Source organism: Pseudonocardia sp. GCM10023141, assembly GCF_042653605.1.
Window position 1 is genome coordinate 1 of record NZ_JBHSIR010000040.1, and the last position, 56,348, is coordinate 56,348.

A 56,348-nucleotide genomic window follows, 5' to 3' on the forward strand; every position below is an offset into this window, starting at 1 on the left:
TTCGCCACCGACTCACCGATCCGGACCTGGACCGACTACCCGGCCAAGGCTGCGTGACAAGCCACTAGTTCCGATTCTGAGGCGCGGCGGCGAGGAGGTAGCGCAGCTCGGCGTCGTCGATCCGGTCGAACTCGGCAGGCGTCATGTAGACGCTCACCGCACCGTCGCTGACGTGCACGATGTACCGGGCTCACCGGCAGGCGCCGGCGCGCCCAAGCGAGTTTGCCAACAGCTGCGGCACCGCAATGCCGGGTCACTTCCATCAGCTCCCGCCCCCAACTCGTTGAGCCCGAGCGTCTTCGCCGTCGTCCGCAACGACCACCGCCCCAGCGGCGCCGAAACTGAGGATGCCGATCCTGGGAGTCGCATCCTGGTGGTCCGCCGCGTCCAAGACGGAAACTGGGACCTCTTCGTAGTAGACCCTGAGGGTTATTCACGCCGGGCGGGAATAACCCTCAGGATTGTCCGCGCGGAGCGCGGCTCGCCGGTCAGGACCCGGCCGTTCCACAGCCGTACGCTGGGCCTGCCCAGCGAGCCGGTACGCCTCGTGCGCGACCGCGTCGGTGATCGTCAGGTCGAAGACGACGGTAGACCTTGGAAATGAAGTTCGCTGTCAGCTCCTCGTCCCGCTGAAGCTCCTCACCTACGCGCTCGGTCACGATCTTCTCCCGATACGTTCCGATTCCTGCAGCAATGGGACACACGACTCATCGGTGGTTGGGGGCGGACGCTGCCGTCCAGGCGTCGGCGACTCGGACGGCGTCGAGTGAGGAGGCGACATCGTGAACCCGGACGCAGAAGGCGCCTGCAGCAGCAGCGAGCGCTGAGGCCGCGACTGTCGCGGCGTCCCGAGCAGCCGGAGGGACCGGCGTCGCACCTCCGAGGAGCTCGCCGAGGAAGGACTTGCGAGATGCGCCGAGGAGGACGGGATAGCCCAGCGCGACCAGTTCCGCGAGGCGACTGAGCAGCTGCCAGTTGTGTGCGGCGGTTTTGGCGAATCCGAGGCCGGGATCAAGGATGATCTGGTTCGGCTTGACTCCCGCGTCGACGAGGGCCTCGACGCGGGCGCCGAGCTCGCCGACCACATCGGCCACCACATCGCGGTAGAGGGCGTGCTGCGCCATGGTGCGGCTGGGGGCGCGCCAGTGCATCGCGACGTAGGAAAGCCCGGCAGCGGCGATGCATTTGGCCATCGCGGGGTCGGCCAGTCCCCCGCTGACGTCGTTGACCATTGCGGCTCCCGCTCTGGCTGCCGCGTCCGCGACGACTGCGCGGGTGGTGTCGATACTGACCGTCACGCCGCAGCGCGAGAGGTCGCGCACGACGGGCAGGACCCGGGCCAGCTCGGTGTCGACGGGGATGCGTATGGCCCCGGGGCGGGTGGACTCACCCCCCACGTCGATGACGTCGGCACCGTCGGCGGCCATCGCGAGCCCGTGCTCGACCGCAGCCGTGGTGGACGAGTAGCGACCTCCGTCGGAGAAGGAGTCGGGTGTGACGTTGAGGATGCCCATCACCAGGCATCGTCTCGACGTCCCGGTTGCTCCGGTGAAGTCGCCGAACCGCCCGAGTGCACCGGACCGGTCGAGGTTCACCGCGACCCCGGCGCCGAAGGGAGGCCCCTGCGGGCGCGGTGGAGCAGGTGCAGAGATCCGGTGACGACGACCATGCCGAGAGTTCCGGCCGTGGTCAACGCGGCCCGGAGGGCGTCTGCTGGATCGGCGATGAGTCTCGGCGCCTGGGCCCAGCCCAGCGCAGCGGAGAGGTGGGCGGCTGGCATTGCCCGTGGAGATGGCGGCTCGCACACGATCACCGACTCGACGTCCTTCGCCAGCCTGGCGAGCGCAGGCGCGAGGTCACGCCCGCGAAGTGCGCCACAGACCAGGACCCGGGGCCCGGCTGCGTGCGGCAGCTCGGTCAGCGCCTTGCCCAGCGCGAGAAGGGCTGCGGGGTTGTGGGCGCCGTCGAGCACCACCAGTGGTGACTCGTGCACGATCTCTGTACGGCCGGGTAGGCGGATGCGCGTGCCCAGGTGATCGATGTCTTCGGTGGACAGGGGGCTACTCAGGTACTCCTCGGCTGCGGCGACGGCGAGCAGGATGTTGTCGCAGTTGTGCTGGCCCGGACCTCGGACGCGGACCCCACGGTGCTCGGCGCGTGGGGTCACCAGGTCGACGACGGAGCCGCCCGGGACAATTCGGCGCCCTGAGATGCCCAGCTCGTCGCCGATGGCGAGGACGCGTGCCGGCTGTTCGGCAGTGAAGATCGGCCGCAGTGCGGAGTCGCGTTCGCCGAGGACGAGGGTGGAGCCGATCTTGACGATGCCGGCCTTCTCGCGTGCGATGTCCGCCCGTCGGGGCCCGGCCAGCTCGGCGTGGTCGAGCTCAACATTGGTGACGACTGCGATGTCGGCGTCGATCACGTTGGTGGCGTCCCAGCGCCCGAGCATGCCGACCTCCACGACGGCGACGTCGATCTTGTACTCGGCGAAGAGCCAGAAGGCCGCAGCGGTGATGACTTCGAACCAGGTGGGGGCCAGCCCGGCGGACGATGCGCCGTCGCGAATGACACCGAGAGCGAAGTCGAGATCGGCGTCCTGGACTGAGTGGCCCTGCAATGCGACCCGCTCGGTCAGTCGGTCCACGTGCGGGCTGGTGTAGGTGCCAACCGCCAGGCCCTGGTCGGCCAACAGCCCGGCGGTGGCGACGCTGACGGTCCCCTTGCCGTTCGTGCCGGTGACGTGGACGGAGCGGAACCAGGTCTGCGGGTCGCCGATGGCCCTCAGCAACGACCTCATCCGCTCCAGGCCGGGAGGCTCGGCCATCCCGGAACGCTCGTGGTCGCGCAGGGTGTCCAGGTAGGCGGCGACGGGGCTCCTCACCGGAACACGAGCGTGCGATGCCCGTCGAGCAGGACCCGGTTCTCCGCGTGCCAGCGCACCGCACGAGCCAGGGCCAGGCACTCGTTGTCACGCCCGAGTGCGGTGACGGCCTGTGCGGTCAGCGTGTGGTCGACCCGGGCCACCTCCTGCTCGATGATCGGGCCCTCGTCGAGGTCGGCGGTGACATAGTGGGCGGTCGCTCCGACCAGCTTGACCCCACGGTCCTTGGCCTGGAAGTAGGGCCTGGCGCCTTTGAAGCTCGGCAGCATCGAGTGATGGATGTTGATCGCCCGACCCTCGAGGCGCTTACACAGCTCCGTCGACAGGATCTGCATGTACCGGGCGAGGACGACCAGGTCGATGTCCAGGTCGTGGACGAGCTCGAGCAGTCGTGCCTCGGCTGCCGATCTACCACTGGACGTGATGGGCACGTGGTGGAACGGGACGTCATAGTTGTCGGCCAGGGCACCGAGGTCGGGGTGGTTCGAGACGACGGCGACGACATCAATGGGCAGATCCCCGTTGGCTGTCCGGAAGAGCAGGTCGTTGAGGCAGTGGCCGTACTTGCTCACCATGATCAGCACTCGCGGCCGGTCGATCGCGGCGGAGAGTCGCCAGCTCATGTCGGTGTGACGGGCTAGCGCCTGCAGACCCTTGGACAGCGTCGCGCGGTCGAGCGGTGTCCCGTCGATCGGTCCGAAGCATAGCCGCATGAAGAATCTTGATGATTCCCGGTCGCTGAACTGCTGGCTTTCGACGATATCGCCGCGGTGTTCGACGAGGAGCCGGGAGATGTCGAATACCAGACCCGGCCGGTCCGCACACGACAGGGTCAGGATGAGGTCGTCGGTCCGGGTGGAGATCGGCGCCGCCGGGGGCTGCGGCGTTGACGTCGTCATGGCGCTCATTCCTTCCGCGAGTGTGGTCGTGTCGGTCAAGGTCAGGTCAGGTCGGCTGTGCCGTCGGAGAGGGTGACGATCGCCCGGAGGACGCCTTCGTTGATCCGCCACGGGTGCAGCCGATAGGTCCGCAGGCCGCGGACGTGGAAGGGATCCTGGTCGAGCAGGTGCCCCGCCTCGTCCCGCGATGCCGCCCGGACGACGAGGACTCCGGACCCGAACGACCGGTGGTCATCGTCGAGCAGCGGGCCGGCAGCGAACAACCGTCCCTGCCGTTCGAGCGCGGCAAGCCATTGCCTGTGCTCGGCCATGTGCTTGCTCAGCTCGCCCGCGTCGGCTCCGTTCAGCTGGGAGAGGCACAGGAACACGACGCTCTGTTCCTCGCCGTCCGGTGTGACGGGATGACCGGGATCCGCCGCGCTCATCGAGATGTCCTGACCGGGTCGGCCTGCTGCGTCAGGCCTGGTACGCGGTTGTGCTGGGCGAGAACGACATTCTGGAACAGCCGCACGTCGGTGACCGGGCCGATGCCGCCGGGAACGGGGGTGATGGCTCGGACCCGGCCCAGCACCTCGTCGAGGGCCACGTCACCGACGATGCGCACGTCGCTGCCGTGTTCCCTGGGGGCGGGGTTGATCCCGATGTCGAGGACGATGGCACCTTCACGGACGTGTTCGGCACGGATGAGGCCAGGCACGCCCGCAGCGACGATCAGTACGTCGGCCCGCCGGGTATGGAAGCCGAGACGGCTGCCTCGGCCGGACCATTCGTCGATCGAGGTCACCGCGGCGTGCCGCTGGTAGGCCAGGGACACAGCGGGTTTGCCCACGTTGTTCGAGCGCCCGACGACGACGATGGAGGCGTTCTCGTAGAAGCGGGCCCGGTCCTCGCCGACGCGATCGAGCCACGTGTCGAGGACGTGATAGGCGGACGCTGCGGTCGAGGGGACGAAGCGGGGGCTTCCGAGGGCGAGCAGGCCCGCGTTCTCCGGGTGCACCGCCTCGACGTCCTTCTCCGGAGGTAGTGCGGCGAACACCGACGATTCGCGAATGTGCGCGGGCAGCGGCCTCAGCAGGAGGATCCCGGCCACCTTCGGGTCGTCACCGAGCACGGCGATCGTGTCCAGAAGGGACTGCTCGGTCGCGGCGGCAGGAAGCGCGTGGTGCTCGTAGGGCAGTTCGAGCCGGTCTGCGAGCCGCTGAAGCCTGCGCTGGTACGTCGCGGACTGGAACGTCTCGCCCACCGACACGGTTGCCAGGGCCCCCACCAGCCGGCCACCTGGGAGCGCGGCCACGTCGCGGCGCAGTTGCTCCTCCAGCTCGGCCGCGATCTTGACCCCGTCGATGATCTCGGCAGTCACCGCGATCCACCCTCCTCGATGAGGCCGAGCGCCGCGGCGACCCGGGAAGCAGCTTCGGCTGCCATCCGGGCACACCGACGTGCCTCGGCGATTCGTTCGTCGCCACGGTCGGCGCTGAGGTTCTCGGCGACGAGGACTGCCGCGCTGCCGGCGACGGCTGCCGAGAGCAGCACCGCCGCGCAGGCATCCGAGCGAAGGTGCGGATTCCCCGTCTCGATGAGCCGCTCCCCCAGGCCGGCCACCTCGAGCGCGAGGCTCGCCAGCTCGCTCGGTACCGCCGCGGCGACCTCCGCAGCCCTGGCCCGGTCCTCGCGCTGACGTGCCGGGTCGCTGACGGTCTGTCGGCGGATGGCGACGTAGCTCTCGTAGGCGTGGGAATCCTCGTCGGCCAGGAGCAGCGCGCGCTCACGTAGGAACTCCGCACGTGAGACCACCTCCGAGAACGACAACGTCCCTGATCCGTGGCCGACGGTGTACCGCCCCGCCATCTCGGCCAGCGCCGCCGCCAGCGCGGCAGCGACCGCAGACGCAGCCCCGCCGCCTGGAGCCGGTGCGTGCGCGCCGACCGCTGCGACGAACTCCCGCACGCCGGCGGTGTGCACACCGGTGAGCTGAACGCTGGAGCGAGAGGCGAGCTCAGTCGTCGTCGTTCTGTTGGGTGAGGTATCGGACATGGAACATCTTCCCTGCGCTGCGACGGCGGTTGATCCGGACGGCGACCGGCGGCCGGAGCCGCGGCCGCCGCCCGGTGCTCGAGGATCCGGTTCGGATCAGGTCAGAGGTCCCGTGCTGACCGTCGCCCGGATCTCGGCCTGGACGTGCCGTTCGACGTTGGGCCTGCGATAACCGCCGTTCGGCTCGCCCCAGGTGAGAACGACCTCGGTCCCGTCCTGGGCGTGGGCCTCATCGATCAGGCCGATGGACGCGAACGAACCCATGTTGACGGTGTAGGAGCAGGAGGTCGACACACCCGCGGGTCGGCCGCCGACGGTCACCGCGTCGTTCTGCGAGACGCCGTACTCGTTGAAGGGCTGGGCGAGATACTTCGTCCGCTCCTTCCCGCCGAACAGGCTCTGCGCCAGCACCCGCGCACAGTCCTCGGGGTTCCAGCGCAACCACACCTTCCGCCGGTGCGGCCGGTCGGCGAGCTCGCGGAGGGCGTCACGCCCGATGAACTCGTGGTCGAACCGGATCATCCGGTCGTAGCCGAGGTCGTAGGGCGTGACGTAGTAGTCCTCGATGTTCGGTCGCACATAGCTGCCCGAGATCGCGTAGTTGGCCTCCAGGCTCGCCGCGCTGAGGAACTCCCGGTAACCCTTCATCGCATCGCCGGTGTAGATCGCCGGCACCGGCAAGGGCAGCCATCCGGTCTCCACCGCTGTGGTGGGGTAGGCCATGCCGCCCCCTTGGTGCAGGCCGAACTCGGTCCCCGCCTCGATCAGCGCCGCCCAGACCGCCGGGCCCTGCTCGTAGGGGCCGGTCATCTCCAGTCCGGTGTGCTCGAGCCCGGGCTGTCCGACCATGGTGTGGTTGAGTGCGCGGATCGGTACCCCCGCGATACTGAACTCCCCCATGGAGAAGAACTTGATCGTGGGCAGCGGGCCGCCGTGTGCCTTTTCCACGACCTTCAGAGCGTTGGGCCCCTGCAGCTGGAAGCGGAAGATCCGCCGTGGCTTGTCGTTGACCACCGAGGCGTGATCAAACTCGACCTCGACCTCGTAGGCCCCGGTCTGCGCACGGTAGGCCATCCAGTTCCCGGCCACACCGGTTCCGACCAGGGCATACCGATCGTCTTCCAGTCCGAACAGGATCGAGTCGCCGATCAGATAGCCATCTTCGTTCACCCCCACGAACTGCTTGGCCCGGTTGCGGCCGAAAGTGTCGAACTTGTTGACCGCAGACTCGGAGAACAGCCGCTTGACGTCAGGTCCCGTGAAGTACACGTCGGTCATGTGGAACGACTGGTCGAACAGGATCGCTGTGGTGGCCCAGGCCTCCTGCTCGTCCCGCCAGTTGGTGTACTCGGGCCGCAGCGGAATTGCGAAGTTGCCGATCTGCGCGTTGCGCAGCATCTCGACCACGTCGCCGCCGGCCTGCTGAATCGCCTGTTCGAGGTTCAGCGTGCTCATCTGGTCGTGTCCTTCCTTGTTGCCGACTCTGCCAACTCGGGTCAGGGCTTGTGGTGCCGAAGAGCGGTGTTCAGGCTGCGTCGGCAACCTGTCGCTGCCAGGCAGCGGTCGCCTCGATCTGATTGAACGAGAACAGGTGGAGGCCCTCGATCTGGTGCGAGTCGGCCAGTAGCGCCGGATCGATTTCCCCGAGGAGATCCTCGGGCCGGTAGGAGTTGGTCCCGAGGATCAGGTTCCCGACCAGGCCGTGTTGCTTGGTCAGGAAACGCAGTGACTGGCCGACACCGATCTTGAAGGACAGTTCCGCGAGCTTGCGCACGCTCATCGGGGCAGCCAGCCCGATCCGCAACGGCAGGTGCACGCCGGCATCTCGGACCGTGCCCAGCCAGCCCACCAGGGCGCTGGGGTCGAAGCACAGTTGACTGACCATGTAATCGGCGTATTGCTGCTTCGCCTGGAGCGCCTCGAGCAGCACCGAGTCGTCGATCTTGGGGTGTCCTTCGGGATAGCAGCCGACGCCGAGCCTCGTGATTGAGTGATCCATGTCGGCCAGGTCCTGAAGCACTTCGAGGGCCGCTGAATAGCGCCCGGCGGGGCGGTCGGCGTCGCCCCCGATCACGTAGAGGTCGGTCACCCCCGCCTTCTCCACGCGGCGCACGAACTGCTCGAGTTCGGCACGATCGGCGACCTGCCGGGCCGCGAGATGCGGGATCACATGGAAGCCGGCCCGGGCAGCACTCTCGACATGTTGGAGTGTTCGCTCGAGGCCGAACTTCGGAGAGCACGTGATCGTCACTCCGGAACCTGCGGACAGGGCTTGAAGCTTCGTCTCGGCACCCTTGAGCGGGATGACCTCGATATTGGCCGAGCTGATGAGTGCGGCGGCGCCGATCGGCCGGCCCGACACTGGGGAATCGTGACTCGTCACGCTGAAACCCTTCGTCAATGAAGGTTCTGATGTTCTCGGTAACGGCCAGGGCCGGACGCGTCGTCCGAGCCGACTCCGGCACGACCGGTTGGGACCAGCGCTTCTTCGCAGCGCCCGGCGTCGGGCCCAACCTACTGTTCAACTTATTTCCATGTCAACGAAAATCTGAAGAAGATCTACCCCTGTGTCCAGGATTATCACTGAGTATGGGTCGATACAGTGTGACGTAAGCGTGACGAAAGCGGGTTCGGCCCCCAGGTCAGGGCGCTGCAGCTGCCACGACCCGGACAGAGCGGATGTCTGCGTGCAGTTTGCGTTCCGTCCCACACGGTCGCCGGTCCGGCGATCCGGCCTGATTCGTCACGCTGGATGCAGGCCGCCCCGTTCGGTGCCGTTCGGTTGCCGATACACCGACAGGAGGCTGAAGTGGTTGAGGCAGCCGCATCCGGCTGCTGAATGAGATCGACGAGCGGCGTCACCCGCGAACCGAGGCGTCGGTCACCGCACGCCTGCAGCCCCGACTACAGCCGTCGGCCGCGGCCGTCGCTGATGTGACCAGCTCGCTGGCACCTGGCGACGGCCGTCGCTGACGGCGAGGTCAGCCGGCGACGTGGTACCGACTGGTGGTGGCGACGCGGTTGAAGGCGTTCATCAGCGTGGCCAGCCAGCTGACTGCCGAGATCTGGTCCGCGGTGAGTGCGGTCGCGGCGGCGTTGTAGTCCTCGTCGCTGACGTGACCGTCCGAGATACGTGTGATCGCCTCGGTCAGACGGAGGGCGGCGCGGTCGGTCTCAGAGAAGTAGCCGGTCTCCTCCCATCCGGGCAGCACGGCGATCCGGTCGGGGTTCTCACCCTTCTTGAGGGCATCAAGGGTGTGCATGCGCAGGCAGAACGCGCAGCCGTTGACCTGGGAGGCGCGGATTTTCACCAGCTCGACCAGGAGCGGGTCGAGGCCCGCCGCGGTGGCACTCTTCTCCACCTCCATGGCAAAGGCCATGAGGGCCTTGTAGGGGGCCGGGTGCTGCTTGTCGATGCTGACGCGCTGCGTGTTCGTCACGGTTCCTCTGATTCGGTTTGCGTGGCCATGCCGGCCGGTGGGAAGTGAGACCGGTCAGGTCGGATGACTACCGACTCGGTGCAGCAATCCGTTCGCTCGCCTTGGCCGCGAGCTCCGCATCGCTGACCATGGTGAGCATCGGAACCCCAGGGACCATCATCGCGACCACGACGAGGCGGCTCGTCCTGTCGTCGAGCAGGTTTGCGATCGTGTAGTGGATGACGTCACCACCCGGCTCCCAGAAGGCCTCTCCCGCCTTGACCGGATAAGGCGCCTCACCCTCGAGCTCGAACAGCATCTCCCCTTCGAGCATGTAGCCGAAAACGGGGCCGGAGTGACGGTGGGGAGCGATACCAGGGTCCCCCGGCGGCAGCTCGAGGATCCGGATCATCGCGGAGGAACCCGGCACGATGATCGGCGGCACAATTTCCAGCAGATCCTTCTGTCCCATGTTACTGACAGCAGACATTTCATCCTCTCCAGGCTGAATTCAAATCCGGGTGTCCACATCGTGCACCGATACTCCCGTTGTCCGGGACGGATCGGCTCATGCGTGCGCTGCCGCGCTGGACAGGCGTCCGGCGTCCAGTCGCGCGATGATGTGGTCCACCGTCATCACGTCCCCGAACATCTGCCAGAAGCTCGCGAGCGAGGCATTGTGCTCCGCGTCCGACATCGCCGCGTTGGCGTCCGCCACCATCACGGTGCGGAAATTCATCATCATCGCGTCGCGCGCGCTGCTCTCGCAGCAGATGTTGGTGACCGCGCCGCCGATGAGCACCGTGTCGAAGCCCTCCGCCCGGAGCCGCTCCACGATGTCGGACGAGCCCTGGATGAAGGCACTGAAGCGGCGCTTGGCCACGCGCCCGTCTTCGGGCCGCACGTCCAGCGTCGGCCACAGTGCATGTCCGGCGCTGCCCTCGGTCATCGACGCCACGCGGCGGGCCCGCGCTTGCGGAGTGGCCATGCGCTGATGGACGCCCCATTCCGTGTCGATGCTCGCGTCATGCACGTTCTGCACCCAGAAGACGCCGCCACCGGCGTCGCGCAGCGCGGCGGCCAGTCGGTTCACCGCGGGCACGATGCGTTCCGCCATCGGGCAGGCGGCGTGGCCGATCTCCCGGTCGATGAAGGTGACCTGCATGTCGATCACCACGAACGCGGTGCGAGCAGGGTCCAGATCCTCGAAAGGATGCTCGGTGCCGCACCGCCCGACGACGCGTGCCCGGATCTCTGGCGGAATGGCGATTTCGTGCATGGCGATCTCCTGCCCGTGTGCGACACGACCGATGGGGGCCAACGCCTCATCTCAGCGCCCGGCGTCGGCCTCAACCTACTATTCAATTCATTTCCGTGTCAACGACAATCTAGAGGATTCAGGGCCGGAACCGGGCGTATCACCGGAAATGCGTCACCAGGGTGGTGACGTAAGTGTGACGAAAGTGGGTTGCCGCCTGATGTCAGGGCGTTGTGGCTGCCACGACCAGGGTGGAGAGGGTTTCGGCATTCAGTTGCGTTCCGTCCCACACGGTCGTCAGCCGGGTGATCTGTCCCGATTCGTCGAGCTGGATGCAGGCCACCCCGCTCGGTGCTGCTCGGTCGCCGATCCACTCGAACCCCCCGGCACCGCCTTCACCCGTCACGTGGCGCAGGCGGGCCCCGGTTCCCCAGGGCAGGTCGGGCAGCGACCGGGCGAGGAACCGCTCGACGGCGGCCGATCCACGAAGGGCTACCCGCAGTGTGACGTCTTCCAGGAATGCGTCCGGCGCCATCATCGACGCCGCAGCGCTACTGTCACCGCCCGACAACGCCTCCGCCAGACGGTGAGCGGCATCGTCGACGGCGAACCGGGGCCGTGGACCGACCAGGTCCTCGCCGAACGAGGTCGGGAAGGTGCCGGCGGGAGCTCGCAGCTCATCGATCCGCCCTGCGGCCATCGTTCGCCCGTCCCAGTAGTCGACCCAGCGGACGACCCGGTCGTCCTCGATGTCGACGACCGCAACGGACCGGATCTCGGAGCCGAACATCTCCGGGCTGTTGGTCACGAAGACGATGAAACTCGAGGGCCCGCCCACGATGCGGGTCGCGCGGGAGTGCGCCCCGGCCGGTAGCGGGGGCAGCAACTGGTCCCACAGGGTTCGCACTGCGGCGTTTCCCACGAACTGGATGCCGAGGGTCGCGTCGGTGAAGGCACAGCGATCGCCGTGGAAGTACGCGTGTGTCGCGTGTGGATCGTGCGCGTTCTTGGCCAGGAGGAAGCCGGCGACGACGCCGGCGGCTGCTTCCTGCGAGGAGACGGTCGGTGCGGCGGTCATCATTCCGTTCCTGAACAACTGTTGTGGGGCATGGGTTTCTCCCGAGATGTAGTGCTGGTGCAGGTTGTGGGTGACGTCGTCGGTGACCCGATCGAGGTGAGACGTGCGCGGCGCATCCCGCGAAGCGAACTGAGCACCGCGATCTCGTCGGCGGCATCGAGGTCGTCTGTGGTGATGATGCGTTCGGTGAGCGTGCCCGCGTCGAGCAGCCGCGCTCGTTCGACACCGGGCAGCAGACCGCCGGCGAGCGTGGGCGTCCACCAGCGCCCGTCGAGGCAGACCGCCAGGTTCTCCGTGGTCGTCTCCGTGACGTGGCCGTTCTCATTGACGAGGACGACGTCCTCGGCTTCGGCATGCGCAGCGCGGATCCGCTCGTGGCGGTCCCGGGCCGCGACCTTGTGGAAGATGAGCTCGTCGTCCGAGCGGACCGTGCCCGACGCGGCCACCGCGAGCTCGACGATCGCTGTGGCCGGCTCGAACGTCTCGGTCGCGACCACGACTGCGCCGAGGTCGTCCAGCCTGATCCGGACCTGCGCGGGTTGATCGAGTCCGGCCGCTGCGTGGTGCACCGCATCCTGGACCGCCCCCCGGTCGTACTCGAAGGCGAAGTGATGAGCGGACCCGGCGAGCCGGTCGAGGTGGCGATCCAGGTTGGCCAGGCGTGCCGGTGGCTCGTAGCGCAGGGTTTCGAGCAGAGCGCCGACCCGCGCCGGTGGATCGCACAGCACACTGGTCTTCACGCACAGTTCGGCCCACCCGTCGCCGGGGTCGGACAACCAGGTGATGCCGCCTCCTGCGCCGTACTCGGCGTAGCCGGAGCTCAGCGAGGTCGTCAGGGTGCGTATCGCGACGGCGAAGCGCAGGGGTGGTGTCGGCGAGCCGGGGGCGAGATAGCCGACTGCGCCGCAGTAGATCCCGCGGGGTCGGCGCTCGACAGCGGCGATGGCCCCCATGGCAGCGGACTTGGGCGCGCCGATGACCGAACCAGGCGGAAAGAGCGCCTCGAACAGTTCGACCACGCCGATGTCGGTCCGCGCCTGGGCCGAGACGGTCGAGGTCAGTTGCCACACCGTCGGGTATCGCTCGGCCTGCAGGAGCGCCGGAACGGTCACCGTGCCGACCTCGGCGATGCGGGCGAGGTCGTTCCGCATGAGATCGACGATCATGACGTTCTCCGCGCGCTCCTTCTCCGACGCCCGCAACGCCTGGACGCGCGCGCGATCCTCTGCAGGCCAGCGGCCGCGCGCCGCGGTGCCCTTCATCGGACGTGTGGTGATCGTCGAGTCGGTCCGCGAGAGGAACAGCTCCGGTGAAGCCGAGGCGAAGGCGTGGTCCGCGGTGGTGATCAGTGCGTTGAAGGAGCCTCTCTGTCCCGTGGCGAGTGCCGCGTACCGCCCATGGATGTCCTGCTCCTGACCGATGAGAAAGCTCGTCAGATTGACCTGGTAGAAGGACCCTCCGGCGATGCCGTGCTGGATCTGCTCGACGGCCTGCCGGTGTTCGGCGGCGCTCAGCTCCAACTCCCATGTCCCGGCCGCTGGAACTCTGCTCGACCGGATCGCCGCTACCTCCTCGCGGCGCGCGAACGCAGCGAACCAGGCGAGAGGCAGATCGGCCAGAGGGGTCGGTGGCCGAGCGGGGCACCACCGAGAACGACGGATCCATGGCCGCGCCAGCTTCGTAGGTCATGAAACCCGCAACCCAGTGGCCCTCACGTGCTGCCTGCTCGGCTGCGCGGAGCACAGCCGCGACGTCGCCGACCGAGTCCGCCACGAACGTCTCGACCACGCCGACCAAACAGAAGCTCTCACCGCCCAGGCCGAGGTCGTCGAACCGTGCCGTGACCTGACCGGGCGCTGCCACGGTCATCCCGTCAGCCCTGACCGGTACGGGCATGGGTACGGATGTCGGTCACGGCGTCGCACCTGCAGCTCTGCGGTAAGGCATTGGCGAGGGGTCCCCCACCTCGGTCAGTGACGGTTCAGCGGGTCCAGCACGAACTCGTGACTCAACCGCTCGGCCGGACCGTCGGCGGTATCGGTCCGGTGGAAATGGGCCACGAGCGAGTCGCGGACGCCGAACACGGGATCGGAGCCCAGGTTCGGGTCGTCGTCTCGAAAGAGCATCGACGTGACAGTGGCGTGGTCGGGCGCCTCGACGCGGACGTGCAGGTGCGCGGGGCGGACGACGGACCGGCCCGCCGCTCGCATCAGCTCGCCCACCGGCCCGTCGGACGGGATCGGGTAGGCGGCCGGCGCGATGGTGGAGAACCACACCCGCCCCTGTGTGTCCGCGGTGAACAGCCCACGCATCGCCGCGGCACCGTCGAGCCCCGGCACATCGACGTCGTACTGACCGGCGCCGTCGCTGTGCCAGACGTCGACCTGAGCCCCTGGCACCGGCCGGCCTGCCGCCGAGCGGACGGTGAGCTCGACATGCAGGGGCACCCCCGGGACACCACCGGAGATGTCGGACCCGTTGCCTACCGCGGGACGCTGGGTGCGGAAGAACGGGCCGAGCACGCTGTTCTCCGTCGCCTCGGTGTCACCGCGCCGGTTGACCTCGTCGACCAGCATCGTGACGCCGAGGACGTCGGAGAGCAGCACGAACTCCTGCCGTTCCGGTGTGCAGAGCTGCCCGGCGCGGGTGAGGAAGTCGATCCCGTGGGCCCACTCGGCCTCGGTGGGCGCGACCTCCCGGACGAACGCGTGCAGGTGCCTGACCAGCGCATCGAGCAACGTGCGCACGCGGCCATCCGCCGCACCGGCCGTCGTGGCGAGCACCTCCGCCGTGAGATCCTGCACGCGTTCCTCCATGTTCGCGTCAGCCCGCGGTCGCAGGCAGGGCCGTCCGCGGCCTCAGCCAGCCACGGGCCTGCTCGAGGAGGGACTCCGCGTCCTCGAGCCGGCAGTGCCCGCCCACGTACATGTCCGGTCGCACCAGGATCGCCCGGGCCTCGCCCTCTCCGATGGCGTACCGCTGGGCCAGCTCACCCAGCTGGTCCGGGATCCGGTGGTCCTCGTCGAAGGCCGCGATGCGGTCGTCGGAGACCAGCACGGACGACACCCGGTCACCGAACGCGGCCCGCATCTGTTCGGCCACCCGCGCGGCCTGCGCGAGGTCTTCCACCTCGCCGGGCCGTGGCACGAACAGCAGGGTGAACCCGCCGTGCCGGAACAGGTCGAACAGCCGTTTGCGCGGCTCTACCACGAGCTGGGCGTCGGGTGCACGATCTCCGGCCTGAGGGCCGGCTACGGGCTCGACGTCCGGACCGGTCACGGTGTCGCGATAATTGTGCGACAGGCCGGAGATCAGCTCGACGGTGCGCTGCTGCCAGCCCGGCTCGCGGGTCAGTGCGATCCGGTCCTCGAGGCCCTTTCCGAAGGCCATCACGATGTCGTGGGTGGACTTGGCGCCCGTGGTGATCTGGGCGCCGATGGGCCGCCGCTCGGCCTCGTAGGTGTCCAGGAGCGAGTCCGGGGCCGCGTCATCGACCACAGCCGCCAGCTTCCATGCGAGATTGAACGCGTCCTGCATGCAACCGTTCATGCCCTGCCCGCCCGCCGGGGAGTGCACGTGGGAGGCGTCGCCGCAGAGCAGAACCCGGCCGTCCCGGTAGCTGCTGGCCGCACTGTTGAGGATCTCCCACTGCGTGGCCCACTGCGGCTCCCCGATCCGCATGCCGATCCCGATCTTGTCGGCCACCATCTGGAACGATCCGCGTGGGTCGTTCGCCTGGGTCATCGCGCCGGCGTCGCTGAGGTAGACCCGCCAGAGCTTGCCGGGCAGCTTGGTGACCAGCATGAACAGGGACTCACCGATGAAGTAGTTCACCCATGAGTCGTCGAAGTCGACGTCCTCGAGCTCGACGTCCATCATGGCCATGACGCCGACCCGGTCCCCGACGAAGTCGATGCCGGCGCTCTGCCGGACCCGGCTGTGCGCGCCGTCGCTGCCGATCACCCAGGCGCTGCGCTGGATCCTCGTCTCACCGGATGCCTTGTCCAGAATCGACAGCGTCACGCCGTCCGCGTCCTGTGTCAGGTCGGTGAACTCCTGGCCGTACTCCGGTCGGATGCCGTAGTGGGCGCACAGGTGTTCGCGCAGCACCTGCTCGAAGTCGTTCTGATTGATCTTGTAGTAGAAGGGGTAGCGGGTCGGCAGGCCGCGGAAGTCCGTGCGCGGCTTCTCGTCCTCGCTCATTCCTTCGAAGTGGTACACGTTGCCCGGACACGGCAGCGCGACCTCCTCGATGCGGTGCGCGACACCGATGTGCTCGAACATCTCCATCGTGCGCGCGTGCAGGGTAAAGGCCCGCGTGGTGTGCGAAGGGCCGGGCCGCTTGTCGAACAGGCGGAGCGAGACGCCACGGCGGGCCAGCTCGTGGGCGGCGATCAGCCCCACCGGGCCTGCCCCGACGATGGCCACGTCGTTGTGGTCGGACATGGGAGTTTCCTTTCGGTCGCTGCGGTGGTGCTCAGTGCGGGTCAGACGGGGGAGCGAGAGCTGCCGGACGCCGTAGCCGGAGACGTCGTCGCCGTTCAGGCCGGGGCTCGTGCCGCGGAGGTGGCGTTCGTGCCGAGCTGCAGCTCGGCACCGACCCTTTCCACCGCCGGGGTCTGCTCGTGGACCTCGACGTGTGCGCCGATCCGGCGCAGCGACCGCGGCAGAGAGGCCCCGGTACCGGCACCGACGACGACCCGCAACGGCGAGGGTCCGAACCTGGTCATGCGTACCTCCCAACGGTCGCACCGAGCGGAACCCCGGTGAGTGCACGTACGGCCTGTTCATGGCCGGCGCGTGCGGCTGGTCCCGCGAACGCGGGCCCGAAGCCGCCTGCGGGGCCGCGGGCCTCGACCACCTGCCCGCGGTCCGGCGTGATCACCGCTACGACGCAGCCGAGCCCGCGCAGCAGGCCCACCTCGGTCGCCAGCCGGCGCGAGACAACCGGTGCGAGGATGAGCACCCGCGAGCCCTCCTCGTCGATCCGGCTGGCGGCGAGATCGGCGTTGGTGGGCGAGCGGTCCGCGCCATCGGCGTAGGGCCGGCCATGGACGAGGACCGGCGGCAGGCCCCCGGACGCCGCGGTGGCGGCGGCCAGGGCGGTGCCGAGCGGCACGCCGTCCCCCCGACCCCACACGGCGATGCGCCCCGAGTCGGCCGCGGCCACGGCGATCCGCAGCGGGGCGGGCCACGGCCCGGGTGGCAGCCGGTCGACCCAGAAGCCCGCCGGGCCGGTTCGCGCGCCGGTGGCGAGCCACGCCGCCCGGGCCGCCATGGCGTCGAAGTAACCGGCGAGATCGGCCCCGCTGCCAAGCCATGCCCCTAGCACGGCGCCGACGGAGGTACCCACCACCTGGTCGGCGACCGTGAGCGGAATGCCGCCCTCGATCAAGCCTGCGACGAGGCCGCCCAGCCAGGCGCCGCCGATCGGCCCGCACGCGCCGAGGACCAAGGCGTCCACCGCGATCAACTCGCTCGCGGCGGCTCGTGGCCGAGTGCCCGGCCGAGCAGCGCCTCGATCGTCGGCACGTCGACCGGCACGGGGTTCGCGGTGCCCGCCGCGGCCTCCGCCACCGCGTGCAGGTGCTCGCGATGGGCACCGAGCTGAGCGAGATCGGTGGCGAGCCCGCAGCCCCGGGCGAGCTCCCACAGCCCGCGCGACGGATCGGCCCCGAGAAAGGGCTCCAGCCGCGCCACCCAGTCCGGGCCGGGGGCTGTGTTGAGGGCCACGACATGCGGCAGCACCACGGCGTGGGTGTCAGCGTGTGACAGGTTCAGCCGCCCGCCCAGCTCGTGGCAGATCTTGTGCTGCAGCCCGGTGCCGGCGCGGCCCAGCGCTGTCCCTGCCAGGAACGCCCCGTACTGCAGGCCGGCGCGGGCTTGCAGGTCCGCCGGATCGTCTACCAGGGTCGGCAGGCTCGCGGTGATCGTGCGGATGGCGTCGACCGCACACGCGGAGGTGAGTGGGTCGCGCTTCGGTGACCACAACGCGGCGAAGCAGTGCGCGATGGCGTTGAAGGCGCTGGGGCCAGTCACCTCGGGCGGCAGGCCGAGGGTGAGTTCCGGGTCGTAGACCACGACGGCGGGCCGCACCCGCTCGTCCGTACCGGTGCGTTTGCGCTGCTCGCCGGTCATCCCGTAAACGGGGGTCAACTCGGAGCCGGCGTAGGTCGTGGGCACGGCGACGATCGGCAGTCCGGTGTCCAGCGCGATCGCCTTCGCCAGGCCGGTGGCCGAGCCGCCGCCCAGGCTGACCAGACCGTCGACCTCGTCCGCCACGGCGGCCTTGCGGGCGCGCTCGGCCAGTTCGATCGGGACGTGCTGGGCGATCTCGTCCCAGCGCAGGGCCAGCCGCTCCCCCAGTGCCGCGACCAGGGCGTCCCCGCCCGGGGCGCGCGAGTCCGCGATCAGCATGACCCGGCGCAGGCCCAGCCGGTCCGCCTCGGCGGCCACCTCCGTGATCCGGCCGGGCCCGAACACCACGCGGACGGGCCGCGCCTCGTAGTCGAAGGGGTCGATGCGCACCGGGGGTGCCGGGGGTGCCGGGGACTGCGTTGTCATCGCAGCGCCTCCTTCAGGAGCATCAGCATCGAGTCGGGGTCGGCCTTATCGGCCAGGTCCGGCCGCTCCGCGAGGCGGGCGACCACGGCGTCCGGGTCGAGGAGAGGGCACACGGCCCCGAGGTCGACCGGCAGGCGGAGGGCTGCGGCGAACCAGCGGAGCGCGTCGGCCGCGGAGCCCGGTCCGGCGAGCTCGCGGACGAGCTCGACCTCTACGCCGACGTGCGGCACCAGGCAGGCCATGAGGGCGCCGTGGTCGGCGCGGTAGGTGGCCCCGAGGTCCTCGGCGACCAGCTGCGCCGGACCGGGGCCCGCGGCCTCGAGGGCGGCGCCCGCGAGCGCCGCGCCCGCGAGCGCCCGATCGCGCAGGCCGGGATCGGCCGGTTCCCGGACCAGCCGCGGCAGCGCCTCCCAGAGCAGACACAGCCCCTCGGTCGCGTCCACCCGCCCGGCCTCCCCGGGCCTAGCGAGCACCTCGACGCAGGCGCCCACGGCGCCCATGCCGCTCGAGGCCAGCACGGGCACCGGTACCTCAGTGAGCAGGTCGGGATCGCGAACGACGACCCGCACGGCCGCCCGCTCCGAGTTCCCGCTCTCCTTACCCCTCTCCGTGGTGACGAAGTACCGCGAGGTCAACTCGGCTCCGGAGAGGGTGGTGGGCACGGCGACGCGAGCAAGGCGCAGCGCCAGTGCCACGATCTTGGCGTAGCCGGCGGCAGAACCGCCGCCGATCGCGATGACGGAGTCGGCGTGCACCTCCTGCGCGGAAGCGACCGCGAGGTTCGCCTCCCAGGAGGGCACGTGCGCCACGGCATCGGTGAAGGTGCCGGTGCAGCGGCCACCGAGTAGGCTCAGCACCCGCTCAGCGGTCCGTGTCACGCCCGGACCGACCACCAGGAGTGACTTGCGCACCCCGAGACGGTCGACGAGCCCGGGAAGCGCCTCCAGCGATCCCCTGCCCGTGGCGAGCAGCGGGGAGGTGCGACCCTCGTCCTCACCGGCGGTGGCCCCGATCATGCACATCCTCGCTTCCGTGGCGCACAACGGCGCCGCCGTGGTCGGTCCGGGTTCGCGTCAGGCCCTCGACGGGGCCGGGATCAGGCGCGCGAGCCCTCGCCGCCGTGGCCGTCCGGGTCGTAGTGCAGCTGATAGCGCTCGTAGCGCTCCGGGCCGATCGCGGCCAGCGCCGCCGGGACCGGGTTCGGGTCCTGGAGGAAGGGCTCCTCCTCGTCGCACGGGTGCTGCCAGGTGGCGAACTCGAGCGCGATCTGGTTGACCGGGTCCTCGAAGTAGATCGAGTGGCAGAACCCGTGGTCCAGCTCGCTCTTGATCTTGACGCCGTTGTCCTCCAGGAGCTTCTTGGCCTTCTGCAGCTCCGCCTCGGAAGGGACCGTGATCGCGAGGTGGTTGCCGGCTCCCAGCAGCGAGTTGTCGGCCGGCACCTCCACGTCCTGGAACTCGAAGAACGCGATCGTGTCCCGATCGCTGATCCGGAAGAAGTAGTGCCGGCTGCCCCCGAGGTTTCCGGGCACGGCACCCGGGAACGGGTCCGGGTTGGGCAGCTGGAGGGTCACGACCACCGGGAATCCGAGGAGGCCGTTATAAAACTTGACGGTCTCTTCCATATTGTTCGTGACGAAAGCCATGTGGTGGCAGCCGGTCGTTCGGACGCCCATGTCATCTCTCCTGTTCATTGCCCTCGACGAGCCAGACGGCCGCCTTATGACGCCGCTCACGTTAACGCGATCTTCTTTCTGCGTCAACAACATCTCCGAATCTCCTCCCGCTGATTCGATTCAGCGCCCGCTCGCACTCATGATCCTTCCCAGGGAACCGCCGGTCGGATCCGTCGAAGCGTGACGTAACGTGTCAGTGAATACTTTCGTCACGAGGAGGCCCGATGTCGATGCCGACGTGTCGCGTCTGTGGACGCCCTTTGGCCCCGGGCGAGCAGGGCCGCCCGCCGCGGTACTGCTCGGCCGCATGCCGTCAGCGGGCATACCGTGCTCGACGCCGAACGCCCGACCCGGGACCCGAGCAGACGCGTCGTCCCCGCCGCGCGGCGCCACCGCCCGAGATCGTGGAGAAGGCCGTCCCCCACCTGAGTTCGCGGGAGCTATTGGCCTGGCGCGGCGTCCTGGAAGTGCAGTCGGCGATCCTGCCCGCCCTGGAAGCGGAGCTGCGCCAAAGCGTCGGCATCACGCTGAGCGAGTTCGACGTGCTCTACCAGCTCTGGCGGACACCGGAGAAGCAGCGGCGCATGATCGACCTCGCCCGCGCGGTGCTCGTCACCCCGGGGGGGATCACCCGCATCGTCGCCCGGCTCGAGGAACGCGGGCTCGTCCGCCGGGTCAGCGCCGCTGGGCGCCAGGCCGTCCTCACCCGCCTGACGCCGCGCGGTGAGCGCGAGACCGCCGCCGCGATGGACGTGCACTTCGACGGAGTCCGCCGCATGTTCATCCAGTACGTGGACAGGGCGGACATCGATCGAGTGATAGAGCTTTGGGCCCGGATCCGCGAGGCGTCACCGGACTCGCATCACCCAGCCGAACAGTCACAGCCGGAGACGTGATCGCTGCCTGTCAGGTGTCCAGAGGCTCCAAGAACTGCCGCAGCCTCCTCGACGCCGGCCCGCCGACAGCCGCCCCCGCAGACCGCTCTTTGTCCAAGTAGGAACCTCAATAGGGCGCCGGTCTCAGACGCCGGGTTGTCATGTCGGGCGTGAGACGGAGGGCGGTCCCTGGCATGCCGGGGGCGGAGGGACGGGCCGGTTGGCGCGGAGGTAGAGCGAGAAGTCGCCTCCGGGTGCAGGCAGCCAGTTCCGGCAGTCGGTCGGATTGCCAGGGCTGCGCCGCCGAGCGGGTCGGCGAGCGGTCCGGATCGTGGTGGAGGTCCTGGTTCTTCGCGCCGAGGGAAGACCTGTCGAGTTCGTTGGCGCGTGGAAGAAGAGGGGTTGTTGTCGAGGGTGAGCGACCAAGAGTACCTGCCGGGCGGGAGGCCGCCCGGCCGGATCGTGATCGCGTAGGTGGGGCCGCCGTGAGTCGGTTTCCGTCGGGTCTCATTGGGGATGTTGACGAAGATGTTGGGCTTGCCCTTCGAGGCAGTAGCGCGCTTGCTCCCCGTGACGGGTCGGACCCCGGCCATGACGGCTGGGAGGGCTTCGGCGAACCTCCGGACAATCAAATGCGTCTCGACTTCGCCCGATTTATCGCTGCTTGCGTCGAAGCTCGGCGCGGCTGACCCGCCTGCCTGCCGCATCGAACCGTGCTGGGCAATCGGATACAGCATCAGCCGGTCCGGTGATCGGCATCCCTCGAGATCCTAACGAAAATGACCTTACGTTGGCAGACCGCCGGGACCAGCCACAGGTGCCGTCGCGATCCCGCGACAGCGCCGCCTCGGGATGACCGCTCCGGAGATCAAGCTGGCCGCGACGAAGCCGAACGCCAGCCAGCAGTAGATGAACATGACGAACGTGGAGCGGCGCCGGGTCGGCGCGAACTCGCTGGCCAGCGCCACGGCGCTCGGGATGGCCGCACCGAGCCCCACTCCGGTCAGAAGCCGCAACACGAGTAGGTGCGTCTAGTCACCTGCCAGCGCACACAGCAGCGTGAGGACGCCGAACAGGGCAGTGAATAAGGACCCGACCAAAACGGGAGCTCCCTGAGCATCTCCCCCTGATTCCCAGGCCGTTCCGTGTGTCGCCAGACAGTAAAGTAAAAACGCGTCGCAGTGAAGCTATGCAACGCTATTAAATCGATCCTCGCAGTTCACCACTGCTCAAGCTGTCGATCTTGCGCGCAAGGCTCCGCACAGTCAGGTCCCCTATCTCATTCTCCGACGGACGACGGACCGGTGCCTGAGTCGGGCGTTTTCCCGAACATTTCCGTTCGCCCGCCAACCACGGCACGCGACGCGACCAATTCAATGAATTGCAGCTCCGTCGCCACATTTGATCCCCTGGAGATCGTTCTGACTGATGGCGCTGGTTCAAGCACTATCACCCGGCGGCGTTCTACGCGGCGCTGCTCAACTCGCAGCCGATGGGCTTCTACTCCCCGCAGCCGCTGGTCGCCGACGGCCGCCGCCACGGGGTGCACGCCCGCGGCCCCGACATCAACCTCCGCCGGGCCGAGGCCGTACTGCAGCTTACGCACACTTTGCACTGTGCCACCTGCCCTGTGTGACTCCCGATGGCGACCGCCGGCCAGCACTCCACCGCCGCCGTGGTCACGCTGTACCTGGTCGCGACGTGGGTGTTGATGCTCGTGGCCCGGCCGCTGGCGCTGTGGAAGGTCGCGATGGTCCCGGCGTCGCTGGCAGCGTTCTCCTACGCGCTGCTCTCGCCGTGGATCTTCGGGAAGGTGTTCTGGGACCTCGACGCCTCCGACCACGCGACGATGCTCGTCGCGCTGATCGTGGCCGCCGCCGGCATGGTGCTACTGATGATCTCCTGGATGGTGCTCGACCGGCGTTGCGCGGCCTCCCCGGAGGCCGCCGCCGCGTCGTGACGACCGCCGACCGGTCGGCAGTCTCTCCGACGTCGGCGAGTTGTCACCTGTTCGAGAGCGTGCTGCCGAACGGGAATGCCAGGAACTCGACGCTACGTTCTTGTGGTTGCAACTATCTCGCCTTGAAAGAGAGTAGCCATGACGGCAGCGCAGACGCCCGACACGCAGACCGAGAACTTCGGTGTTCCCTGGGAGGAGGCCTACGGCTACGTGCAGGCCGTCAAGCGCGGCGACTCCATCTACGTGTCCGGGCAGCTGTCGAACGACGGCGCTGACCTCGTAGCCCCCGCCCCGCTCGACGAGAACAACAAGGTCACCGACTACGGCAACATGGGCGAGCAGATGCGCCAGACGTATCGCAACGCTGAGGCCATTCTCAACCGGTTCGGCGCCTCGCTGACGAACGTCGTGGAGGAGGTCCTCTACGTCCTCGACGTCGACGCGGCGTTCGAGGTGGCCGGACCGGTCCGCAAGGCCGCCTACGGCCGTGAGGACCCGCAGGTGACGAGCACGCTGGTCGGCACGCCGCGGCTGGCCTTCCCCGCGCAGCTGATCGAGATCAAGATGGTCGCGCGCGTCTGACGTCGAGTCGGCGAGTCATCGCCAGGGGCTCGCCGGTATCACTTCGATACTGGCGAGCCCTCCGCTTTCAGCGACCCAGGAAGGCCAGGATCCCGGCGGCGACGGCGGTCGCGTAGCGCTGCCGGCCGTTCGCGAGCGGTGCACCGACGCAGTAGTGCGGCCCGAGGCCGAACCCGAGGTGGCCGCCGGAGCGTCCGAGATCGTCGGTAGTAGCGATGAGCGCGGCCTCGGCGGCGTTGCGTATGTTGGCGCACTCCACGAGCGCGGTCGGCCGGGTCGAGAGGGTTGAGCCCGGCCAGGTCGGGGCGGGCCGACAGGCCGTCCCGGCCGGTGTAGTCGGATACCAGGAACCCGTTGCTGCGCAGGGCGTCGCGCAGCGTGGCTACGAGCACCCGGGCGGGTCCGGCTTGGGTGGGGTTGAGCGGCGGGTCGGCGTAGGCGACGTGGAAACCGTGTCCGGCCGGCGTGGCGCCGTCGGCGTGCAGCGAGACGACGGCATGCTCCCCAGCCGTGCCACGGACGTCGACGCACGGACCGACGCCCGTGTCTGGCCCGTCGCCGTCAGCGGCCCGCTCTCGAGGATCGTGATCAGGTCCCGCAGCGGTACCAGGCTCACCCGCATTCTCGGAGTCGAGGGTCCCCGTCCTGACGACGCGGTCGACCTGGACCGCGACGGTGCGTGCGGCCGTGGCCATGGCAGGGCCGAAGTTGCGGGCGGTCCTGCGGTAGACGAGATTTCCCATCCGGTCGGCGACGTGTGCTCTGATCAGCGCGAGGTCGCCGTGGATCGGGAACTCGAGCACGTAGGCCCGGCCGTCGATCTCCCGGATCTCCTTCCCCGCGGCCAGCGGCGTGCGGACGGTAGTGGGGCTGTAGAAGGCCCCGATGCTGGCCCCGGCAGCGCGCATTCGCTCGGCGAGGTTGCCCTGAGGGACGACTTCGAGTTCGATAAGATCGGCGCGGTAGAGGTCGTCGAACACCCATGAGTCAACCTGGCGCGGGTACGAGCAGATGATCTTCCGTATCCGGCCTGTTGCCAGCAGCATGGCCAGCCCAACATTGTCGTTGCCGGCGTTGTTCGACATGATCGTGAGGTCGGTAGCGCCCTGGCGGATCAGGGTGTCAATGAGGTCGACGGGCATGCCGGCCATGCCGAACCCGCCGATGACGACGGTCGAGCCGTCGGCTGTGCCGGCGACAGCTTCGTCGTGGCCGTCGCAGATCCGGGCGGTCAGGCCCGTGCTCCGGTGACGTTCTCGAGTACGACGGCGAGTGCTTGCCCGACGCCGATGCAGATGGCGGCAACGCCCCACCGTCCGCCGGACTCATGCAGGCGAGCCGCGAGGGTTCCGAGGATCCGGGCGCCCGATGCGCCGAGCGGATGGCCGATGGCGATCGCGCCACCCTTCGTGTTCACGAGTTCGGGGTCGATCTTCCACGCGTCGACACAGGCGAGGGACTGTGCGGCAAAGGCTTCGTTGAGCTCCACGGCGCTCACATCGGCCCACCCGATGCCGGACCTGGCCAACGCCTGCTCGGCCGCCTTGACGGGTGCGAAGCCGAACTCCCGCGGGTCGAGCGCGTGCACTCCGCGGCCGGCGACGCGGGCGATGGGCTCGGTCCCGATGTGCGCGCTCGCGTCGGCCGATCCAAGCAGGACGGCGGCGGCGCCGTCGTTGAGGGGGCTCGCATTGCCCGCGGTGATTGTCCCGTTGCCCCGGAAGGAGGGCTTGAGGCCAGCCAGCTTCTCGGGTGTGGAGTCGTCGCGGATGCTCTCGTCGCGATTCTGATTCACGCCGGGGACCTCCACGATCAGGCCGTCATAGAACCCGTCGGCCCAGGCCTGCGCGGCGAGCCGGTGGGAGCGGGACGCGAACTCGTCCTGGCGGCCGCGCGAGATGGCGAACCGGTCCGCCAGCTGCTCGTTGCACTCACCCAGCGACACCGTCCACTCCGTCGGCATCCGCTCATTCACCAGGCGCCAGCCGAGGGTCGTCGACACTGCGGTGACGTCGCCGGGCGGGAACGAGCGCGACGGCTTCGGCATCACCCACGGCGCCCTGGTCATCGACTCCACACCGCCGGCGAGGACGACGTCGACGTCGCCGACCTCGACGGCGCGTGACGCCTGGATCGCGGCGTCGAGGGACGAGCCGCAGAGCCGGTTCACGGTTGTCGCCGGCAGCGAAACCGGCAGACCTGCCAGGAGCACCGCCATCCGGCCGACGTCACGGTTGTCCTCGCCGGCCTGGTTGGCACAGCCCCAGACGACGTCACCAACCACCGCTGGGTCGAGAGCTGGAGCCTTGCTGAGCACGCCGGTGAGCGCGGCAGCGGAGAGGTCGTCGGGTCGAACGCCGGCGAGCGCGCCGCCGAAGCGACCGAACACCGTGCGCGCACTTGCGTAGAGGTAACAGGACGCCACGTCCCGACAGTAGGAACACCCCGTCCATCACGTCCAGTATTCGTTCATCGTCGATTGATAAGCGACTCGCATAAGATGAGGCAGTGGAGCTGCGACATCTCCGTTCGTTCGCCGTGCTGGCCGAGGAGCGGCACTTCGGGCGCGCGGCCGCCCGACTGCACATCGCCCAGCCCGCACTGTCGCAGCAGCTCAGGCAGCTCGAGCGCGAGACGGGCACACGGCTCATGGATCGCTCCACACGGAGGGTCGAGCTCACCGAGGCAGGCCGGCTCCTCCAAGACCGCGCGATGGAGATCCTCGCCGCCGTTGACCGGACATCCGCCGACCTGAGCCTGCTCGCTGCGGGGCGAGCCGGGCGAGTGCGGCTCGGCTTCGTCGGCACCGCGACCTACGACGTGCTGCCGCAGGTCGCGCTACGGGTCCGCGACGAGCTGCCGGACATCGAGCTCGAACTCCGCGGCGAGCTGCTCGGTCCGGCGCTCATCGACCGACTGCGCGCGGGGGAGCTCGACATCGCCGTGCTTCGACCCGGCTCTGCGGTGATCGATGATCTCGAGGTTCTCCAGCTGCGCGACGAGCCACTGGTCGCGGTCCTTCCAGCCGACCACCCAGAGGCGCGGAGCAACAACCTCGACCTCCGTGGCCTCGACGGGATGCAGCTGATTACGCACCCGTCCGGCCATCGCTCGATGATGCAGCCGCTCGTAGTCGACGCATGCCGGCGAGCAGGCCTCGACCCTCGGGTTCTCGAGGTTGGTGAAACTGGAACGCTGGTCGTCTTCGTCGCAGCGGGTCTCGGTTTCGGGCTCGTACCCGCCTCAGTACGTGCCCTTCGGATCGACGGCGTCGCCTACGTTCCCCTCGCGGGCCAGCAGGTGATCGCTCCGCTTGTCCTCGCGCACCGACCCGAACCTGCTCCGGCTGTTGGCCGAGTGTCCGCGCTCGTCGCTGCTGTCACGGCCGATTCTGAATTGGCCGTCGGACAAAGCTGAGGCAGTCCGGCTGCTGAGCGAGCACGCTCTCCCCTCACCTTCGCAGTCGACCGATGAAGACTCTGCGGTCCGCGGAACCGAGGCGATAGCGACAGTTGGAGTATCGACGTCACCGCTGACTCTGGCGAGCCAATGGCGCGAATGAAGCCTGCCCGACCGCATCGGCGCCGCCGGTCGCGCAGCTGAGACGGAACCGGATCGCCGATTCATCGCGCCAGCCTGGGCGCTTTTGCGGCAAGTCGGTTAGTGGCAGGGCTGCCCGCCAGGTCGACGGGATGCCGGACGAGTCCCTCGATCTACCCGGCCGCGGTCCGCCCCGGAGCCAGCGCGCGGCGGCTCGCCACGCGTCGACCCTCGGACGACCGGCGATCCGCGACCTCTCCGATCCCGCTACCCTTTGCCGTCCGCGGGGGATTGACATCGGAGTCAGCCTGACCGGCGTCGGGCCGGGTCCGTTGCACCGTTCAGCACCCTTGCGCAACGGAGGTCCGGTCTGGGCAGGCTGAGTGTGGCCGCGCGGGGCGCAGCCCCACGAGGTGCTGCTTCAGCCCTTGGCCGCCTGGATGAGACCGGCAGCCAGCTGGTCGGCGGCTGAGAAGAACGGGGAATGGCTCGTCTCGAGGGTGATCCGGTCGAAGGAGTGTCGCGGGAACGCCGCGTCGAGCAGGGCGATATTGGCATCCTGAGCGGCGATCGGGACGGCGCGGTCCTGGGTGCAACGGATCCAGGACCGCGGCACCGAGCCCCACTTCTCCGCGGTGAGCGGCACCGCATCGGAATAGACACGGACCGGACTGTCCGGGGTGAGCTGCCGGATCGCGGCATCGGCGAGCACATCGGGGACGTCGGCATAGAAGCACTGCCGCGCTGTGGACCGGTACTCGGCATCGGCCGAGTCCCAGTTGATGCGCAGGGCACCCGTCGCTGCCGGGTCGGCGACCATCAGCCCTGAGACCAGGGATTCCGCGAACTCAGGAGCGGAGAGCTGATCGAACACCGACCGACCCGGTGTAGGAGCCAGCGCTGCCAGGTAGACCATCCGGTGGAGCAGCTCCGGGACGGCCTCCCCGATGTGGTTCAGCGTCACGCCGGCGGCACTGTGCGCGACGACCACCACCGGTCCGAACGCGGCGTGCAGCGCCCGGACGACGCCCACGGCAGCTTCGGAGATGTCGACGGCGCTCAGCTTCCCGATCGGGGAGCTCGCCCTCGCGAGGACCGCGAGGTCCTGGGCGAGATAGCCGTCGGGGATCGAGGCGTTCAACCCGTGGCCGGGGAGGTCGATTGCCAGCACCGGGTGACCAGCGGCCGTCAGGACGGTCGCGATTGGTTCCCAGCACCACGAGCCGTGCCATGCACCGTGCAGCAACAGGACAGGAGGGAGCGAGACGGAAGGCATGTTGGGTCTCCATCGACGGTGGCAGGCCCGTACCAGACCTTCGGACCTGGCGTAACATTACAGCCAGCAGCCGTAATTTAACCAGGCTCACCTGCGACCTGACTCCCGCTCACAACCACGGATGTCAGCTGTCCCGCCGAGTGGGTCGCCCTGGATCCGCGCTGGTGGAGCTCGTCAGGCCTACTGCGCGGCGATCCCCGGCCACAGCACGGCGACGACCTGCTCGGCGAGGACGTTACGGTCGTGCTCAGCGCGCAGGAACGCCGCGTAGTAGCTGCCGAAGCACATGGTGGCGATGGTGTGAATATCGATGTCGGCCCGCACGTCACCGCGCCTCTGGAGGTCGGCCAGCACTCGTTCGACGAGCTTCACCCTGGGCTCGACGGCGTACTCGAAGACGACCGCGAGCAGCTCCGGGGTGCGGATCGTCTCGCCCATGAAGTTGCCCATGAGGACCATGGCATCCGGATTGAAGTAGCGCGGATCAACTCGCCGGACGGCTTCGGTGAACGCCTCGAGTGCTGGTAGCTCCTCGAGCCTCAGGTTGGGGAAAGTGTCACGTTGGGCCCGGAGCCCATAGTCGAGCGCATCGATGGTGAGCTCGAGCTTGCCCGGCCAGCGGCGGTAGATCGTCGGCCGGGACACGCCGGCATCGGAGGCGATCTCGCCGATGGTCATCTTCGAGTAGCCGTCCAGGACCAGTCGCCGCCGGGTGGCCGTGATGATCGCATCGTCGAGCGCAGGATCCCGAGGTCGACCACCGCGCGAGGCGGCCGCCGCTGCGCCGACCTCCAAGATCGCCTTCTGTGAGTCCATCATGACCCCATTGTCGGACACAGGGCGCGCTGCCTCCACCGGATTACGTTACAGATATTGACTGTAACCTTGAGTTCGTCCTACCGTCCTCCATGTGCGGGACTCCCCGCTCCGGCATCGCCGCCAGAAGGAGGCAGGACATGGGCTCCACAGCTGAGGATCTGATCCAGCGCAGCATCCCGTTGATCAACGAGATCAAGAACCGCACCGCGGGAGTCGAGCTGGAGACCTGGCTCAACGAGACCCGGGGCCCCGACACAGAGCTGTGGGACGACCTCGCCCGCCTGGTCAAGGAAGGCGTGGCTGACGGCTGGGCCGCCAACATCGAGGTCGACGGCCCCAATTATCGCCGGAGCCGGATCGCCGAGCCGAGCGAGGAACTGAGCTACTTCAGCATCACGGCGGTGTACATGAACAGCGTTCCGGTCTACCGCGGCCAGTACCACCAGCACCCTTACGGCGAGATCAACATGGTCGTGCCCCTGGACCCCGACGCCCTGCTGCGTGGCCCGCGCGGGTGGCAGGGGGCAGGATGGACGGCGCCCGACCCGGGAAGCCACCACTACCCCGAGGTCACAGGTGGGGGGATCATCGCCCTGTTCTATCTGCCCGCGGGACGCATCTCCTACGACATCACAGCGCCTGACACGCTCTGACCAGTGACGGACCAGCCGATGCACGATGCGGACACGGCCCCTCCACACGGATCGCCCCCCGGTGCGGCGACCGTCGAAGAGGCCTTGCTCTCCCGTCGAAGCGTTCGCGCGTTCCTGCCGATCGACATCCCGCGCGTCGAGATCGAACGACTGCTGAGCCTGGCTTCGAGGTCGGCCAGCAACTCCAACTGTCAGCCGTGGCATGTTCACGTCCTGACCGGCGAGCCGAAGCAACGCCTGACCGAGGCGCTTTGGCAGGCGCTGGACGGCGACGAGCGCGTCGCCGAGCGGGAGTACCCGTTCCAGCCGGCACCGGACGACTGGCAGGAACCGTATCGAACCCGACGACAGGCCTTCGGCGAAGGCCTCTATCACGGGACGCTCAGGATCGAGACGTGCGACTCCGAGGCCCGCCAAGCCCACCATCGGCGCAATTACGACTTCTTCGGCGCCCCGGTCGGCCTCATGCTCACTGTCAGCAGGCATCCGCTCGACAGCGCGCTCATCGACGGCGGACTGTTCCTGCAGGCGCTCATGCTCGTTGCCCGACAGGCAGGGCTCGACACCTGTCCGCAAGCCTCATTCATCGACTTCTACCCGGTGATTCGCCACCACTTGCACATCCCGGATGATCAGATAGTCGTCTGTGGAATCGCTCTCGGATACGCTGACCGAGAACATGCCCTCAGTCGTTATCAGACCTTGCGCGAACCGGTCGGGAACTTCACCACTTTCTACGACGACGAACCGGCCCGACATCTTCCGCACGGCGGCTCGTCGCCGCGCGTCGAGTCCACGGGCCGCTGACCGGTCAAATCCGTCGCCATCGGCCATGACGATGTCCGGCGGGTCGCGCTGCGGGTCGCGGAGCTGCAATTCACATGAATTGCTCCCGCTGCATGCCAGGGCCGACAGGCGGACGGGGATGTCTGGGACCTGCCCGGCTCAGGCACGGGCCCGTCGCCTGCCGGAGCATGCGATTTAGAGCATAGTTGTGCGGAGCCCGGCGCGGAAGATCGACAGGCTCAGCAGCGATGAACTGCGAGGATCGATTTAATAATCGCGTTGCATAGCTTGACTGTGACGCGTTGTTTTCTTTACCGTCTGGCGACACACGGAACGGCCTGGGAATCAGGGGGAGATGCTCAGGAGCTCCCGTTTCGGTCGGGTCCTTATTCTCGCAGCCAAGCCGAATCAACGGTGGCGGTCGCGTAACCCATGCGAAAGGCGATATCGCCGTGTCTTCTCAAATATCGGTACCGGGCCCCGCGGTGCGCCTGGACGTGCTGATCGACCGTCGACCAGTGGGCAGGTTCCACTTCCTGGTCCTGGCACTGACCGGCTCGGTCATGTTTCTCGATGGTCTCGACACCCAGATGATCAGTTTCATCGCCCCGGCGGTCGCCAACGAATGGTCACTTCCGGTCGCGGCTCTCGGTCCGATCTTCTCGGCATCGATCGTCGGCCTCATGGTCGGATACCTGCTCTTGTCGCCCCTGGCCAATCGGATCGGGCATCGGAAGCTCGTCATCGTCGCCACTGCCCTGTTCGGCGTCCTCACGCTGCTGTGTGCGCTGGCAGGTGACCAGACGCAGCTACTCGTGCTGCGACTGCTGACCGGAGTGGGACTCGGTGCGACCATCCCGAGCGCCGTGGCGCTGGCCAGCGAGTTCGCGCCGACCCGGCGCCGCTCCACATTCGTCATGTTCATCTACTGCTGGCTTGCGCTCGGCTTCGTCGCCGCCAGTTTGATCTCCGGAGCGGTCATTCCGGCCTGGGGGTGGCGGCCCATGTTCGTACTCGGCGGCATCCTCCCGCTGCTCCTGGTGCTCGTCCTGCTGCGGTTTCTACCCGACTCCCCGAGCTATCTGCTGGTCCGCGACGAAGCTCGGGCCCACGCCACCCTCCGCCGCCTCGACCCGGATCTCGGCCCGGCAACGCGGGTGCTGCCTGCCGAGCGCAGTTCTGGAGTCACCGGGGCGCCGGGAAAGACCCATTCCCCGCTGTTCGAGCTGTTCCAGCGGCACTGGCTGGTCAGCACGGCGCTGTTGTGGATCGCGTTCATGCTCAACCTGGGCGTCTTCTACGCCGTTCAGAGCTGGCTGCCCACGATCCTGGGCCGGCTCGGTCACGCCCCCTCGACCGCGGTAGCCGCGACAGCGCTCACGACAGTCGGCGGGATCGCTGCGGCGATCGTGATCGGACCCTCGATGGACAGGCGCGGGCCGTACGGGACGCTCAGCGCGGTCTATCTCCTCGGCGCAGTGTTCGTGTCCGTGCTCGCGTTCGCGGTCACAGGATCGAGCTGGATGCTGCTCGTCGCGGCGTTCCTCGCCGGCACCTGCATCACCGGCGGTCAGATGAGCGTCATCGCGCTGGCCACGATGCTCTATCCTCCGCGGATCCGTCCGACCGGCGTCGGCTGGGCGCTGGGCATCGGCCGGATCGGCGGGATCCTTGGCCCGCTGCTGGTCGGGTTCGTCCTGGGCAGTGGCGCGACGCCCCGAACCGTGTTCCTGGCGATGGGGGTGGTCCTCGTCGTGGCCAGCGCGGCAGTGTTCGCCCTGGCCAAGGCCTCCCGCTCGACCCGGGCCGCCTCACAGGAACACCCCAGCGAACCGCCGACTTCCGGCGCAGGCGCCGACATCATGAGCACGGAAGACGCGTCCTCGCGTCAACCACGACAGGTCACGGTCGCCGAGGACTGACCGGCGACCCACGACGGGAACGGGCGGGCGGGCGGGGCCCGATACCGGACGTCCGCCGCAAGGCCTTCGCGCGGTGATCCACTTCGGGTGAGGCTGACGGTGTGGGTGCTGGTGACGTGTCACCAGCACCCACACCGCGATGCGACGGAAGGACGTCATCGCTCCGTCGGACAGCAGCTCGACTTACGCGGCGCCGTCGGTCTTGAGGGCGGTAGCGATCCGGGCGACGCGCTCCCCCTGGTAGCGGGCGGAAGCCCGGGCCGTGTCGTCGACGGGCGCCTCACCTCGACGCCCGACGTGGCTGCTGCCGTAGGGGTTCCCGTCGGCGAATTTGACGGGGTCGGTGTATCCCGGCGCGACGACGATGCCACCGAAGTGGTGGAACGTGGCGTACAGGGCGAGCAGCGTCGATTCCTGGCCGCCGTGAGCGGTGTCGGTCGTCGTGAAGCCGGAGTACACCCTGTCCGCGAGCAGCCCCTGGGCCCACTGTGGACCGAGCGTGTCGAGGAACTGCTTGAGCTGGCTGGCGATGTTGCCGAACCGGGTCGGCGACCCCATCACGATGCCGTCGGCCCACACCAGGTCATCGGGCGTGGCAATGGGTACGTCGCGGGTCGCTGCGACGTGCTCGGCCCACGCGGGGCGCGACGCGATTGCCGCCTCGGGTGCGAGCTCGGTGACCTTGCGGAGGCGGACCTCGGCGCCGGCCTTCTCCGCTCCGATCACGACCTCTTTCGCGAGCTCGTGCGCAGTGCCGGTGGCGGAGTAGTAGACGACAGCCACCCTGGTCAGCTCGGGCATGCGGATCCTCTCGATTCGTGGCTACTGGAACAGCCAATACATTACAGCTAGAATATGTAACGTATCAGAATCGGGTCGTACCGTCTCGTGATGTGCGCCGTGACAAGTCGGATGTCGCCTCCACCCGGGCGGCTGCGATCAGGGGGCGGCGCTGTCGAGGGATCGCGGCGGCACCCGTGGCTGGTCCCGGCGGTCTGCCAGCGTGAGGTCATCGCGGTAGTCGCCCGGCGAAGGCCCGCATCGCGCCTTGAACACGCGGCCGAATAGCTGGCGTCGGCGAATCCCCAGCGGCGCGCAACGGAGGAGATCGGCACGTCGTGGTTCTGCAGCTCGGGCAGGAGCTCTGGCGAGCCGTCGCTGGCGCATGTGGCTGCCGAACGTGGAACCGCCCGCGGCGAAGATCCGGTGCAGCGTTCGAACCGACACGCCGTGGGCAGTGGCGGCGACCTGGCGGACACGTCCCTGAACGGCAGCTGTCCGCCGATCCAGTGCTCGATCGCCAAGCGGATGGTCGACGACGTCACACAGTCCTTGCGGAGCTCCGGGTTGAGGACCGCAGCGAGCGATTCGAGGGTGGCCCGGCGGGCGCCGTCGATCGCCTCGCTCGGCGCAAGCGGGCGGATCCGCCACACTGAGTCGACGTGCGACGTCGGCGGTCGGAGTGCCGGACTCGAGTCGGCGCTCGACGTGGAGGAAGGCATGGGGCAACTGGCGGCGGGAGACTATCCGCAGGTCGGCGGATGACCGCCTAACCCGTTCCACTCGTCAACAATGCACTGGAGTGGCGATGCAGTATCAACCTCTCGCGTCGTCATCGACAACGCTTCGGTCTTACCCAAGCCCGTCGCGAAGATCCCCGTGATGATGGGCGGCGGTGGCGCCAACCTGGGCCGCAGCACCAGTTCCCGTGCCGTGCAGCCGATCGCCCAGCGCGCCGACGGCTTGCGCTGCTCACCACGCCAGGCCCGGAGGGAGCCAAGGAACTGCGGGCCAGTTGGGACCGGATCCGGGAAACGGCTTCCGGATATGGCCGGGACACCCGCCAGATGGAGATGATCGTGGTGGGAACGTCACCTTCAGCGACCGTCCGGCCGGACGTGGCTGATCGGCGTTCGTTGGCACTCTCGACCAGATCATGGACGACATCCACACGGCCGCCGAGGCGGGCGCGGACGAGCTCATCGTGGATCTGAATCTGCAGGACTGGTTCACCAGCACGCGCCAGATGCTCGAGACGGCGGTGGAGATCTGCGACCGGTCCGTGGCCGCCAGTGTTGGACCGCCGCGCGCGGGGCATCGGCATCGACATGGGCCTGTCAAACGGCGAGCAACTCGCGTTGCAGTTCGCGTGATCCTTGCAGGTCGGCGAGGGCGATGGCGCAGTGGATTCGGCCGCGATCGACCACAACGGCGCGCTCGGCGAGCCGGGCGGCGAAGTCGATCTTCTGCTCGACAACGACCAGGGTGACCCCACGGGCCACGTTCACGTCGACGAGCAGGTCGGCCATCGTGTCCAGGATCGAGGGTTGGATGCCCTCGGTCGGCTCGTCGAGGACGAGGAGGCGGGGCCGGGTGAGCAGTGCCCGGGCGATCGCGAGGACCTGCTGCTGGCCGCCGCTGAGGCTGCGGGCCGCGTGCCCGGCGCGTTCGGCCAGCATCGGGAACTCCTCGAGGATCTGCTGGATCTCGCGGCGCCAACCTGCACCGTGCACTGCGCAGGCGGACACCTTCAGATTCTCGAGGATGCTCAGCTCACCGAAGATCCCCCGACCTTGCGGGACATGGGCGATCCCCGCGCCCACGCGCTTGTGGGCGGCCAGTCGATCTATGCGCTCGCCGTCGAGGCGGATCTTCCCTGCGGTCACCGGGATCGCCCCGACGACGGCCCGAACGAGGGTGGTCTTGCCCACGCCGTTGCGTCCCAGAACCGCAAGTCGTTCACCGGTACGAACGGTCAGGTCGACACCGTGCAGGACGGGCTGGTCGGGATAGCCCGCCTGGACGCCTTCAAGCTCGAGCATTGTGCCGCCCCAGATAGATGTCGAGAAGCCGCTCGTCGGCCTCCAGTGCGTCGAGCTCACCGCGCATGAGGACCTGCCCGAGGTGCATCACGGTGATCGGCGCGCCGAGCTCGCGGACGAATCCCATGTCGTGGTCGATGACGACCACGCTGCAGTGCTCGGAGAGGGTGTGGATCAACGCCGCCATCCCGGCGGTCTCGTTGACCGTCATGCCGGCCGTGGGTTCGTCGAGCAGGATCAGCGATGCTCCGGACGCCATGACCATAACGATCTCGAGCCGCTGCTGGTCGCCGTGTGACAGGGTGCCGGCGACGGTCGCACCGGCCAGCCCCAGCCAGCTGACGAGGTCGTCCGCGGCGGCCGTCGCCTCCTTCACCGAGCGTCGGGCGCGGGGTGCGTAGGCGGCGACCCAGAGGTTCTCGCGGACCGTGAGGTCGGCAAAGACGCTCACCACCTGCCGCTTGGTCCCGATGCCGGCCCTGGCCCTGCGGTGCGGGAGCATCCGGCTCACGTCGGTCTCGCCGAGCCGTACGGTGCCGGTGTCGATCTTGACAGTGCCGTTGACGAGGCCGAAGAAGGTGCTCTTGCCTGCTCCGTTGGGGCCGATGACGACCTGGAGCCCGGTCGCCGGTAGGTCGAGGTCGATCGCGTCGACCACCGTAACCGCCCCGTACCGCTTGGTCAGGCCCGACACGACGAGCGACGCCTGGGTGTCCGATGGCGGTCGCGCGCCGAGCACGTGGCTGAGGTCGTGGCTCGACGAGGCCTGGGCCAGCGATCCGTCGACCGGTATTGGCTTCTTCCGCGCGGGTGCGAACCGCCGGGTCAGTCGTCGTGCCGTGGTCACCAACCCGTTCGGCAGGAGGATCACGGCGGCGATCAGAATCGCGCCGAGGTAGATCAGCGCGTACCGAGCGTCCTCACCGCCGAGCCAGGACGTGAGCGCCTCGACCGCGAACACCCCGACGAACGCGCCTACCGGGCTGGTGCGGCTCCCGACGAGGACCCAGATGACGATGATGATCGCGGACTTGAGGCCGAAGATGGTGGGTGAGGCGAACTGGCCCCAGGCGGCGAACAACGCGCCGGCTCCCCCGGCGAGACAGCCACAGACCACGAATAGCATCGTCCGGCGGGCGCGGACGTCATAGCCGAGGAGCTCGGCCCGCAGCTCGTTGGACCGCACTGCCGCCGCGATGCGGCCGAAGGGCAGGTCCAGGCACCACCAGACGAGGGTGAGTGCCACGACCGCCGCGCCGCAGACCACGAAGAACAGGCTCTGCCCGGTGATCCGCTGTCCGAAGAGCATCGGCGCCGGGATCCCCACGAGGCCGTTGAAGCCGCCGATCGGAGCGTCCCCGATGCGGTAGGCCGGATCCGCGGTGCTGTTGATCAACACGAACAGGACCAGCGTCAACGCGAGGGTGATGATGCCGACGTTCACCTCGCTGACCCGCCCGTAGAACATCAGGTACCCGATGACGAGCGAGACGAGCGCCGCGACCACCAGCGCCGCGAGTCCGCCCAGGAGCATCGAGTTGGCCGCGCCGCGGCCGAGGTTGATCGCGACGATGCCGAACGCGTACCCGCCCAGTCCGTACAGGGCGGTCTGACCGAGGCTGAAGATGCCGCCATGACCCCACAGCAGGACGAGCGAGAGGGCGAGAATGCCCTCGATGGCCCAGAGGGTGAGCTGATCGAGATCTTGTGGCCGCATCACGAGGCCCACCACGACGATGGGCACCAGCACCGCAAGCGGCGCGACGACCTTGGCGCGCTTCTTCATCGTCGTCCTCCGGTCAGACCGCGGGGCATGAATCGCACGATCACCACGGCGATCAGCAGCAGCGCCAGCGTCCCGACCAGCGGGCTCTGCCAGGTGCTCAGGATGTTGTCCGTGCCGCCGAGGGCGAACGAGGCGGCCGCAGTACCGACCACGGCGTTGGCCCCGCCCACCATGACGGTCATGAACGCCTTGGCGATGAAGGTCGCGCCCATCGTCGGGCTCACCCCGAGGAAGGGCGCGAGTAGGCCACCGGCGAATCCGGTGAACGCCGCCGCGCTCGTGAACGCGATCGTCCGCACGCGGCGGGTGTCGACCCCGAGGGTGCGGGCGTCGATCTCGGACTGAGCCGCCGCCCGGATGAACAGGCCAGTGCGGGTCCGCCGGAGCACCAGCGCCAGTACCACGATCGACACCACGGCCGCTGCGATGAGGACCAGGTTGTAGACCCCGACGGTGTAGGCGGCCCCGACCTGGATGGATCCCAGGGGGATCGACAGGCCTTCCGATGTGGTGCCGAAGAGCAGGACCGCCACCTGCGTGACGATCAGGCTCACCCCCCACGTGGCGAGCATGCAGTCCGTTGGCCGCCCGTCGAGCCGGCGGACGAGCGTGACCTCGAGGACCCACCCGAACACGGCGAGCAACGCCGCCGCGACAAGCAGGGCGATGACGAAGGGCACGCCCGAGCGGGTGAGCGTCACCGTGGTGAACGCTCCCATCATCACGAACTCGCCATGGGCGAGGTTGATGATTCCCCGGGTGGTGAACACCACCGCGAGACCGAGGGACAGCAGAGCGAGCACCGAGATACCGGTGACGAAGGAGACAGTCAGGACGACGACGTCAGCCACGGCTTGCACAGCTCCTTCGGCTCACGGGGTGAACTGCTGGTTGGTGTTCGGGTCCTTCGTCAGGTCACACGTGCTCTGCTCGAAGGTCGGTGCCGCAGCGGCAGTCAGCTCCTTGAGCATGGTGAATCCGCCCTGGCCGTCGGCCTCCCAGAGCCGCATCGGAACGATCAGATGGTGCGTCCGGGGATCCATCTCGACCTTCCCCGACGGGCCGTCGAAACTCAGCCCCGACTCGAGCGCCGCGATCACCTTGTCCCGGTCGGTGGTGCCGGCCTTCCGGACGGCGGCAGCCCAGATCTGCCAGGCGTTCCACCCGTCGATCGCACCCGGAGTGAGAGGGTCGGTGCGCCCGGAGTCCACCCAGAGCTTCCGCAGGTCCCGGCTGTCCGGGGTGTCCAGGCTCGGGAAGTAGGGGAACGCGGTCACGATGCCGTTGGCGTCCGGGCCGAGGGCGACCTGGTCGGCTCCCAGTCCGAAGCCAGCCCCGACGACCGTGGTCGTGGCGTTGAGACCGGACGCGGCCCACTGCTTGTAGAAATTGAGGTGGGCCGGTCCGACCAGCAGGGACACGACCGTGTCCGCGCCGGAGGCCTGGATCTTCGGGATCTGGCTGGTGAAGTCGCTGTTGCTGAGGTCGAAGAATGTCGGGCCGCCGACGATGGTCGCCCCGTACTCGTCGGCCAGGCGCTTGACCCAGCCCGCGGAAATCTGGCCGTAGTTGTAGTCGGCGGCGAGCACGTACCACTTCTTCTTACCGGTGTCCGCGGCCCATTTCAGCAGCGGCGCCACGGTCTGGCTCGGCGTCTGACCGGTCATGAAAGTGTTTCGGTCGCAGACTCCGCCCTCGTAGAAGGTCGGGTAGAAGTAGAGCTTCTCCGCGTTGTCGAATACCGGGCGGATGGCCTCGCGGGCGGCGCTGGAGATCGCGCCCTGCACCATCGCCACATCCGGATCCTGCGCAGTCTGCCGCGCCAATACGGTGTAGCGGGCGACATCGGACTGGCCATCGAGCTCGTTAAGCTCGACCTGCCGGCCGAGCAGCCCGCCGTGCTTGTTGATGTCGTCGATGGCGAGCCGGGCAGCGGCCCCCATCGGAAGGCCGTAGGCGTTCAACGCCCCGGTGGCGTCGTTGATGGAGACGACCTTGATCGGCCCGCTCCCCGGCTGTCCCGAGGCCCCACCGCACGCGGCGACACCCAGCAGCCCGACCGCCAGCAGGGCGCCGGCGGACACTCTCACCATACGATTCATCGGGGTGCTCCGTATCGTTAGCGGCTGATCGCGCGGTGGACGTGAGCGACTATCGCCTCATACATCCGCCGGATCACCTCGGACTCGTCGGTCATAATGTCGTAACCGTGGTCGACATCGGACACCTCGATGTATTCGGCAAGCGCGCCGACCGCTTCGAGCTTGTCCGCATAGCGCTTGGCCTCGTTGCGTAGTCGGTCGAACTCCGCTGCGATGACCAAAGCCGGGGCGATACCCGCGATACCCTCGGCATTGTCGCCCCATGCCGGCGACACGAAACGATGACGACGCTGCGTGCGATCGGGCACGTAGGCGGTGTCGAACACCTCACACAACCAGGGCTGCAGAACCGCTTTCGAGCCCAGCGGTGACGGTTTGCGGCTGGGCGGCGTCACGATGTCGAGCGGCGGGTAGTGCAGAACCTGCAGCGCGATGGCGGGGCCGCCGTTTTCCAGCGCCATCCGCGCGACCGCCGCCGACAGATTGCCGCCGGCGCTCTGGCCGCCGACGCACAACCGCGTGCCGTCCCACTCATGCTCCTGCGCCGACGCCCACTGAACGACGTCGTAGAACTGCTCGACGGGGGTCGGGAACCTCTTGGCCGGAGCCAACGCGTAGTCCGTGTTGAGCACAACGACATTGGCATGGGCGGCCAGGAAGCGGCACCAGGCGTCGTCCTGCTGTCGGCTCCCCACGACGAAGCCGCCGCCGTGAGCGTTGACGTACACCCCGGGGGTGCCGATCGGTGACGGCGGGAGGTAGATCGTCGCGGCGACCCGGCCGTGGCGCGTTTCGATGCTGATATCGGTGGTGCGAACGCTGATCTCCGGGAACCGCGGCCCGCTGTCCGGGTGGATCGCAGCATTGATCTTGGCGGCGAACCTGCGGGCAACGATGTCGGCCACCGGGCGTCGCGACAGTACGGACATGGTCAGCCCTGGTGCTGGCGCGCGCTGGGGTGGCGCAGGTGATCGCGAACCACGATCTCCTCCGGTTCGAGCATGGTGATCATGTCCACGCCCGGAGCGCAGACGCACACCGCGACGAACCGGCTCCACGCGTTCGGATCCGGATTGGAGACCTGGTAGTGCACGACGTCGCCGCCGGGCTCCCAGAACGCCTCGCCCGCCGTGATCTCCCGGGGCTCCTCGCCCTCCAGTTCGAAGAAGATCGTGCCCTCCAGCACGTAACCGAACACCGGCCCGGAGTGGCGGTGCGGCGCGAGTCCGGGGTCGGCAGGCGGGAGTTCGACGAGCTGTGTCATCGCATGCGAACCCACGGGAATCGCGGGCGGCATGGCAGAGAGGAGATCGGTGACCTGGACGTTTCCCTTGGCCAACATGAATGTGTTTCCTTTCGGGGAGCAGCGGTGGTTCCGCCGCGGTTGTCGGTGTTCAGCCGGTGCGGGCTTGGCGGCTCGGGCAACCCACCAGTTCGCCCACGCCGCCGAACGTGAAGTGCTCGGGCGGAGCGCCTGCTGCGGCCGGTCCGAAGACGGCCCCGTACGAACGCAGGGCCGTGCTGTCGCGGTGATCGGCGATGGTGACCGATGCGCGGGGGATCACCTTCTCCCGCGTGGCAAGCACGGAGATGCCGGGGCGCATCGCGTAGGTCGTGCATTCGTCGGTGTCGCCATGGCCTGCCTCGGGTCCGGCCAGGCAGTGCCACCTGTACGTGTGCGGATCCCGGTAGAGGTGCTCGTAGCGGCGTTCGTCGCCACAGGTCCACACCACCCGGCGGCCCAGCAGTGCCGTCGTGGGAGCCGGCTCCGATCCGCGCGTCTGCAGTCCCTCGATGCGACCCGGGATGAAGGTGTGCTGCACCCTGGTCCGGCCCTCGGTCGGATCGATGATCGTGCTCACGACGGCCAGGCTGTGTCCGGCATCGAAGTCGAGGACGAGGCTGATTGCAGTATTGGGCACGTCATCACGATGATGGAATTGCGTGTACACCAATCCCGCTGCGACGTCGAATGCATCGTAGTCGCTGCGGCCGGAGGCCACCGGGTGCGGGTCGCCTGCTCCGGGTTCGTAGCTCCATGCGACGGCGGTCGTGTCGAAACGATGCGACACCCGGCTCCTGTGGGAGTTCGTGAACACGATCTCGCGGCCCGGCATGCTGCTCGACCGGACGGCCGTGTCGCCGTCGAATCCCGGCACACCTTGATCCCGTGGCGGCCCGGTCCGGGTTCTCGAGAAGTCGAGGGAATCGCCACTCATGTGCTTCTCCGTTCGCTCTGGTCCCGGCGCCGTTCAGGTGCGGATCGGGTTCTTGTCGACGTCCCAACTGACATGCAGCGCCTCCGGGCCTCGGAACGAGGTGTTGGGAACGAAGTGGAACTCCTGCTCGTCGAGCGTCATGTGTGGCAGTCGGCGCGTCAGCTCCTCCAGAAGGATGGCCATCTCGAGCCGCGCGAGATGGTTGCCAAGGCACGTGTGCGTGCCCGCACCGAAGGCGATGTGCGCATGGGAATCCCGGTCGATGTCGAATCGTTCGGGTTCCTCGAACACCGAGGCGTCCTGGTTCGCCGAGGCGATCACCATGAGGATCTTTCCGCCGGCCGGAATCGTCACACCGCCCACCTCCACGGCTTCTTTCGCGATCCTGCGCCATGCGGCAACGGAGGGATTGATGCGCAGGCACTCCTCGACCGCCGCGGGAATCAGCGAGGGTTGCGCACACAGGCGATCCCACTGATCGCGGTTGCGCAACAGGGTGACGACGGCGTTCGCGGTGGCGTTCGTCGTGGTCTCGTGGGCCGCCATCGCGCCGCCCATGACATTGGTCTGCAACCACGTGTCGGAGATGACGTCCGGGTGTTCGCGCTGCATCGTGATCGCATGGCCCAACCACCCCGGCGGGTCGTCGAGTTCCTTGAGCTTCCCGATGACACGCTCCCCCATCACCCAGAACCGGCCCAGCCCGTCAGCGGCCCGCACCTGCTCCTCGGGGCTCGGTCGCCCCCAGACGAACTCGGTCATGGACGTGGCCAGCCGACGCACGGTGTCGACGTCCTCCTCGGGAATCCCCAGGAACTGCAGGGCGACCAGACAGGGGATGTCCCAGAGCATGTCGGCGACGAGGTCGGCGTGGCCGCGCTCGGCGAAGCGATCGATGTAGGCGTTGACCGTCTCCCGGATGTAGGGAGCGAGCGGGGCGATCCGGTCGGGCATGAACGCCGCAGCGTTGAGCCGGCGGTACTGCCGGTGCTGGGGTGGATCGGAATCCACGAGGACGGGACAGGGCGCGAAGTCATACTTGGCCAACTGCGTGCCCGCCTCCTCGGACGGAGGTGTCACCGGGGCCAGTGTGATGGCCGCCGAGAACCGGTTGAACTGGCTGAAGACCGACTTCACGTCCTCGTGCCGCGTGATGACCCAGTAGTCTGAGTCGTCGTTGTAGAACACGGGTTGACGCTCGCGGGCCCACGCCAGCGACGCTCCCGGATTCTCCTGGTATTCGCGGTCGAAGAACGAGAATCCTGCGGCGGTGTGCGCCATGGGGCAACCCGTCGATCCGTGACCGCTCACCGCGGTGCTGTCCATTTCTGTCCACTTTCTTTCCAGCGGGAACGTCAGAGGTCGAGACTGATCTTCGGGCCCGCGGCTCGACTGATGCAGATCATCATGGTGCTGTTCGCCTCCCGCTCCGCGGGACTGAGAACCGAGTCACGGTGGTCGACCAAGCCCGACACGATGTTCGTCTCGCAGGTTCCACAGGTTCCCTCCGAGCACGAGAACGGGGCGGCTATCCCGACCGCCCGGGCCGCTTGGAGAATCGACTCGTCCGGTCCGATCGAAAGGGTGATACCGGTACGCACGAATTCGACGTCGAAATCGTCGGCGACGGACATGTCCGTTCGTGTCCTGGGCGTGAACCGCTCCAGGTGGATCTGGTCGTCGATGTCGAGTTCCGCGGCCATCGTCTCCACGGCACCCAGCAGGCCCTCCGGGCCGCACACGTACACCGCGGTGCGGGGAGGGGCACCGGACAGGATGCCGGCGAGATCGATGCGCCCGTGGGTGTCCTCCGGAACAAATGTCACGGCGTCGCCATGAGCCTGTTTCAGGTCGTCGGCGAACGCCATGTTGTGCCGGCTGCGGCCGCCATAGGTCAGCGACCATGAGGCGCCGGCCCGATCGACCGACTCGATCATCGACAGGAGCGGTGTGATGCCGATCCCGCCGGCGATGAACAGGTACCGCGGTGCGTCGACGAGACGGAAGTTGTTGCGTGGCCCCCGAACGGTGAGGGTCTCACCTTCGCGCACATCGCGATGCACGCGCACGGAGCCGCCTCGGCCGTCGGGCTGGTGGAGAACGCTCACCTTCCAGGACCGCAGGTCGCCGGGTTCACCGCACAGGGAGTACTGCCGGACCATGTCCGGTCCGAGGACGAGGTCGATGTGTGAACCCGGCGTCCACTCGGGGAGGTCTCGGCCGTCGGCGCGGACAAGAGTCAGCTGCGTGATGGCGTCGGTGATCGGTGTCTTCGCCTTGACTTCCATCGCGAGGTCCTCGCACTGGGATGCCATGGGAGCTCCTTCCCACGTCGGCAACTCGTTGGACTCGTACGTCGCCGCATGGCGATCTCCGTAATCTCCGTCACTGTGGGACCACGCACATGGGGGAGATCACGGTGTGGGGTACGGAGGTTGCGGATGTCCGTACCGGATGCCGCCCGCGGCAGAACGGCTCCGAGCTACAGGAGTGACCCTCCCGGCACGTCAGGTGCCGTGCGTTCGTCGTCCGGTCAGAAGGACTGCCCGATGTACCACGAAGCGATCTGGCTGCGCGAGGCGACCCCCAGGCGCGTCATGATGGCTTCGATGTGGCTCTCCACCGTGCGCACGGAGATCACCAGTTCTGCGGCTATCTGTCGGCTGGTCCGCCCTTTCGATATCAAGGCCGCGATCTCTTGTTGCCGGCTGGTGAGCACGGGTGGTGCATCCTCGGGGACCGAATCGGCGGCCCGTTCCGCCAACGCATAAGCGATGATTCCCGTCGGGGATCGCTCTGCACCCGCCTGCAGGGCCGTTGCCAGCGCGCGGGACGTCATGGCCTGCTCCAGCTGACCGCGGCAGGCGCAGTGATAGCCGGTGAGTTCGGGCCCGAACGCCGCCAAGTCCGTCCCCGTGCGCTGCCACAGGCTTCGAGACGCCCCGATCAGCTGTGCCGCTCGTTCGAACTGACCGGTTGATCCCGCGATCCAGGCGAGCAGCTCGGTCATCAAGGCGGTGCCCAATGACGGATCGAAGGCGCGGTGGTCACGGAGGGCGTCGAGGGCGGTCGCATGCGCTGCGATGAAGTCGCCCTGCATCCAGCGACCGAGACCCTGGCTCCACTTCAGGTAGGACCGCGCCCATCGTTCACCTCGATGCTGGCAGACCTCCAGCGCCGACGTGCTAACGGCCACCGCGTCCTCGCTGCGGCCGCCGAGGGAAAGCACAACGGCGTATTCGAAGGACGCCATCAGCCATTCGGCCGTCTCGCCGACCTCGGCCAGCGCTCGCAGTGCGACCTCGAAGTGACTCTCGGCCTCGGCGAGGTCGCCACGAAGCTGCGCGGCGAGTCCGCGCAGACCCCGGCAGTGGGCCGTTGCTTCAGCGAGGTGCAGCAGGGTCGCCGATGCTTCACACTCATCGAGGCGCTGCGCCGCCGCCCTGTGGTCGCCTTGGAGAAGGCACACCCTTGCTGCTACCCAGAGGGCTGCGGCCCGGGCCGGCGTGGGCACCCGGTCAGCGTCGGGTGCGTCGAGCGCTTCGTCCGCCCATCTGCGTCCCTCGGCGATATATCCATCGGCGTACCAGCGGTATCGCAGTCCCGCGATCAGCTCGAGCTGGTAGTTGCCGCCCGGGGCTGCGGTGTCGAACGCGGCTCGGAGATTTTCCCGCTCGGCGCGCATCCACGTGGCCGCGGCGGCCTGGTCTGGCCCGCACCAGGAACGGTCACAATCTTTCACCGCGTCGAGAAAGTACTGGCGGTGGCGGCCTCGGAACCTCTCCGCCTGCCCCGCCGCTGCGAGTATCTCGGCGCCGTATGCCCGGATGGTTTCCAGCATCCGGAAGCGCATCGACGACGCTTGGCTCTCGACGGCCAGGATGGACTGATTCACCAGCGAGCCCAGGAGATCGAGCGTGGGCGGCGCCGGGTGGCCGCTGTCCTCGGCGTATCCGTCGCCGCACACGCGTTCGGCCGCCGCCAGGTCGAAACTACCCGCGAAAACCGAGAGGCGGGCCCACAGCTGACGTTCCGGTTCCGAGCAGAGGTCGAAACTCCAGTCCACGAGCGATCGGAGGGTCTGCTGGCGCGGTGCGGCCGATCGACTTCCGATCGCGAGCAGCCCGAATCGGTCCGTCAAGCGTTCCAGAATCTGACCGAGTGAAAGAATGCGCAGTCGGGCGACCGCCAGCTCGATGGCCAGCGGAATGCCCTCCAACTGGATGCACAGGCGCGCCGCCGCGGCAGCATTGTCCTCGTCGAGGACGAACCCGGGACAGGCGGCCGCCGCACGTTCCTGGAGCAAGCGCATCGACTCGAACTGCGGCACGGACTCGATGCCGACCGGCTCCGCGTCCCGGGGAACGGTAAGGGGAGGTACCGGATAGAGAAACTCCTCGGTCACCGTCAGCGACGTGCGGGTGGTGACGAGGATTCGAGCCGAGGGCACCCGCCGCAGTATCGCGTTGACCAGCGCGGCGGCCCCGTCGAGGACATGCTCACAATTATCGAGGATGAGCATGAGATCGCGATCGCGGAGATATTCGATGAGCTTCGCGGTCGCGTCCCGATTCGACTGGTCAACAATTCCGAGCGCGTGGATGACGGCCGCCGGCACGTCACCTCCGTCCACGAGCGACGCCAATTCGACGAAGTACACGCCGTTCTCGAGAAGATGGTTCATCTCGTCGGCGACCTGTAACGCCAATCGGGTCTTGCCAACTCCCCCGGGCCCGATCAGGCTCACCAACCGGCCGCTCGCCAGGCGGTCGCGAATCTCCTTGCACTGCTGACGTCGACCGATGAAGCTGGTGGCGGCAAAGGGGACGTTGCCACCGCGCCGTCTCGCCTTTGACACGACACCTCCACGGGTCTGTTGAACGATCAGGAGACGGTTTCTACACTGCCTCCACCGGCGGCCCTGCACATGATGAGTTCGAACTCGATGGGGGTCAACGTCGACCGACAGCGCGCGACCACGGACGCTGCCGGGCATGGTGCGGTGGGCACGTCGTACCTGTTGGCTGTACCCGACCATCGTCGGGCACCCCACGATGGTGCCGCCGGACACCGGGGCATGATCGGCTCGCCGCCGGAGGAGGTTGCGATCTGCATGGGTGACGGTCCTGCCCCCGAACGGTCCGAGCAGCAGGACCTGCTCGACACCGAGTGGGAAACGCATCGGCCCGCAGTCTTCGGTGTGGCCTACCGGCTGCTGGGGGGTGTGGCCGATGCCGAGGACGTGACCCAGGACGTGTGGCTGCGAGCGGCCGGAGCGGATCTGCGGAGGGTCGACGATCTGCGAGCCTGGTTGATCACGGTCGCCGCGCGACGCTCCTACGACATCCTCAAGAGCGCTCGCTCGCGCCGGGAGACCTATGTCGGGCCGTGGCTACCGGAACCACTGCTGACCGGGCCGGACGCGTCGGAGCCGGTCCTCGTCGACGAATCCATCAGCTCGGCACTGCTTCTGGTCATGCAGGAGCTGGGCCCGCCGGAGCGGGTGGCGTTCGTCCTGCACGACGTCTTCGGCTTCGAGTTCGGCCGGATCGCGGAAGTGCTGGACGTCTCCGTGCCGAATGCCCGACAGCTCGCCTCGCGAGCGCGACGGCGGGTGGTGGCGGCGAAGCAATCCGCTCCGCAGGCGCCGAAGGCGGAGCGGGAACGGGTGCTGATGACCTTCCGCGCCGCCTACGAGGCCGGGGATCTGGCCGGGCTGGTCCGGCTGCTTCACCCGGCCGCTGTCTACGTCACCGACGGCGGCGACAAGGCCTTCGCCGCACGCAAGCTCATCCACGGTGGTCAGCGCGTTGCCGAAGTGATGGTGCGGGTGGGCGTCAGTGGCGTCCGGACCACATCGAGCTCGTCGAGGTCGGGGGCGAGCTCGCCCTGGTGTTCCGCCGGCAGGGCCGCGTCTACTCCGTCGACACGGTGCAGATCACCGGCGGTCTGATCACCGCGTACCGCAGGGTCATCAACCCGGACAAACTGGTTCACCTGTAGCTGTCACACGCGGAGGGGGCATCTCGTCTCCCTGCTGAGAATTCCTCCTCCTTAAGGACCTGACATGCAAGCGATCACTGTCCGGGACCAGGCCGCTGGTGTCACCGGGCTGTCTCTGACGGATCTGCCCTCCCCCCACGCGGCCGAGAACGACGTCATTGTTCGGGTGTGTGCCGCCGGCTTCACGCCCGGCGAGCTGGACTGGCCGGGCACCTGGACCGACCGCGCGGGCCGCGACCGGACGCCGAGCGTCCCCGGGCACGAGGTGTCGGGTGATGTCGCCGAGCTGGGGATACGGCATCACTGGCCTGACCGTCGGCCAGCGCGTGTTCGGGCTGACCGACTGGGCCCGCAACGGCTCGCTCGCCGAGTACACCGCGGTGGAGGCCCGCAACCTCGCACCGCTGCCGGCGGACGTCGACCACACCGTGGCGGCCGCGCTGCCGATCTCGGGGCTGACGGCCTGGCAGGGCCTGTTCGACCACGGCCGCCTCACCACGGGCCAGACCGTCCTGATCCACGGCGCCGCGGGCAGCGTCGGGTCGATCGCGGTGCAGCTCAGCCGCGAGGTCGGCGCCCGGGTCATCGGCACCGGCCGGACCACCCACCGGGACCGAGCACTCGCGCTCGGCGTCGACCGCTTCCTCGATCTCCAGACCGAGAACCTGGAGGATGCCGGCGAGGTCGACGTTGTGTTCGACGTGATCGGCGGAGACATCCTCGATCGCTCGGCCGCCCTGGTGCGCCCCGGCGGCACGCTCGTCACCATCGCCTTGCCGCCCAAGGTCCAACCCAAGGACGGGCGAGCCGTCTTCTTCGTCGTCGAACCCGACCGCGTCCGGCTCGCCGACCTCGCCACGCGGCTGGCGGACGGCCGGATCAAGCCGGTCATCGGTGCTGTGCTGCCCCTCGGCGAAGCACCCGCCGCATTCGACCCCGCCCAGCACACCCCCGGCAAGACGATCATTCGCGTCGCTGAGGACCAGCCAGGAGGCCCCTCATGATCGGACTTCGGATCGCCGGTGGCCTACTGGCCGTCGCCGCGCCGGCCGGGTCACGGCCCGCACCGCCTCGGACCATTCGGCCCACACCACGACCACAACGGACACCGTGGCATCGGAGCCCCCTCCGAACCCCTGACTCCCTGCTCGAGCAGGCCCTCTTCCCTGGCACCTCGAACACCACATGATCGGTCAAAACATCAGCGACAGTGCGCGGTAGGGTGAGACGGGCTCCGGTCGGACGGGCGGCCAACAGGCCAACCAACCGCTCCGAGCGGTTCATACACCGGACCGGCGTACCGGTCACGGTCTCACCCCGGCTGACCGGTGCCCGCGATGCCAAACCGCCACGGCACGGCTCGTCGGGCTGGGGCGAAGCCCCGTTAGTGGTCCGTCGCCTCTAAATTTCGGGGTAGAGGTGTCGGAGTTTTGGTGCGGGCGTCGATGGCGGTGAAGTGCCAGTTGACTTGTCGTTGGTCGGCGTTGGTGGTGGCCTGCCAGGCTGCGAGTTCGGTGTTGAGGAAGTCCAGGTCAGCGATGCGGCGGTCGAGGCATTGGCGGCTCAGGCTGAGAGTTCGATCTCGGCGATGTTGAGCCTGGACCCCGTGCTTGGGGGTGTGGTGGATCTCGAGTCGCTGGGCCAGGGTGAACGCCTTGGCCGGATCGAACGCCTCACACAGCGAGCTGATGGAGCGGGTGTTGAGGTTGTCCATGACCAGGACGACCTTCTCGGCGTAGAGATAGTCGCTGGTCAGGCGCCGGTCGACTTCGTGGGCCCTAGTCCACACGGGTCCGCTGCTCACGGGCGTTGGTGCAGCGGGTAGATCGGGTACGGCGCTCGCGGTCGCTATCATCAGCACGTTGGTGCAGACGAGCAGAATGCACGAAGCACGACATCCGATTCTACGTCCGTTGTCGAAGTGACTCACACCGTTCATCGCTGGCCTCGTGTGATGCCCGGTCAGCTCGGCCAGGGCGAGCCGACGATGCGCTCGACCGTCGTCGTGCGCTGGAAGCCGGGAATGAAGTGCTCGAGCACGTCGGAGTTCACGGTGCCGTTCGTGGTGTCAGGGCGGTTCTTCAGGCCCTCGATGAAGGCTCGCAGGAACTCGTTCTTGAAGTCCCCGCGTGGATGGGCGGCGAGGATCTCGTCCAGCTGATCGTGTTCCAGCCCGTCCAGGCCGAAGCCGAGCACGTCGGTCAGGACGCCAAGGTGGGTGGTCGCGATCTCTGGGGACATCCGGCCGGGGATGCCTGGTGTGGTGTGCAGCGCGATCGCCGTCCAGACGGTCTCGACGGCGGCCTTCGAGAAGCCCCGGTCCATGAGGAACTTGCGCGCGTGATCGGCGCCATCGACTTCGAAGCGCTGCTCGACGTCAGAGAAGGGCGCCAGGAGGCCGGTGTCATGGAACAGGGCTGCCAGGTAGAGCAACTCCGGGTCTGGTTCTACGCCCAGCCGGTGGGCGTGGATCAGGCTGAAGAAGTAGACCCGCCGGGAGTGGTGGTAGATGAGGGGGCTGGTCGTCTCCTGGATGAGCCTGGTCGCTTCGGCGGCCGCCGCTGTCCCAGGAATCTCCAACCCCGCGATGACCTCTGACATGATCTCTCACTCTCAGGGAACCGTCTCGAATGCGGACCGTGCGTCCGACCCCCATGCTGCTCACCGATCCCCTGTGGCGCCGCCTTCGTCCGGCCAGGAGCCACCCGGATTCGGACAGGTTCGGCGTGCTACAAAGGAACGGTGGTCATGGCTGCATCCGGCTCCAGAGGCACGGAAGCTGCCCCCCATCGCGTCGCGATCCTCGTCTACGACGGTGTGACGTTGCTGGACGTCGCCGGTCCCGCGGAGGTGTTCCGGGAGGCGAACCGGTTCGGTGCCGAGTATGCGATCGTGCTGCTGTCGCCCACCGGAGCGGACATCACGTCGAACCTCGGGTTCCGGATCGCGGTCGACGGCGCTGCCTGCGCGGAGCCGGCCCTCGACACCTTTCTGGTGGCCGGGTCCGACCGCTATCCGCGCGGCCGGGTCCCCGTCGACCTGGCGGAGGCCGCACGGATACCGGCGGCTGTGGCCGGCCGGGTCGCATCGATCTGCACCGGGGCGTTCGTCCTCGCCGCCGCCGGTCTCCTGGACGGCAAGCGCGCGACCACGCACTGGCAGGTTGCGCACGAGCTCGCCGCCCGGTGTCCGACGTGCCGCGTCGAGCCCGACGCGATCTATGTCCGCGATGGCACCACGTACACGTCCGCCGGGGTGACAGCCGGCATCGATCTGGCGCTGGCGCTCGTCGAAACCGACCACGGACCCGACCTGGCGCGCGACGTCGCTCGCGCACTGGTGGTGTACATGCAGCGTGCGGGTGGCCAGTCCCAGTTCTCGGCTCCGCTACAGGGACCGCCGCCGCGCTCGCCTGCACTCCGCACGATCACCGATCTGGTGACGGCGAACCCCCGCGGCGACCACTCGCTCGGCGAACTCGCGAAACACCTCAACGTGAGCACCCGGCACCTCACCCGGCTCTTCCACGACGAGCTGTCCACGACACCGGCCCGCTACGTGGAGAGCATCCGGTTCGACATGGCCAGGGCACTGCTCGACCATGGACACACCGCGACGCAGGCCGCGGCACGGGCTGGGTTCCCCAGTTACGAGAGCATGCGACGGATCTTCGCCAGAAAGCTGTCGATCACCCCCGCCGCCTACCAGCGCCGGTTCAGCACGACCCGCCGCGCCAACGCTGGTTAGAACCTGCCGGGCAAGTCGTGCCGCAGCGGGGCAACATTCCAACGACCGTGTGAATCGTCGTCGGGCGTAGGTGAGCCGGCGCACCACGAACAGGTGTCGCCGTCGACGACCGGCCGCCCCCACGATCCGAGTCCACGTGGCATGCACTGCCTGAGTCCGCGTGCGTCAAGACGAGTCTGCGGGCGGGACAACGGCGTCAACCGCAAGCCTGTTACCCGGTAGGCAGCTTGCAGCGCCTGCCCGGCCCGGATCCGTCGACACGAGGTCGGTGGAAAGCAGCGCCCGGATCACCTTCTCGGCCTCGTCCATCGGGGTCGCGCGGCGGAGCATCCGACGAGCGCGCACGAAGGGCCGATCGGCCCCCACTGCCAGGACGGACGTCAGCACACCCTCCCGTCCGGTCAGGACCACCCGGCGTTCCGGTCGGTCCACGTCGCCCGCGGGCACCACCCGAACGACATCACCCACCACACCGCCGAACTGGATCCTGACGTCGTACTGGTCGGACCAGAAGTAGGGCACGAGGTCGACCGGGATGCGGTCGCCGGGCGCGAGCAGCAGATTCCGTGCCGCGTGCGCACCCTGCTCCGCGGCATTCGTCCAGTGCTCGACGCGCATCCGCTGCTCGTATCGGGGGTTGTACCAGTCGACGACGTCCCCGGCCCCGGCGATGCGCGGCCCGGCGGCGAGGTATTGATCGCACTGGAGCCCCGACGAGACGTCGAGGCCGGCACCGGTGAGCCAGTCAGTCGCGGGCCGGGCGCCGATGCCGACGAGGACGGCGTCGGCGCGGACGGCTGAACCGTCGTCTAGCTCGACCACCTCGACCCGGGACGCGCCGTGCACGACCTGCACGCTGCGTCCCAAGCGGAACGCGACGCCGTGGTTGGTGTGCAGTCGTTGGAGGGCGAGCCCGGTATCGCGCCCCAGCACCGCCTGCATCGGCACCGCCAGCGGGTCGACGACGGTCACAGCAGCCCCGAGGCCACGGGCCGTGGCCGCAACCTCCATGCCGATGAATCCCGCGCCGATGATCACCAGCGCCGCGCCGTCCTCGAGGTCGGCGCGCAGCGCCAGGCAGTCTGCCGGAGTCCGCAGGGTGTACAGGCCCGGCCGGGCGCCCACTCCGGGGAGGCCGCGGGCGACTGCACCCGTGGCGACCACGAGCCCGTCGTAGGGCAGCGTCCCTGCGCTGGTGTCCAGGGTGGACGACGCGGCGTCCAGCCCGAGAGCCCGGACGCCGTGCCGGACCTCGATTCCGCGCCCGGCGAGAGCATCGGCGTCGCGCAGCAGCGCCTGCTCGCGGGTCCACGCCCCGGAGAGCAGCTGCTTGGAGAGCGGCGGCCGGTCGCACGGCGGCCCCGGGTCGGCGTCGAGCACGGTGACGGGCCCGGCGTAGTCGGCGTCGCGCAGCGCCTCGGCGGCGTGCAGGCCGGAGACGGAGGCGCCGACCACGACCACGCCGGCTCCGGTGGGCGGGAGCATGGGTTCTCCTCGGAGATGAGCGGAACGGAGCCGGGCCCCTGCCGGGAACCGGGGCCCGGCGGGGGAAGGACGGACCGTCAGCCCTCGGGCTCGTCCATCCCGTGATCGATGCCGTGCAGCCCAGCCTCGACGGCCTCCTCGACCGCGCCCCGGGTCTCGCCCGGCTCGAGGTCGAACGCGGAGGTGGACAGCAATGCTGACGCGTCGACGACGGCCGAGACGACGGCCTCCCGAGCCCCATCGACCCACTCCTGGATCAGCGTCCGGTTCGCCGGCTCGTCCGCAATCGCAGTGCGCGCGAGCGCGACCGACCAGCGGCGGCTGCGGATGGTGTCCCGGTGCAGGTTCCGGTGCATCGCCGCGGTCAGCTCGTCGCCGTTGGCGGCGGCCGCCTCCGCGAGCCGGAGGTTGAACACCGCGTCGACCGCGGGCTTGAGAAGGAAGCAGAGGCCCACGAACGACCGGCCCCAATCCCGCTCGACGAGGTGCGACTCGACGACCCTGCGCATCGGCTGCAGCGCCACCTCCTGCTCCCAGGCGCGCCGGTCGTGCACGCCGAACTCGCGCTCCGGGTAATGCAACTGCAGCTGACGGGTCTGGTACGCGATCCGCTGGATGCGGCGCAGCTCGTCACCGGCCTGGAAGGCGACCGCGTTGCTGATATAGCTCGAGGGCGCCATCGACATCACATAGGTTGCGGCCATCAGCAGTCCGTGCCCGGCGAAGCGAAACGGGGTGTAGCCATTCCCGAGCGCGGTGAGCCAGTCCGCGGACAGCTCGCCGTAGGAGCCGCGCGCCTCGTGGTCGTCGATCACGCCGTCGACGTAAGTCTCGGCCGCATCCTGCATCCGCACGTAGGTGCGGTAGACGAGCATGTCCGGGTCGCGGAACGCGTTCCAGTCCCCGCAGCGGAACGGCGACTGGTTGCGGTTCTCGACATACCATGTGTTCCAGACGTGGTCTGGGGACATCTCCCACGGCGTCTGGCCCGGCTTGTAGTGCCAATGCAGATCGTGCGAGACGAACTCGTACTCGGTGGGGACGCGCCGTTCGGTGTAGCGGCTCCAACTCCGTCGCTTCTGGGCGGGTGCGCGCTGTGCCGATGACTTGCTCGCAAGCTCGCTCATCCGGTCAGCTCTCCTTCCGGGTGGGTCGCGCCGCACCCTGCTTCGTGTGCCAGACGATCTCGTCGGTCGTGGTGATGATGTGGCCGGCGAAGAACGCCATCTGCGGTTCCACGTCCCCGATGCGGACCGGGCGTCCCGCCAGCGCGGTGAGGGTGCGGCGAGTCAACCGGCAGCGACCACGGGTGTGGATGTGGATGTAGGACCCCTCATCGCGCAGGTGGACCTCCAGGCCCGGGTTGTCCTCGGCGACCGCCTCGGCCACCAGTTCGGCCATCTCGCCGGACTGCATGATCGGCCCGACTAGCGCCAGCTCGACCGGATCGGTCTCCGATGTATGTGTGGTCATTCGACGCTCGCCTTCTGGCTGGCTGGGACAGGGGTACAGACGTAGATCTCCCCGTCGCGGACCTCCGTGGGGTACTGCGGCAGGCAGGTGGAGGTGGGATTGACCCCGGCACCCGTGCGGGCGTCGAACTCCCACATGTGGGCGACGCAGGTGATGATCTCCCCGTCGAAGTCGGCGTCGTCGAGGGCGCTGTCCTGGTGCGGGCACAGCCCGCGGAAGGCCTTGACGGTGCCATCGGTGTTGACCAGGAGCACCGCGGTCCCGTCGCCGAGGCGCTGGAAGGAGGTCTCCCCTTCCCAGAGCTCGTCGGCACCACCGGCGCTCTGCCAGGTTCCCTCCGGTCCGGTGCTCATCGGGGCGCGTAAGAGACGATCACTTCCTCCATCGGCACGATGCCGGCAGCGGATGCGGTGAGCGAGTCGTCCAGGACGGTGCCCCCGTACTCGACGCGCAGAGGGGCGTCCTGCACGGGAACGCGCCTCCCGACCGAGTGCTCGGCGCATTTGCGCGCCACCTCGGCGACCGTGTCGGTCTCCTCGACGAGGACCAGGTTGTACAGGAAGTCGCCGCGGAAGTGCGCGACGACCGGCATTGGGTTGCCCATTTCCGTCCCTCCCTCAGGCCCCACGGGCCCAGGCGTAGTCCAGTGTGTCCTTGCCGGCGACCTCGGGCGTGATGCCCATGTAGCCCAGTGCCCCGTTGAGGTCGGGCGGCTGGATCTGGCCCGTGACGAACCGGTCGACCAGCGACTCGTGGCCGAGATACTTTTCCGGCTCCTTCTCGAAGATCCACTGGCAGGGATCGGAGCAAAAGCGGTACGTGCGCCCGCCGCGGCGGACGAGGCGCAGCGGGGCCGCTTCATCGGTCCAGACCGTCATCGGCAGATGGCACAGGTTGCAGGTGACCGGCAGCGTCGAGGGCAGGGTCAGCTCCTCGCGACCCTCCCGCGCGTTCGCCGTGATCACGTCCCACTTGCGGCCCCAGTTGCGCTCCCACGTCGGGTACTTCGACGCAAGCCACTCGCGCTCCTCGGGCGAGACGCCTGCGGCCGGGTCCCACCACAGCGTCGGGCGGTAGGTCCAGGAGCCAAGGTGCATCGAATGGTGGAAGTTCTCGACCTCGTCGACGAGCTGATCCCAATACCACGGCAGCTGCAGGCCTGAGTCGAGCATGTACTTGCTGAACTGATCGAGGACCATGTCCTCCATGAACTCCTTGAAGGAGTGCCGGCGATGCTCCAGCGGCATGTAATAGTCCATCGCCATGCCGGTGAGCAGCGCGAACACCTTCCAGGTCCGCCACACCGACTTGTCAACGACGTACTGCGCATGGTCCGGGTCGCGCTTGCGCAGCACCTCGATGACCGCAGCGCCCTGCTGCGAGTGGCGCGCCTCGTCGGTCTGGATCGACTGCAGAAGTGACGAGAACTCGACGTCGCCGGCCCTGAGCGCGTCCGACGCCATGCCGAGGAACTGCAGGTTGGTGAACGCGGTCTCGAAGACGAAGGTCTCCGCGATGGCCGCGTCGACGGCGGTCCCGGCCAGGAAGAGATCGCTGAAGACCGATCGCGCTGCGATCGCACCCCACTCGTTCGTGTGGAACATCTTGTGCGCCCAGTCGAACTGCTCGTCCGACTTGACGTAGGAGTGCGGGAAGAACAGCTGCAGCTGCCCGTGCCGGATCTCGTCCAGCATCCCGAGGGTCGCCACGGAACGCCACGCCGCGGACGGGGCGAAGCGTGCGAGCTTGGCCTCCGACAACCCGGCGAAATACTCCGCCAGCGACACGATTCCGTAGTGCTGCTTGACCGTCGCCCGCCACCGGGGGTCGACACCCTCGATGAAGCGCGCGCGACCGACGGCCGTCTTGACGCCGTAGAGCCCCTCGTCCTTCTGCCGCTGGATGTCGACGTACTCACGGAAGGACACCTTGTAGGGCTCGTCCCACTCCTCCCACGCTTCGGCGGGCAGTGCGGAGGCATCGGTCGCGAACTCGGGGAACAGGTCCTCCCGACTCACATACTCGGGCGTCCAGTCCAGTTTTCGACCAAGGTCGAACCATTCCTCACGTTTAAGCTGAGGCATTACCGGATCCTTTCGAGAGAATTTCCGCGATCGGTGGGACCAGCATCACCCGGATGCCCGCGGAAGGGAAAGACCAGAACGGTCCAACTCGGACCCGACCGGTCTGTATCGCCCTGAGCTGCATAAACACCTCAATTACGAGGTCGTCTGACTGTCAGGACCTTGCCCGATCTGGAGTCCGCTTCCACCATGAGAGACATGACTGGAACCGTGGAGACCACCGTTTCGCCCGTGCCGGATTTCGTGGCCGAGACACTTTCCTCGCTCCCCCCGGAGATCGCCGGTGCTGTGGATTCCCTGCCACCGCTCACGGTCGTCCACCGGATGCCCAGGCACGCGGTAGACGCGCTGGCCGCGCGCTGGTCCGCCCGGATCCAGGGCAGCGAGGAGCATCCGCTGCTCGCGT

General features: G+C 68.3%; 56 protein-coding genes (1 of these 56 running past the window's edge). 12 read left to right on the top strand and 44 right to left on the bottom strand.

Features of this window, described 5'->3' with window-relative positions:
* Positions 1-707 precede the first annotated feature (707 nt).
* From folP to ACFPFQ_RS24100, 20 genes are all read right to left on the bottom strand, one after another.
* Entirely contained in the window at positions 708-1,514 is an 807-nt protein-coding gene (folP, locus tag ACFPFQ_RS24005; protein WP_379622655.1) for a dihydropteroate synthase, read from the bottom strand.
* 77 nt (positions 1,515-1,591) lie between these two features.
* Positions 1,592-2,881 (bottom strand): bifunctional folylpolyglutamate synthase/dihydrofolate synthase, encoded by a 1,290-nt coding sequence (locus ACFPFQ_RS24010; RefSeq protein WP_379622531.1) that lies wholly within the window; start codon positions 2,879-2,881, stop codon positions 1,592-1,594.
* On the bottom strand, positions 2,878-3,780 hold the full coding sequence (purU, locus tag ACFPFQ_RS24015; protein WP_379622533.1) for a formyltetrahydrofolate deformylase: 903 nt from the start codon (positions 3,778-3,780) through the stop codon (positions 2,878-2,880). The genes ACFPFQ_RS24010 and purU overlap by 4 nt, the downstream gene beginning before the upstream one ends.
* A gap of 41 nt (positions 3,781-3,821) precedes the next feature.
* The gene (locus ACFPFQ_RS24020; RefSeq protein ID WP_379622535.1) at positions 3,822-4,205 is read right to left on the bottom strand and encodes a YciI family protein; all 384 of its coding nucleotides are present in this window, start codon (positions 4,203-4,205) and stop codon (positions 3,822-3,824) included.
* On the bottom strand, positions 4,202-5,140 hold the full coding sequence (locus ACFPFQ_RS24025; protein WP_379622537.1) for a bifunctional 5,10-methylenetetrahydrofolate dehydrogenase/5,10-methenyltetrahydrofolate cyclohydrolase: 939 nt from the start codon (positions 5,138-5,140) through the stop codon (positions 4,202-4,204). Before ACFPFQ_RS24025 ends, ACFPFQ_RS24020 begins: the two co-directional genes overlap by 4 nt.
* Positions 5,137-5,742, bottom strand: coding sequence for a cyclodeaminase/cyclohydrolase family protein (locus ACFPFQ_RS24030; protein ID WP_379622539.1), 606 nt, complete (start codon positions 5,740-5,742; stop codon positions 5,137-5,139). The genes ACFPFQ_RS24025 and ACFPFQ_RS24030 overlap by 4 nt, the downstream gene beginning before the upstream one ends.
* Before the next feature lie 168 nt (positions 5,743-5,910).
* The gene (locus ACFPFQ_RS24035; RefSeq protein WP_379622541.1) at positions 5,911-7,269 is read right to left on the bottom strand and encodes an aminomethyl transferase family protein; all 1,359 of its coding nucleotides are present in this window, start codon (positions 7,267-7,269) and stop codon (positions 5,911-5,913) included.
* Positions 7,270-7,339: 70 nt separating this feature from the next.
* Positions 7,340-8,176: a methylenetetrahydrofolate reductase gene (locus ACFPFQ_RS24040; RefSeq protein ID WP_379622543.1), complete on the bottom strand. Its 837-nt coding sequence runs from the start codon at positions 8,174-8,176 to the stop codon at positions 7,340-7,342.
* 619 nt (positions 8,177-8,795) lie between these two features.
* A complete protein-coding gene (locus ACFPFQ_RS24045) occupies positions 8,796-9,254 on the bottom strand; it encodes a carboxymuconolactone decarboxylase family protein (RefSeq protein WP_379622545.1) in 459 nt (152 codons plus the stop codon).
* A gap of 67 nt (positions 9,255-9,321) precedes the next feature.
* Complete coding sequence (locus tag ACFPFQ_RS24050; protein WP_379622547.1) at positions 9,322-9,705, bottom strand: cupin domain-containing protein; 384 nt, start codon at positions 9,703-9,705, stop codon at positions 9,322-9,324.
* Positions 9,706-9,801: 96 nt separating this feature from the next.
* The gene (locus ACFPFQ_RS24055) at positions 9,802-10,512 is read right to left on the bottom strand and encodes an isochorismatase family protein (RefSeq protein ID WP_379622549.1); all 711 of its coding nucleotides are present in this window, start codon (positions 10,510-10,512) and stop codon (positions 9,802-9,804) included.
* A 202-nt stretch (positions 10,513-10,714) separates the two neighbouring features.
* Positions 10,715-11,569 carry a hypothetical protein gene (locus ACFPFQ_RS24060; RefSeq protein WP_379622551.1) on the bottom strand — a complete coding sequence of 285 codons (855 nt, stop codon included), beginning with the start codon at positions 11,567-11,569 and terminating at the stop codon, positions 10,715-10,717.
* A complete protein-coding gene (locus ACFPFQ_RS24065) occupies positions 11,569-13,089 on the bottom strand; it encodes a chorismate-binding protein (protein ID WP_379622553.1) in 1,521 nt (506 codons plus the stop codon). Before ACFPFQ_RS24065 ends, ACFPFQ_RS24060 begins: the two co-directional genes overlap by 1 nt.
* A 450-nt stretch (positions 13,090-13,539) precedes the next feature.
* Positions 13,540-14,373: a dioxygenase gene (locus ACFPFQ_RS24070; protein ID WP_379622555.1), complete on the bottom strand. Its 834-nt coding sequence runs from the start codon at positions 14,371-14,373 to the stop codon at positions 13,540-13,542.
* A gap of 19 nt (positions 14,374-14,392) precedes the next feature.
* Positions 14,393-16,015, bottom strand: a complete 1,623-nt coding sequence (locus tag ACFPFQ_RS24075) for an FAD-dependent oxidoreductase (RefSeq protein ID WP_379622557.1) — start codon at positions 16,013-16,015, stop codon at positions 14,393-14,395.
* A gap of 95 nt (positions 16,016-16,110) precedes the next feature.
* Complete coding sequence (locus ACFPFQ_RS24080; protein WP_379622559.1) at positions 16,111-16,299, bottom strand: hypothetical protein; 189 nt, start codon at positions 16,297-16,299, stop codon at positions 16,111-16,113.
* Positions 16,296-17,033 (bottom strand): hypothetical protein, encoded by a 738-nt coding sequence (locus tag ACFPFQ_RS24085; protein ID WP_379622561.1) that lies wholly within the window; start codon positions 17,031-17,033, stop codon positions 16,296-16,298. Before ACFPFQ_RS24085 ends, ACFPFQ_RS24080 begins: the two co-directional genes overlap by 4 nt.
* A 5-nt stretch (positions 17,034-17,038) precedes the next feature.
* Positions 17,039-18,133: a maleylacetate reductase gene (locus ACFPFQ_RS24090; protein ID WP_379622563.1), complete on the bottom strand. Its 1,095-nt coding sequence runs from the start codon at positions 18,131-18,133 to the stop codon at positions 17,039-17,041.
* On the bottom strand, positions 18,130-19,149 hold the full coding sequence (locus tag ACFPFQ_RS24095; RefSeq protein WP_379622565.1) for an iron-containing alcohol dehydrogenase: 1,020 nt from the start codon (positions 19,147-19,149) through the stop codon (positions 18,130-18,132). Before ACFPFQ_RS24095 ends, ACFPFQ_RS24090 begins: the two co-directional genes overlap by 4 nt.
* A gap of 80 nt (positions 19,150-19,229) precedes the next feature.
* Entirely contained in the window at positions 19,230-19,808 is a 579-nt protein-coding gene (locus ACFPFQ_RS24100; RefSeq protein WP_379622567.1) for a VOC family protein, read from the bottom strand.
* A gap of 404 nt (positions 19,809-20,212) precedes the next feature.
* On the opposite strand from ACFPFQ_RS24100, the gene ACFPFQ_RS24105 reads away from it, so the two are divergent.
* A complete protein-coding gene (locus ACFPFQ_RS24105; protein WP_379622569.1) occupies positions 20,213-20,704 on the top strand; it encodes a MarR family winged helix-turn-helix transcriptional regulator in 492 nt (163 codons plus the stop codon).
* 764 nt (positions 20,705-21,468) lie between these two features.
* Here ACFPFQ_RS24105 and ACFPFQ_RS24110 read toward each other — a convergent pair.
* Positions 21,469-21,702 (bottom strand): MFS transporter, encoded by a 234-nt coding sequence (locus ACFPFQ_RS24110; protein ID WP_379622571.1) that lies wholly within the window; start codon positions 21,700-21,702, stop codon positions 21,469-21,471.
* Positions 21,703-22,325: 623 nt separating this feature from the next.
* Between ACFPFQ_RS24110 and ACFPFQ_RS24115 the strand changes: the two genes are divergently transcribed.
* Positions 22,326-22,643, top strand: a complete 318-nt coding sequence (locus ACFPFQ_RS24115) for a hypothetical protein (protein ID WP_379622573.1) — start codon at positions 22,326-22,328, stop codon at positions 22,641-22,643.
* 138 nt (positions 22,644-22,781) lie between these two features.
* Positions 22,782-23,225 (top strand): Rid family hydrolase, encoded by a 444-nt coding sequence (locus tag ACFPFQ_RS24120; protein ID WP_379622574.1) that lies wholly within the window; start codon positions 22,782-22,784, stop codon positions 23,223-23,225.
* A gap of 38 nt (positions 23,226-23,263) precedes the next feature.
* Here the strand turns inward: ACFPFQ_RS24120 and ACFPFQ_RS24125 are convergent, their stop codons facing one another.
* Both ACFPFQ_RS24125 and ACFPFQ_RS24130 read right to left on the bottom strand, forming a co-directional pair.
* Positions 23,264-24,538: a 3-oxoacid CoA-transferase subunit A gene (locus ACFPFQ_RS24125; protein WP_379622576.1), complete on the bottom strand. Its 1,275-nt coding sequence runs from the start codon at positions 24,536-24,538 to the stop codon at positions 23,264-23,266.
* Positions 24,457-25,650, bottom strand: a complete 1,194-nt coding sequence (locus ACFPFQ_RS24130) for a thiolase family protein (protein WP_379622578.1) — start codon at positions 25,648-25,650, stop codon at positions 24,457-24,459. The genes ACFPFQ_RS24125 and ACFPFQ_RS24130 overlap by 82 nt, the downstream gene beginning before the upstream one ends.
* Positions 25,651-25,733: 83 nt before the next feature.
* On the opposite strand from ACFPFQ_RS24130, the gene ACFPFQ_RS24135 reads away from it, so the two are divergent.
* The gene (locus ACFPFQ_RS24135; RefSeq protein ID WP_379622580.1) at positions 25,734-26,642 is read left to right on the top strand and encodes a LysR family transcriptional regulator; all 909 of its coding nucleotides are present in this window, start codon (positions 25,734-25,736) and stop codon (positions 26,640-26,642) included.
* Positions 26,643-27,186: 544 nt separating this feature from the next.
* On the opposite strand, the gene ACFPFQ_RS24140 is transcribed toward ACFPFQ_RS24135, so the two are convergent.
* Both ACFPFQ_RS24140 and ACFPFQ_RS24145 read right to left on the bottom strand, forming a co-directional pair.
* Positions 27,187-28,041, bottom strand: coding sequence for an alpha/beta fold hydrolase (locus ACFPFQ_RS24140; RefSeq protein WP_379622582.1), 855 nt, complete (start codon positions 28,039-28,041; stop codon positions 27,187-27,189).
* Positions 28,042-28,221: 180 nt separating this feature from the next.
* Complete coding sequence (locus tag ACFPFQ_RS24145) at positions 28,222-28,896, bottom strand: TetR/AcrR family transcriptional regulator (RefSeq protein WP_379622584.1); 675 nt, start codon at positions 28,894-28,896, stop codon at positions 28,222-28,224.
* Positions 28,897-28,997: 101 nt separating this feature from the next.
* Here ACFPFQ_RS24145 and ACFPFQ_RS24150 point away from each other — a divergent pair, with 101 nt between their 5' ends.
* The 3 genes from ACFPFQ_RS24150 (at position 28,998) to ACFPFQ_RS24160 (ending at position 32,221) form a co-directional block, all read left to right on the top strand.
* Positions 28,998-29,513: a DUF4863 family protein gene (locus tag ACFPFQ_RS24150; RefSeq protein WP_379622586.1), complete on the top strand. Its 516-nt coding sequence runs from the start codon at positions 28,998-29,000 to the stop codon at positions 29,511-29,513.
* A 3-nt stretch (positions 29,514-29,516) separates the two neighbouring features.
* Positions 29,517-30,320 (top strand): nitroreductase, encoded by an 804-nt coding sequence (locus ACFPFQ_RS24155; protein ID WP_379622588.1) that lies wholly within the window; start codon positions 29,517-29,519, stop codon positions 30,318-30,320.
* Positions 30,321-30,601: 281 nt separating this feature from the next.
* Positions 30,602-32,221 carry an MFS transporter gene (locus ACFPFQ_RS24160; protein ID WP_379622590.1) on the top strand — a complete coding sequence of 540 codons (1,620 nt, stop codon included), beginning with the start codon at positions 30,602-30,604 and terminating at the stop codon, positions 32,219-32,221.
* 183 nt (positions 32,222-32,404) lie between these two features.
* On the opposite strand, the gene wrbA is transcribed toward ACFPFQ_RS24160, so the two are convergent.
* Entirely contained in the window at positions 32,405-33,022 is a 618-nt protein-coding gene (wrbA, locus tag ACFPFQ_RS24165) for an NAD(P)H:quinone oxidoreductase (RefSeq protein ID WP_379622592.1), read from the bottom strand.
* Positions 33,023-33,388: 366 nt separating this feature from the next.
* Between wrbA and ACFPFQ_RS24170 the strand changes: the two genes are divergently transcribed.
* Entirely contained in the window at positions 33,389-33,766 is a 378-nt protein-coding gene (locus ACFPFQ_RS24170) for a hypothetical protein (protein ID WP_379622594.1), read from the top strand.
* 572 nt (positions 33,767-34,338) lie between these two features.
* On the opposite strand, the gene ACFPFQ_RS24175 is transcribed toward ACFPFQ_RS24170, so the two are convergent.
* From ACFPFQ_RS24175 to ACFPFQ_RS24220, 10 genes are all read right to left on the bottom strand, one after another.
* Positions 34,339-35,103, bottom strand: a complete 765-nt coding sequence (locus ACFPFQ_RS24175; RefSeq protein ID WP_379622596.1) for an ABC transporter ATP-binding protein — start codon at positions 35,101-35,103, stop codon at positions 34,339-34,341.
* Positions 35,030-36,829, bottom strand: a complete 1,800-nt coding sequence (locus tag ACFPFQ_RS24180; protein WP_379622598.1) for an ABC transporter permease subunit — start codon at positions 36,827-36,829, stop codon at positions 35,030-35,032. The genes ACFPFQ_RS24175 and ACFPFQ_RS24180 overlap by 74 nt, the downstream gene beginning before the upstream one ends.
* Positions 36,826-37,680, bottom strand: a complete 855-nt coding sequence (locus ACFPFQ_RS24185; RefSeq protein ID WP_379622599.1) for a branched-chain amino acid ABC transporter permease — start codon at positions 37,678-37,680, stop codon at positions 36,826-36,828. Before ACFPFQ_RS24185 ends, ACFPFQ_RS24180 begins: the two co-directional genes overlap by 4 nt.
* Before the next feature lie 21 nt (positions 37,681-37,701).
* A complete protein-coding gene (locus ACFPFQ_RS24190) occupies positions 37,702-38,931 on the bottom strand; it encodes an ABC transporter substrate-binding protein (protein WP_379622601.1) in 1,230 nt (409 codons plus the stop codon).
* A 17-nt stretch (positions 38,932-38,948) separates the two neighbouring features.
* Positions 38,949-39,836: an alpha/beta hydrolase gene (locus tag ACFPFQ_RS24195; RefSeq protein WP_379622603.1), complete on the bottom strand. Its 888-nt coding sequence runs from the start codon at positions 39,834-39,836 to the stop codon at positions 38,949-38,951.
* Between the two features lie 26 nt (positions 39,837-39,862).
* Positions 39,863-40,195 (bottom strand): cupin domain-containing protein, encoded by a 333-nt coding sequence (locus ACFPFQ_RS24200; RefSeq protein ID WP_379622605.1) that lies wholly within the window; start codon positions 40,193-40,195, stop codon positions 39,863-39,865.
* A 130-nt stretch (positions 40,196-40,325) separates the two neighbouring features.
* On the bottom strand, positions 40,326-41,150 hold the full coding sequence (locus ACFPFQ_RS24205) for a MoaF C-terminal domain-containing protein (protein ID WP_379622607.1): 825 nt from the start codon (positions 41,148-41,150) through the stop codon (positions 40,326-40,328).
* A gap of 33 nt (positions 41,151-41,183) precedes the next feature.
* Positions 41,184-42,431, bottom strand: coding sequence for a cytochrome P450 (locus ACFPFQ_RS24210; RefSeq protein ID WP_379622609.1), 1,248 nt, complete (start codon positions 42,429-42,431; stop codon positions 41,184-41,186).
* Positions 42,432-42,505: 74 nt separating this feature from the next.
* Positions 42,506-43,438, bottom strand: a complete 933-nt coding sequence (locus ACFPFQ_RS24215; protein WP_379622611.1) for a PDR/VanB family oxidoreductase — start codon at positions 43,436-43,438, stop codon at positions 42,506-42,508.
* A 245-nt stretch (positions 43,439-43,683) separates the two neighbouring features.
* The gene (locus ACFPFQ_RS24220) at positions 43,684-46,008 is read right to left on the bottom strand and encodes an ATP-binding protein (RefSeq protein ID WP_379622612.1); all 2,325 of its coding nucleotides are present in this window, start codon (positions 46,006-46,008) and stop codon (positions 43,684-43,686) included.
* A gap of 18 nt (positions 46,009-46,026) precedes the next feature.
* On the opposite strand from ACFPFQ_RS24220, the gene ACFPFQ_RS24225 reads away from it, so the two are divergent.
* Both ACFPFQ_RS24225 and ACFPFQ_RS24230 read left to right on the top strand, forming a co-directional pair.
* On the top strand, positions 46,027-47,103 hold the full coding sequence (locus ACFPFQ_RS24225) for a sigma-70 family RNA polymerase sigma factor (RefSeq protein WP_379622614.1): 1,077 nt from the start codon (positions 46,027-46,029) through the stop codon (positions 47,101-47,103).
* A gap of 325 nt (positions 47,104-47,428) precedes the next feature.
* On the top strand, positions 47,429-48,157 hold the full coding sequence (locus ACFPFQ_RS24230; protein ID WP_379622616.1) for an NADP-dependent oxidoreductase: 729 nt from the start codon (positions 47,429-47,431) through the stop codon (positions 48,155-48,157).
* A 380-nt stretch (positions 48,158-48,537) separates the two neighbouring features.
* Here ACFPFQ_RS24230 and ACFPFQ_RS24235 read toward each other — a convergent pair whose 3' ends face one another.
* Both ACFPFQ_RS24235 and ACFPFQ_RS24240 read right to left on the bottom strand, forming a co-directional pair.
* Positions 48,538-48,957: a hypothetical protein gene (locus tag ACFPFQ_RS24235; RefSeq protein ID WP_379622617.1), complete on the bottom strand. Its 420-nt coding sequence runs from the start codon at positions 48,955-48,957 to the stop codon at positions 48,538-48,540.
* Between the two features lie 158 nt (positions 48,958-49,115).
* The gene (locus tag ACFPFQ_RS24240) at positions 49,116-49,754 is read right to left on the bottom strand and encodes an HD domain-containing protein (RefSeq protein ID WP_379622619.1); all 639 of its coding nucleotides are present in this window, start codon (positions 49,752-49,754) and stop codon (positions 49,116-49,118) included.
* Between the two features lie 147 nt (positions 49,755-49,901).
* Here ACFPFQ_RS24240 and ACFPFQ_RS24245 point away from each other — a divergent pair, with 147 nt between their 5' ends.
* Complete coding sequence (locus ACFPFQ_RS24245) at positions 49,902-50,900, top strand: GlxA family transcriptional regulator (protein WP_379622621.1); 999 nt, start codon at positions 49,902-49,904, stop codon at positions 50,898-50,900.
* Between the two features lie 165 nt (positions 50,901-51,065).
* On the opposite strand, the gene ACFPFQ_RS24250 is transcribed toward ACFPFQ_RS24245, so the two are convergent.
* From ACFPFQ_RS24250 to ACFPFQ_RS24275, 6 genes are all read right to left on the bottom strand, one after another.
* Positions 51,066-52,385 carry an NAD(P)/FAD-dependent oxidoreductase gene (locus tag ACFPFQ_RS24250; protein WP_379622623.1) on the bottom strand — a complete coding sequence of 440 codons (1,320 nt, stop codon included), beginning with the start codon at positions 52,383-52,385 and terminating at the stop codon, positions 51,066-51,068.
* A gap of 77 nt (positions 52,386-52,462) precedes the next feature.
* Positions 52,463-53,512 (bottom strand): toluene hydroxylase, encoded by a 1,050-nt coding sequence (locus ACFPFQ_RS24255; RefSeq protein ID WP_379622625.1) that lies wholly within the window; start codon positions 53,510-53,512, stop codon positions 52,463-52,465.
* A gap of 4 nt (positions 53,513-53,516) precedes the next feature.
* On the bottom strand, positions 53,517-53,858 hold the full coding sequence (locus tag ACFPFQ_RS24260) for an MmoB/DmpM family protein (RefSeq protein ID WP_379622627.1): 342 nt from the start codon (positions 53,856-53,858) through the stop codon (positions 53,517-53,519).
* Positions 53,855-54,211 carry a Rieske 2Fe-2S domain-containing protein gene (locus ACFPFQ_RS24265; protein WP_379622629.1) on the bottom strand — a complete coding sequence of 119 codons (357 nt, stop codon included), beginning with the start codon at positions 54,209-54,211 and terminating at the stop codon, positions 53,855-53,857. The genes ACFPFQ_RS24260 and ACFPFQ_RS24265 overlap by 4 nt, the downstream gene beginning before the upstream one ends.
* Positions 54,208-54,462, bottom strand: coding sequence for a toluene-4-monooxygenase system B family protein (locus ACFPFQ_RS24270; protein ID WP_379622631.1), 255 nt, complete (start codon positions 54,460-54,462; stop codon positions 54,208-54,210). The genes ACFPFQ_RS24265 and ACFPFQ_RS24270 overlap by 4 nt, the downstream gene beginning before the upstream one ends.
* Before the next feature lie 13 nt (positions 54,463-54,475).
* Positions 54,476-55,942, bottom strand: a complete 1,467-nt coding sequence (locus tag ACFPFQ_RS24275) for a YHS domain-containing protein (RefSeq protein ID WP_379622633.1) — start codon at positions 55,940-55,942, stop codon at positions 54,476-54,478.
* 198 nt (positions 55,943-56,140) lie between these two features.
* On the opposite strand from ACFPFQ_RS24275, the gene ACFPFQ_RS24280 reads away from it, so the two are divergent.
* Positions 56,141-56,348, top strand: the start of a protein-coding gene (locus tag ACFPFQ_RS24280) for a hypothetical protein (protein WP_379622635.1). It continues 347 nt past the right edge of the window; 208 of the gene's 555 nt are visible here — the first part of the coding sequence; its start codon is at positions 56,141-56,143; its stop codon lies beyond the right edge, outside the window.

Excerpts from the sequence above, each read along its gene's own strand:
- folP (WP_379622655.1), bottom strand. The coding sequence starts at position 1,514 with ATGGGCATCCTCAACGTCACACCCGACTCCTTCTCCGACGGAGGTCGC.
- purU (WP_379622533.1), bottom strand. The coding sequence starts at position 3,780 with ATGACGACGTCAACGCCGCAGCCCCCGGCGGCGCCGATCTCCACCCGG.
- ACFPFQ_RS24020 (WP_379622535.1), bottom strand. The coding sequence starts at position 4,205 with ATGAGCGCGGCGGATCCCGGTCATCCCGTCACACCGGACGGCGAGGAA.
- ACFPFQ_RS24035 (WP_379622541.1), bottom strand. The coding sequence starts at position 7,269 with ATGAGCACGCTGAACCTCGAACAGGCGATTCAGCAGGCCGGCGGCGAC.
- ACFPFQ_RS24050 (WP_379622547.1), bottom strand. The coding sequence starts at position 9,705 with ATGGGACAGAAGGATCTGCTGGAAATTGTGCCGCCGATCATCGTGCCG.
- ACFPFQ_RS24055 (WP_379622549.1), bottom strand. The coding sequence starts at position 10,512 with ATGCACGAAATCGCCATTCCGCCAGAGATCCGGGCACGCGTCGTCGGG.
- ACFPFQ_RS24060 (WP_379622551.1), bottom strand. The coding sequence starts at position 11,569 with ATGACCGCCGCACCGACCGTCTCCTCGCAGGAAGCAGCCGCCGGCGTC.
- ACFPFQ_RS24075 (WP_379622557.1), bottom strand. The coding sequence starts at position 16,015 with ATGTCCGACCACAACGACGTGGCCATCGTCGGGGCAGGCCCGGTGGGG.
- ACFPFQ_RS24080 (WP_379622559.1), bottom strand. The coding sequence starts at position 16,299 with ATGACCAGGTTCGGACCCTCGCCGTTGCGGGTCGTCGTCGGTGCCGGT.
- ACFPFQ_RS24090 (WP_379622563.1), bottom strand. The coding sequence starts at position 18,133 with ATGACAACGCAGTCCCCGGCACCCCCGGCACCCCCGGTGCGCATCGAC.
- ACFPFQ_RS24095 (WP_379622565.1), bottom strand. The coding sequence starts at position 19,149 with ATGATCGGGGCCACCGCCGGTGAGGACGAGGGTCGCACCTCCCCGCTG.
- ACFPFQ_RS24100 (WP_379622567.1), bottom strand. The coding sequence starts at position 19,808 with ATGGGCGTCCGAACGACCGGCTGCCACCACATGGCTTTCGTCACGAAC.
- ACFPFQ_RS24115 (WP_379622573.1), top strand. The coding sequence starts at position 22,326 with ATGGCGACCGCCGGCCAGCACTCCACCGCCGCCGTGGTCACGCTGTAC.
- ACFPFQ_RS24120 (WP_379622574.1), top strand. The coding sequence starts at position 22,782 with ATGACGGCAGCGCAGACGCCCGACACGCAGACCGAGAACTTCGGTGTT.
- ACFPFQ_RS24140 (WP_379622582.1), bottom strand. The coding sequence starts at position 28,041 with ATGCCTTCCGTCTCGCTCCCTCCTGTCCTGTTGCTGCACGGTGCATGG.
- ACFPFQ_RS24150 (WP_379622586.1), top strand. The coding sequence starts at position 28,998 with ATGGGCTCCACAGCTGAGGATCTGATCCAGCGCAGCATCCCGTTGATC.
- wrbA (WP_379622592.1), bottom strand. The coding sequence starts at position 33,022 with ATGCCCGAGCTGACCAGGGTGGCTGTCGTCTACTACTCCGCCACCGGC.
- ACFPFQ_RS24180 (WP_379622598.1), bottom strand. The coding sequence starts at position 36,829 with ATGAAGAAGCGCGCCAAGGTCGTCGCGCCGCTTGCGGTGCTGGTGCCC.
- ACFPFQ_RS24190 (WP_379622601.1), bottom strand. The coding sequence starts at position 38,931 with ATGAATCGTATGGTGAGAGTGTCCGCCGGCGCCCTGCTGGCGGTCGGG.
- ACFPFQ_RS24200 (WP_379622605.1), bottom strand. The coding sequence starts at position 40,195 with ATGACACAGCTCGTCGAACTCCCGCCTGCCGACCCCGGACTCGCGCCG.
- ACFPFQ_RS24205 (WP_379622607.1), bottom strand. The coding sequence starts at position 41,150 with ATGAGTGGCGATTCCCTCGACTTCTCGAGAACCCGGACCGGGCCGCCA.
- ACFPFQ_RS24210 (WP_379622609.1), bottom strand. The coding sequence starts at position 42,431 with ATGGCGCACACCGCCGCAGGATTCTCGTTCTTCGACCGCGAATACCAG.
- ACFPFQ_RS24215 (WP_379622611.1), bottom strand. The coding sequence starts at position 43,438 with ATGGAAGTCAAGGCGAAGACACCGATCACCGACGCCATCACGCAGCTG.
- ACFPFQ_RS24230 (WP_379622616.1), top strand. The coding sequence starts at position 47,429 with ATGTCGCCGAGCTGGGGATACGGCATCACTGGCCTGACCGTCGGCCAG.
- ACFPFQ_RS24240 (WP_379622619.1), bottom strand. The coding sequence starts at position 49,754 with ATGTCAGAGGTCATCGCGGGGTTGGAGATTCCTGGGACAGCGGCGGCC.
- ACFPFQ_RS24245 (WP_379622621.1), top strand. The coding sequence starts at position 49,902 with ATGGCTGCATCCGGCTCCAGAGGCACGGAAGCTGCCCCCCATCGCGTC.
- ACFPFQ_RS24250 (WP_379622623.1), bottom strand. The coding sequence starts at position 52,385 with ATGCTCCCGCCCACCGGAGCCGGCGTGGTCGTGGTCGGCGCCTCCGTC.
- ACFPFQ_RS24255 (WP_379622625.1), bottom strand. The coding sequence starts at position 53,512 with ATGAGCGAGCTTGCGAGCAAGTCATCGGCACAGCGCGCACCCGCCCAG.
- ACFPFQ_RS24260 (WP_379622627.1), bottom strand. The coding sequence starts at position 53,858 with ATGACCACACATACATCGGAGACCGATCCGGTCGAGCTGGCGCTAGTC.
- ACFPFQ_RS24265 (WP_379622629.1), bottom strand. The coding sequence starts at position 54,211 with ATGAGCACCGGACCGGAGGGAACCTGGCAGAGCGCCGGTGGTGCCGAC.
- ACFPFQ_RS24270 (WP_379622631.1), bottom strand. The coding sequence starts at position 54,462 with ATGGGCAACCCAATGCCGGTCGTCGCGCACTTCCGCGGCGACTTCCTG.
- ACFPFQ_RS24275 (WP_379622633.1), bottom strand. The coding sequence starts at position 55,942 with ATGCCTCAGCTTAAACGTGAGGAATGGTTCGACCTTGGTCGAAAACTG.